The sequence below is a fragment of the Veillonella sp. CAG:933 genome, assembly GCF_000431435.1.
GTDB lineage: Bacteria > Bacillota > Negativicutes > Veillonellales > Veillonellaceae > Veillonella_A.
Map to the genome: position 1 here is coordinate 14029 of NZ_HF986260.1, position 55011 is coordinate 69039.

Below are 55011 nucleotides of genomic sequence, written 5' to 3' on the forward strand. Positions count from 1 at the left end.
TTTTACGGCAGCCACTTTATTGCAGGCTATGAAAGAAATTCACAAGTATGTGAAAAATGAGGATTTGAAAAAGCAATTGAAGGCCGTATCCGGTATCGGTACGGAAGCAACCAGGGCTACCATCATTGATGAATTGATTACACGTAAGTTTATGTCTGCAAAAGGCAAAAAGAAAGTAATTCAACCTACATCTTTGGGGTATACCTTGGTGGATGCTTTACCGGAGGAAATGCTCTATCCCGATGAAACAGCTCTTTGGGAAGAACGCTTGGCGGCTATTAGCGAAGGCCGGGATACGTTGGATTCTTTTTTGATTGATCAGATTGAATTCTTAAAAAGTTTGATTAACAAGGCCAATAGCGGCATGAATATGGATGGTCTCGATACAGACGGTTTTAATATTGTCAGCACCGTGCGTACGGTGAAACGCCCATCAGGCGGAACCGGTAATGCTATCAATCGAGGCGGTGCAGCCTTGTCGGAAGAAGAACTCAGTAAGCTCGAAGCTTGTCCGCGTTGCGGCAAGGGAAAAATAAGACTTAGAAACGGTAAATTCGGGGAATTTTACGGTTGTACCGATTATCCAAAATGTAATTTTACTAAGCCTGTCTCGACAAACCCTTCAAATGCCGGTAAAGTTCAAGGCGGACCTTTAAACGGAAATGGGACCGGAAATTCGACCGGCTTCGGCCGAGGAAGTGTGGATTCTATTGACCCACAGGTGGCGGAAGCTTTGGCGGCGGCTAAGGAAAAGGGGACCTTGCAATATAAATGCCCGCGTTGCGGTGAAGGCTATTTAGTAGCCATTGTGCGTAATGGTAATACAAGTTGGACCTGTGCTAATCAACCTAAGTGTCGCACTACCGTGGCTGATGTAGACGGGAAACCGGTTGTTTTTAAATAAGGCAGTTTGCACATAATTTAAAGTAAATCAAATATATAATAAAAAAGGACTATTCTTATAGGAACATGCTATTCAAAGTACGAACAGCGTGTCTATGAGAGTAGTCCTTAATTTATACGTGCTTGTAAGTGCTTATAGTGAAAGGCACTGTATTATTAAATCGGGTTATAGGACATTAAATCCTATTAGCGAGAACGACGGCGTCTTGTGTTAACCCCTTTATGGCCTGTTGCCTTATGTCGTTTCGCTTTAGTTGCCTGATAGGATGATTTAATAGTCGGTTTTTTGGATGACGTTGTTTTTTTAGGTGCTTGGGCACGGCCTTTGGTTTTTACTTGACCGTCGGTCGTGTATTTTGTCAATGTTGCTTCAATGGCTCGTTCGATACGGCGAAGCCATGTTTCGTCCGCTTGTGTCGCATAGGTAATGGCAATGCCGTTGGTACCGGCACGACCGGTACGGCCGATACGGTGAATGTAGTAATCTACATCGTGCGGCACATCGTAGTTATATACATGACTGATGCCTTCAATGTCGATACCGCGGGCCGCAATGTCGGTAGCTACCAAGATTTGCGTACGGGCACGGGCAAAATCACGCAGAATTTGCGTGCGGCGACCTTGTGTTAAATCACCGTGTAATTCGCCGATGTTAAAACCGGCTGCCGTTAATTCGTAGGAGAGCTTAATGGCGCCTTCTTTTTTATTACAGAAAACAATGGCTAAATACGGATTGTCTTCTCTTAGTTGAGCCATTAAACGGTCCAACTTTTCTTCCGGTTTTACCATGATAACCTTTTGTTCAATGGTATCTAAGGTTACGTTATTGCCTTTAACCGTTACGGACATTGGTTTTTTCATGTAAGTTTTGGCAAGGCTGCGGATGCGATCCGGCACGGTAGCGGAGAAGAGTAACAATTGACGGTTGGCGTTAGTTTTTTCAATAAGGGATTCTACATCCGGTAAAAAGCCCATGTGAAGCATCTGGTCCGCCTCGTCGAGAACTACGCGGCGCACCGTATCGAGGTGAAGGGAACCGCGCGTGGCGTGGTCTAATAAACGCCCCGGCGTGCCGAGGATTACATGAGGACGACGGCCTAATTGTTGTAGCTGCCCTTCAATAGTGCGGCCGCCGATGAGGGGAAGAATATCAACGCCCAAAATATCGCCGATAGCCTTGGCTTCGTCGGCAATTTGTTTTACCAATTCGCGGGTTGGGGCAATAATAAGTGCTTGTTCTTGGAACACTTCGATATTGATGCGCTGCAAAACAGGAATTAAAAATGCCAGCGTTTTGCCTGTACCGGTTTGCGCCATAGCGATTAAGTCGTTGCCTTTGAAAGCAGGGGGAATGGCTTGTTCCTGAATCGGAGTAGGCTCCTTAATACCTTGTTTGGCCAGGGAGTCTATGAGTTCGGGCACAACGCCGAGAGTTTGAAATGATTTCATATATATCTCCTTATCTTTAATTTGTAATACTTTGAGTGATGATTCCCGGAGGGGAATAGGGAACTTCGTCAATTAGCTGTTAACGTTGATTTTGTAAAATAAATGGGATTCATTGGTATTAAATTAGCTAAATCTATTTTTATTATATCATACATAGATGATTTATATAAAAGAATCGATATATTTAGGACAATTTGAACTTAAGGGCATACTTTTTTTGCGAAATAAATATTTTAATAATTCATTGAGAATAGTTATTTAATTGATAATCTTTTGATAATATTTGAAGTTTAATTATAATTGAGAATAAAAGAGAAGACGTTTCAAATGAGAATGAGAATGGCGAGGCTATTATTCATGAGAAAATACTGAAAAGATGAGCAGTGATAATGAAAATTGAAGATTGTCTATCTACATTCATAAGATTCGATATTGAAAATGGTTATTGATTTTCTCAGTGACTATGTTATAATTTAATTGTAATTTTTTTTCAGTTTCAGTGCAGTTCTTAAGCAAATTTTGGAAGATGAGTTTGTTTGGTTCGGCCACAAGGAGGTGTAGATAGTGATAAAATCATTGGCGTCGATGAAAACCGGCGAAGCGGGCACAATTAAACAGTTGCGCGGTTCCGGTAACATCAAACACCGTCTCGTTGACATGGGCCTCGTTCCGGGGACTTTCGTGCGTGTTATGAAATTCGCACCTTTGGGTGATCCCATTGAAATTAAAGTAAAGAACTTTGATTTAGCGTTGCGTGTCAGCGAAGCAGAAACTATTGATATTGAAGTGAGTCAGGAGGCCTAGAATGAGTGACCAAAATACCACGTCTATCCGAATTGCTCTGGCCGGTAATCCGAACTGTGGTAAAACTACAATTTTTAATAATATTACCGGTGCCAAACAGCATGTTGGTAACTATCCCGGTGTAACGGTAGAAAAGAAAGAAGGGGAATGTACTTTCAGCGGTAAAGATTTACTCTTTATTGACTTGCCGGGTACATACAGCTTAACAGCTCGCTCCCTTGATGAATTAGTAGCGCGTAACGTAATTATCAATGATGAACCGGATGTTCTCGTTAACGTTATTGATGCATCTAATTTGGAACGTAACTTATATTTAGCGGCTCAATTGTTGGAATTGGAACGTCCGTTGGTTATGGCGCTTAATATGTCCGATGTGGCCAAAGAAATGGGTGTTCACATTGACATTAAAAAATTGAGTGAATTGACCGGTGCGACTATCGTAGAAACAGTTGGTCGCAATAATGTAGGTACGACCGAATTATTACAAGCTGTTATCGATGTAGCCAAAGAAGCGAAAAAACCAAGTGCGACTATTGATTATGGTCCTGAACTTGAACCGGCTATTAGAGATATTGTTAATGAACTTGAGAAAGCAGATACTATTACTTATCCATTGCGTTGGGTGGCTATTAAATTATTGGAAGCCGATCCTGATGTAATTAAAAAAGTAAAAGCCTTTGAACGTACCGAAGCGGTTTTGGCAAAAGCAGAACAGTGGCGCGAAGAGCTTAAAGACAAAGTTGATTTAGAAATTATTTTCCAAGAATTCCGTCACAGCTTTGCCGTTGCTACTTATAATAATGCTATAAAAGGTACGCCTAAGGAAATCGAAACCCGTTCCGACCGTATCGATAAAGTGCTTACCCACCGTATTTGGGGCTTACCGATTTTCGTATTTGTAATGTGGCTCTTATTTAATCTCGTAAATACAATCGGTGCTTATCCGCAAGGCTGGATTGAAGACGCTTTCACAGCCCTTGGCGATTGGGCCGGTGCGGTAATTCCGGAAGGCCAATTGAATTCCTTGGTGGTTGACGGTATCATCGCCGGTGTTGGTGCGGTAATGAGTTTCGTTCCACTTATCGTACTCTTGTTCTTGGGCATTGCGTTCCTTGAAGATACCGGTTACATGGCGCGTGCGGCATTCGTAATGGACCGTATCATGCGTGCCTGCGGTTTACACGGGAAATCCTTTATTCCCCTCCTTATGGGTTATGGTTGTAGTATTCCTACTATTATGGGTGCTCGTATCTTGGATAATAACCGCGATCGAATGATTACGATTCTTGTTTCCCAGTTCATGACCTGTAGTGCTCGTTTGCCGGTATACACTTTGTTCATCGGGGCATTCTTCCCGGTAGCACAACGTGGTAACGTATTGGCTGCCATTTATTTTGCCGGCATCGTATTGGCTATTGTAATGGCTAAAATTTTCCGCAAATTCTTATTCCCGGGCGAATCCGAACCATTCGTAATGGAATTACCGCCATACCATATGCCAACTCTTAAGAGCGTGTTAATGCATATGTGGGAACGTGCTTTCTTATATCTTAAAAAAGCAGGTACTTTCATTTTAGCAGCGTCCGTATTGATTTGGTTCTTGGCATCCTATCCGCAAGATGTGCCAATGTCTCAAGACTTTGACGCCGCTCGCGATCAGGTAACCCAAGAATACGAAGCGCGTGATAATGCAATCTTGCTTCAGTACGGTATTGCTACGGATGAACAAAAAGCACCGGTTATGGCTATGGTTGACGAAATGACAGCTATTCAGACAGAACAAGACGAAGCTGCCGCTGAAGAAGGGGAAGAAGAAATCGGCGATGAAGGTCTTAACGGTGAAGCCGCTGCGACTGACGAAGCCGCTACAGCTGAAGATGCAAATGCTGCACCTGAAGTTCCTGATTACTTCCATGACCTTCAAGTAGCCAATGCTGATGCATTCCCGGTTGCTTGGGCTATTTACCTTAATAACCAAGAAAAAGACGAAGCTATCGGCGAACTCGACCAAAAAGAATCTACTGAAAAATTGGAAGGATCTTATGTAGCCTCCATCGGTAAATTCATTGAACCGGTTATGAGACCGCTTGGTTTCGACTGGAAGATGAGCGTATCCTTGGTTACAGCTCTCGCTGCTAAAGAAGTTATGGTAAGTACCTTGGGTACACTCTACTCTATTGCGGCTGATGAAGATAATGAACAGCCATTGCAAGTTTACTTACGTCAGGACCCTTCATTCACACCACTCGTTGCAGTTGGTTTGATGATGTTCGTTCTTATTTATCCGCCATGTTTTGCGGCTATGGCCGTATTCAAACGTGAAGCCGGCGGTTGGGGCTGGTTAACTTTCTTCGTTGTTTATTCAACGGCCCTTGCTTGGGTAGCAGCCTTTATCGTCTACAATGGCGGTCGTTTACTTGGTTTCCATTGATTAAAAAAACAGTTATTTATAAAATGATTCAAAACTGAAATGCGTTTTTCTGTTAAGTTATTAGCTTGTTCCCATGAAAATCTAAATGAGAATTGACTACTGATAATCGTTGAGAATATAACGCCAATCAATGTTTTTCTCAAAATTTTTTACAAATCACTATTGATTATTGATTAAGGATGGTGTATGATAATGGAGAACCTAATAGTATATCTTATCGGATTAATCGCTGTATTATTTGTTGCTCGCAAGGCGTATAAGACCTTAAGCGGCAAGAGCGGCTGCAGTTGCGGTTGCGGTGGTAGCGGTAACGGCAAGAAGAAAGAAATTTCTTCCTCCGGTTGTGGCTGCGGTTGTGGGGGCAACAAATAGGATTTCATAAGGGTAATGACTGACGAATACAGTGTATTCGATGGATTTACGGCAAAAGTAGCCAAGGTTCGGGTAGACCTTGGCTATTTTTATAAAGCAATAGGCGCTTATTTTATTCTTGTAAGGAACACTTTGGTGCCTTACATCTTGTAGAGGAAAGGTGAGATTTATATGTTCAACGTAAACAAAGAAAAAGTAAAATCCGCTAATTTATTCGCAGCCGGTTTGGCTCTTGGTACTGTAGGTCTTAAAATGTTGACCAGCAAAGATGCTAAGAAAGTGTATGCCAATGTTGTAGCTGCAGGTCTTCGCGCTAAAGAAAGCGTAATGCAGACTGCTGAAAAAGTACAGGCTTCCAGCGGCAGCATTTTGGCTGATGCTCAGGAAATCAACGAAAATCGCCGTAAAGAAGAAGCTTTGTTTGAAGAAGAACAAGGCGAAGAAAAGGGTGAATAATTAATATGTTGAAGTTTTCGGTTATTCAAAGATTATCGAAACGTCTTCATGTTACTATTTCCGGTCACTTATTCGATGATGCCGAAGCCGCTTATGTTGAAACGACTTTAATGCAGAATCCGGCGATTGAAAAAGCTCAGTTTTTTACGCGTTCACGTGACCTTATTATCCACCATACAGGGGATGAAATAGCTGTTCGTGATGCATTACTGGCACTTAACGATTTGAATTTCGAAGATGCACCGGCATTGACGGAATACTCACCGCGACTTGTCAATAAACAATACAAAGAGTCCATGATCAGTCAGACTCTTATGTATTTAGGTAAAAAGTTATTGTTACCGGCACCAATCAATATGGTATGGTCTTGGTTTAATGCTTTAAAATTTGCGAAAAAAGCGGTAACTATGTTATGGCATCGCAAATTAACTGTAGAAGTATTGGATGGCGTAGCGATTACCGTATCCTTGTTACGCGGTGACGTATCCACGGCAGGCGCCGTAATGTACCTCTTGGGTATTGGCGAAACCTTGGAAGAATGGACACTCCGTAAGTCCGTCCTCAATTTGGCCGAAAGTATGTCCCTCAATGTGGATAAAGTTTGGGTTAAAGTGGATGGCGTTGAAGTGAGTCGGCCTGTATCCGAAGTTGTCGAAGGCGACCTCGTGGTACTTCGTCAAGGTGAAGTGGTGTCATTGGACGGTGTAGTAGTAGAAGGCGTTGTCCTTGTGAACGAAAGTTCCATGACCGGTGAACCGGAACCGGTTCGCCGTGATGAAAATACTTCGGTATATGCAGGTACTGTCGTAGAAGAAGGCCATTGTGTAATCGAAGTTCGCGGTAATTCCAAATCATCGCGTTATGAACAAATTGTGGCTCTTATCGAAGAATCGGAACAGATGAAATCCGGTATGGAACAGAAGGCGTTCCACATGGCCGATAAATTAGTGCCAATCAGTTTTGCCGGCACTATCTTAACGTATTTGTTGACCCGTAATACGATGAAGGCCTTATCGTTCTTGATGGTTGACTTCTCTTGCGCTTTAAAATTAAGCATTCCGTTGGCGGTATTATCGGCCATGGAAGAAGCGTCGAAGCGTGGTATCACCGTTAAAGGCGGTAAATATTTGGAACAAATTGCCGCTGCTGATGTGGTTGTTTTTGATAAAACAGGTACATTGACTAAAGCAGAACCGGTATTTGAACAGATTATTACCTTTGAAGATCATGATCCGGATGATATGCTCATGCTTGCTGCTTGCTTGGAAGAACATTTTCCTCATTCTATGGCAAAAGCCGTGGTTAATGCAGCGGAACAGCATAATTTGCCTCATAAGGAAAAACACTCCTCTAAGGTTGAATATATCGTAGCTCACGGCATTGCCTCCAAAGTGGGCAATCGCAAATGCCGAATCGGTAGTGCGCACTTTATTTTTGACGATGAAAAAGTTGTTATTCCGGAAGGGGAACAGGAAAAATTCGACAATTTGCCGGATTCCTCCTCTCATTTATACTTAGCCATCAGTGGTCGTTTGGCTGCCGTTCTTTGCATTAAAGATCCGGTGCGTGAAGAAGCAAAACAAGTTGTTAAAGAACTTCACGAATTGGGTATTAAGAAAGTCGTTATGATGACCGGTGACAGCAAACGCAATGCAGAACGGGTTGCACGTGAAATCGGCATCGACGAAGTGCATGCGGAAGTATTGCCGGGCGATAAAGCGGCTTATGTGAAGAAAGCTAAAGAAGAAGGGTATACGGTTATGATGGTTGGCGACGGCATCAATGATTCGCCGGCCTTGTCGGAAGCCCATGTAGGCGTTGCGATGAATGAAGGGGCACCGATTGCCCAGAAAATCGCCAATGTTACGGTTTCCTCCGATAATCTTTCCAGTCTTGTAGACTTACGTCGCATTGCTATGCAATTGATGGATCGTATTCAATTTAATTACAACTCCATTGTCGGTGTTAACGGCGCTTTGGTAGGTCTTGGTTTATTCCAGGTATTGACACCAAGCACGACGGCATGGATGCATAATCTGTTTACGTTAGGTATTGGTTTACGCAGTATGACGCCATTGTTACCGGCTAAATCTGAAGAGGATGATTCGGTAATTGAAACGACGGCTCGTGTTGTAGCGTAAGCGGAACTAAGGTATTTATAAACAGTATTAAGGCGGTGTTCTTCGGAGCACCGCCTTTTGCGGTTGAGTTTTAAGGCGTCCTATAGTAAAATTATACTGTTAAGATAAGGATGTAGGAGGTTTTTAGTATGAAAGTCCTTGCGGATATTTTGGGACGCACGCTATATATGAGTTTTTTCATCATATTAGTACCCTTAGGTGCCTACACTATTCATAACGGGTCCAGTGCTATGGTGGCACTTGTCAGTTATTTGGTGTTGTCATTATTGGTGCCGGTGGCGTATTTATCTTCGAAGCGAAGTGGTTTCGGTCCGGAAGAAAAGCGCGTGGGCCGTATTTTCTATATATTGGGTTGGGTCATCGTTCAACTGGCCACGTATCAGACCTTTTTTGTAGGCGATTTTTCATTCCTTTGGGGCTTGCCAAGCTTTGGTCGTGATATAGCCTTTGTAATTGTTATGTATATTCAGGTTTCGCTTTCATTGACGGCCGGTTATATACTAAATTCACTCGTAAGAGGGAGGGCCGCTAAATGATAAAAAATGTTTTGCGCATGTTTGTTTTAAATCTTGCCATCGTATTGCCGGTGACAATGATTATATTGGCGTTGCAAGGTGTTTCATTGGGTATGGTAGCTTTCTTGGTACTTTCATTCTTGACGCCTATGGTGCTGCGCCGTCAAGATAAGTTGCAACAATTTTTGACCTATCCGTGGCGTAACAGTTTGTATGCGTATAGTTGGATTTGGTGCTTAACCTTTTTCTTCCTAGGTGACAGTGTCATTCCTTATGCTATTGCTTCCGGCAGCATGGGTATGATTATGCTTGGCTGGATTGTGGTATTTACGGTTTGTCTATTGGCCATGACTATTGTGGCCGTTATTTTGACACTTTTTGCGGACCGGCCACGGTTTAATCGCTGGTTCGATGATTCCTTGGATATGGCGGTCTATTCCTTGCCGGTACCGATGCTTTTATTAGGGGATGTGTTATTTTTAAATGTGCCCGATCCAATATTGGCAGCGCAACTCAGTCCGCAAGTATTTACCTTTTTACAACTTTGGCTCTATGGTTTTGTTATTTGGACCATGGGTGTTATTGCCATTTATTTGCATCCGCGAATGGGGCAAAAACAAGGCCTTCGTTTGGCTCGTATTATGGTAACCGCCTTGGTATGGCTCGCCATCAACGGCCACTTGATGTATGGTTGGAAGCCGGACTTCTTTATGGAATTGTTATACTTCCTGATGCCGGTATTCCAAGGCAATTGGTTGGTGTACATCACCCCGGGCTTGCTTGAATTCATTGTACTTGGTATGTCTGTTGGTTTAGGCATACTTTTAGAAGATTTTATTTTGAAAAGACAGGCAAAATAGCCTTTACGGCACATCATGTAATATGTCGTACTATGTACTATATGGTATAATAGTTTTTGTGCAATTTTAAGCAACTGCTTTTTTGAAAAATGAGGTTTTAGAATTAAATATGTATTCGACTTATATCCGAATAGGAATGAGAACGGAGGATTTTTTACATGGAAAAAGATAATATGGATACGAAAAGTCCGTATCCGCGTCAGCGATTTAGCTTGCGACAATTGACTGTTATCGGTTTGTTGTCCGCGTTAACCGTAGTACTGGGTGTCAGCGGGTTAGGATTTATTCCGATTCCACCGATTTATGCGACTATTTTGCATATTCCGACTTTAATCGGCGCACTTTTAGAAGGCCCAAAAATCGGTATGGTTATCGGTTTCATTTTCGGGTCTTACAGTTTGGTTCAAAACATGGTACAGCCAAACATTATGTCTTTCGTATTTTTAAACCCGATAATTTCCATATTACCACGTATGTTAATCGGACCTATTGCGTATTATGTGTATCGCTATTTGCCGATTCAAAGACCGGTGTGGCGTGTTATGCTTGCCTTATTCGTAGGCACAATCGTGCATACCGTAATGGTAATGGGCTTGATTTACCTTATCTATGCAGAACCTTATGCAGCAGCTAAAGGGATTCCTGTAGACCATGTGGCAAATATTGTAATCGGGGTAGCCGTATTCCACGGACCGCTTGAAGCATTGGCGGCTGTGGTAGTAGGTACGCCGGTAGTCATGGCGCTCAGGGCTAAACTTAAAACAGATAAATAATATGTTAAACCATTAGCCCCGACGTCATGTCGGGGCTTTTTGAATGTATATATTGATATATGAATAGATATTGATGAAAGAGAGGCGATGAAATGAATATTCAAATGAATTGGCGCAAATGGCGTCTCACAGCTGTGTTGACTATCATTTTGGTAGCGGGCGCCGCCATACTGGGAGGCTGTAGTTTGGGAGATAGCACCGGTAATGACGGTAAAGGGGGCTTACCCGTAGTGGCAACGGTATATCCGGCCTATGATATAGCGAAACAAGTAGGCGGGGATAAAGTGAAGGTAACTTTATTGGTGCCGCCGGGAACAGAACCTCATGATTGGGAACCGACCGTGAAAGATCTGAAAGCAGTCGGTCAGGCAAAAGTATTTATTTACAACGGCGCCGGTTTGGAACCGAGTGAAAAATTATTGGCTCCTGATATCCTAAAAGAGGCTAAACCGGTGGAACTGGCTAAGTCGGTTGACGTTATGCCGATTAAAACCGTAGACCTTGACAAGGAAGCGGAAGCTGACCATGATCACGACCATCATACCGATGCAGCGCATCATGACAATGACGGCCATGACCATCATCATGGTACGGTGGATCCTCATATCTGGCTCAATCTAATGAATGTGGTAAAAGAAGTGGACGCTGTAGTGGCCGCTTTTAGTGAAGCTGATCCGGCCAACAAAGATTATTATGAAGCTAACGGCAAAGCCTATAAAGAAAAATTGACAGCTTTGGATGCACAGTATGAGGCATTTGCTCAAACTGTTCCAAGTAAAGAGTTGGTCGTAACTCATGAGGCATTCGGTTATTTGGCCAATCGTTATGGTTTTACCCAATTGGGCATCATGGGGGTAGCGCCGGATGCGGAACCGACACCGGAACGGATGGCGTCGATTATCAGTTTTGTAAAAGCTCATAAAGTAAAGGCTATCTTCAGTGAGGAACTGGTTAATCCGAAATTAGCGGAAGCTATTGCCAAGGAAACGGGCGCTAAGGTGTATATGTTAAATCCGGTAGAAGGCTTAACGGAAGAACAAATGAAAGCAGGGGCCACCTATTTATCCATCATGGAAGATAATTTGAAGGTATTGAAAACCGCGTTAGGCGCCCAATAATATGCATTTTATAAGAATGTTAAAGGCAGCTTGAGGCAGTTTATAATACTTTTTTGAGGCTGAAAAGGAAAGAGAATTATCAACGTATTTCTCAATCACATAGGGGATATTGATATTTCGCATTAAGAGAACTATTGCCGATTATCGCGTTACTATGTTAAAATAAATGTAACGTATAGTAGTATTTTGAGGAGGTTGAACACCATGGCAAAACGAATTCGTACAATCAACACTGAATCTTTACAGAAAACTGCTAAAACCGGTGGCTGCGGCGAATGTCAGACTTCTTGCCAGTCCGCTTGCAAAACAAGCTGCACTGTAGGCAACCAGGTTTGCAAACAGAAATAAGATTTTTTATCTGTTTTGATACGTCAATGACCCAATAAGATCCAATCATTATGTATTAGTGATTGGGTCTTATTTTATTTTCATAATTTAAAGTAATTCAAGCTGTATTAAAACAACTTAAGTTATATTTAAAACAATTCAAGAAATATTAAAATACCCCAAGCTATATTCAAAATAACCCAAGGTATGCAAAATTAATAAATCAGAATTTTTGAAAGGTCTTGTATGTCATTATTTCATATATGGTAGAACCTTTTTTTAAGCTAAAAGTAGATAAATGATGTATAATATAAAGGTAGTAGTAACTATTAAATATATGGAGGTACCATGTTAGAATTAAAACCAATGATTCACAAATTCAAGATGAAGGATAAGTATTTCTGTCTTGATGTTAATAGCGGTATTATTCACGTGATTGACGAATTTACCGATAAAGTGCTCGATATTTATGACGGCACGAATCGTGAAGCGGTTCATCAGGCTTTTGACGGGGTTGAATCACCGGAAGAAATCAATGAATTATTAGACGAATTGGACTCTTTGATTAAAGATGAAATGCTCTATGCACCAATGTCTGAAGATTTCAAATTGGTGGCAGCTGAAAAACCAATCGTTAAAGCCTTATGCCTTAACATTGCTCACGACTGCAACTTGGCTTGCCGTTACTGCTTTGCCAGTCAGGGCGATTACGGCGGGGTAAAACGTGAACTCATGAGTTTTGATGTGGCCAAACGTGCCGTTGATTTCTTAATCTCTATGAGTGGTCCTCGTCAACATTTGGAAATAGATTTCTTTGGCGGCGAACCATTGATGAACTGGGAAGTCGTTAAACAAACCATCGAGTATGCTGAAAAAGTAGGCGCTGAGCACAATAAGATTTTCAAAATGACCATGACCACTAACGGTGTGTTGTTGACTCAGGAGAAAATCGATTACCTCAACGAACATAAATTGAGCATGGTGTTATCCATCGACGGCCGTGAAGAAGTGCATAATCACATGCGTCCGAGCGCCGGCGGTACGGATACATATAAAACCGTTGCCAAAAACTTGATTAACGCGGTTAAACAGCGTCATGGTCTTGAATACTATGCACGCGGTACCTATACGCATAATAATCTCGATTTCACGAAAGACGTTATTGCCATGTCCGACCTCGGTTTTGAACATTTATCCATGGAACCGGTAGTCGGTAAAGAAGGGGACTATGTACTTCGTGAAGAAGATTTACCGGCTTTGATGAAAGAATACGAAAAGCTTGCCGATTTGTATTTGGAACGTCAAAAGGAAGGTTGGGGTGAGAAGTTCAATTTCTTCCACTTCCGTATGGACTTATATCGCGGCCCATGTATGGCTAAACGCTTGCGCGGTTGCGGTGCCGGTCATGAATACATGGCCATCGTACCGAACGGTGATATTTACCCATGCCATCAGTTTGTCGGTCGTGACGGCTATGTATTGGGGAATGTGTACGAAGGTCTTAAGAACTTTGATATTCCTCGTGAATTCCGCAATACTCATGTATTTACGAAGCCGACATGTGCCGCTTGTTGGGCTAAATTCTTCTGCTCCGGCGGTTGCCATGCCAATAATGAAACCTTTACAGGGACTATTCACGAACCATATGCTTTAGGTTGTGAATTGCAGAAAAAACGCATTGAATGCGCCATTATGATCCAGGCTGAGCTTGATGAATTGCGAGAACAAGGAATTGTGCCGAAGGAGGATCCGGCCTTCCAGGAACGCAAACAGCACAATTGGATGTAAAACTAAATACCGTATAACAAGTAAGCAAATAGTATATAATAAAGGAACTATTTATGAAGCGACAAGGTATACGATTTACAGGGATAGTACAGGGGGTCGGTTTTCGGCCCCTGATTGCGGTTGTAGCACGAGAATTGGGATTAACGGGTTTTGTTTATAATGACGATGCCGGTGTTTATGTAGAAGTGCAGGGCACGGAGAAAGCGTTGGCAAAATTTGTTGATGCTGTAAAAGAGCGCAAAGGACCTATAGCACGGATTGACTCGGTTAAGGCATATGAGATTCCTTTAAAAGAGGACAGCTTATTTGTCATTGCCCCTTCGCCGGCGGGTAAACAACCGGCTACGTTTATCGGCGCTGATACGGCGCCGTGCAAAGCGTGCCGAAGGGAATTGCATGATCCGATGAACCGCCGTTTTCACTACGGCTTTATTAACTGTACTCATTGCGGACCTCGGTACACCATTGTGGAAACAGTGCCTTATGACCGTAAGTTTACATCAATGAAGGAGTTTGCCCTTTGTCCGGCTTGTAAGAACGAATATGAGTCGGAAGACAATCGCCGTTATCATGCGGAACCGAATGCGTGCCCCGTATGCGGGCCGCAGTACACTTTGTATGAGGTAAATAATGAGAAATTGGAGCCCACCTCAAAGGATTTGGATCCACTCACTTTGGGCCGTGACTACGTCATGACCGGTCACATCATTGCCTTTAAAGGGGTAGGCGGTTATCACTTGGTATGTGACGCCACGAATGAGAAGGCCATTATGACTCTTCGAGAGCGCAAACAACGGCCGCATAAACCCTTAGCGGTTATGGTGGATTCGTTGGCAACGGCGAAAGAAATTGCCCATATTACGCCGGAAGAAGAAGCACTCTTACAATCGCCGGCGCGACCTATTGTATTAGTGCCGCAACGAAACGATGCTAAAGTGGCGTGGCAGGCGGTAGCGCCTAATAATCACTATGTGGGGATTATGCTTCCTTATGCGCCGGTCCATGAAGTTTGGCTTCCGGCCGGTGCTGTTTGGGTTATGACCAGCGGCAATCGTAGCGGTGAGCCGGTGATTTTTAAAGATGAGGAAGCAATCAGTCAGTTAAAACATGTGGCGGATTATTTTCTCGTCCATAATCGACGTATTGTGGCCTCCGTGGATGATTCCGTGGTACAGGTTGTTAAGGGTGAAACCTTACAAGTACGACGCAGTCGCGGTTACGTACCGACATCGTTTAAAGTTCGCTTGCCGAATGAAGGCAAAAAGACGATTCTCGCCATGGGGGGCGATTTAAAAAATGCCTTTGCCATGAACCGTGATGAAGCGGTACTTATGGGACCTCATATCGGTGATTTGGCGAATATGGCGATGAATGACAGTCTTGTCTGGACGATTGACCGGTATAAAGATTTATTCGGCCTTACGCCGGAAGCGGTAGTGGCCGATTATCATCCGCAGTATTTCTCTTCGCAATATGGTAAAACTTATAGTGAAGAGCATAATGTTCCGTATATTCAGGTGCAACATCACCATGCTCATGTAGCGGCGGTTATGGCTGAATACGGGCTGGATTCGGAGCCCGTGTTGGGTATCTGTTTCGATGGCACCGGCTATGGTCTTGATGGCACTATATGGGGCGGTGAGTTTTTACTCTGCCAAGGTCATTCCATGCAGCGTTTGGCTCATATACATACGGCCCCGTTACCGGGCGGTGAAACGGCCGTCAAAGAACCGTGGCGTCAGGCGCTTTGGTATGTACGCGATAAATTCGGCGATGATACACCGGCTTGGCTTGAGCCATGGTTTAATCAATTGCCGGATAATTGGGAATTGTTGGATTTTATGATGAAAAACAATATGCCTATGGTTGACGCCAGCAGTGCAGGCCGTTTATTCGATGCCGTGGGTTGCTTGTTAGGCCTTGGTAACGAGCATACCTTTGACGGGCAAATTGCCATGAGCCTCGAACAATTAGCCTATGGTGAGCGTGGCAAAATTAAGGAATTTATTTTTGACGGCAAAATCCTTGATTTTAAACCGCTGGTTCAGGATATTATCGGTCATTTGGGCGACGGTATTTCTAAACGCGTCTTGGCGGCGTCATTCCATCGCACCTTAGCCTATGGCATTACGGAAACGATGGAGCATTTGTGCACCCAATATAATATTAAGCAAGTTATTCTTTGCGGCGGTGTTTTTCAAAATAGACGCCTTATCGAAGAAATGATGAGTATAAATCACGATCAAGTTATGCTGTTGCCGCGTCAAGTGCCGCCTAATGACGGTGGTTTGGCGTTGGGACAATTATGGCTGGGTCACCAAAAGTTGGCTGACCTATAAGCTTGTTCTGAAAAACGTGAATAAAATCGTGAATAAAACCGTGAGATATATAGAGTCATATATTTTGTCGGCAGCAAGCAGTTTTGATCAAAGAAGTTATTAAAACTCCGTTTGAAAGTTAGGAGGAAATACTATGTGTTTAGCAGTACCTGCTCAATTAATAAAAGTAAATGAATTCATCGGCACGATTGAGCTTACGGGAGTAACTAGGGATGTCAATCTCATGTTGGTACCGGAAGCCAAGGTTGGCGATTACGTACTGGTTCATGCCGGTTGCGCTGTCCAAATCGTAGATGAAGAAGAGGCTAATGCAACAATGGAAGCCTTTAAGGAGTTGGAAGAACTTGAAGAAAATTACTTTGCAGGAAAAAACGCAGGTCGCTAATGAACTGTTGGAAGAAATAAAAGCACTCCATACGCCGGGCGAACAAGTTCGGTTCATGGAAGTGTGCGGTACGCATACGGTGGCAATTTTCCGCGAAGGGATTCGTCAGTTGTTGCCGGACGGTATCGAGCTCGTCAGCGGCCCGGGCTGTCCCGTATGTGTAACCGACCAGGTATATATGGATAAAGCGTTGGCCTATGCGGCCATGGATGATGTCATTGTGGCTACGTTTGGTGATATGTTAAAAGTACCGGGCACGCACAGCAATCTGTGGGAAGCGAAGAGTGCCGGTGCCCATATCCACATTATCTACAGTCCTTTGGAAATTATTGAACTCGGTAAAGCCAATCCGGATAAAAAAATCGTATTCTTGGCTATCGGTTTTGAAACGACTATTGCCGTCATTGCGGCGGCCGTTAAGGCAGTGGCTATGTCCGGTCTTAAGAATGTGTTCTTCTTGGTATCCCATAAGTTGGTGCCGCCGGCTCTGCGGGCTTTAGCTAATCAAAAAGAAGGCCACCTGGACGGCTTTATTTTACCCGGTCATGTGAGTGTTATTATCGGTGAAGAACCATATAGCTTTATTCCGACGGAATGCCATATGCCGTCCTGTATTGCCGGTTTTGATGGTCTCGAAATCTTGGCGGCGGTGCGCGATTTATTGGCGCAGCGCAAGAGCGGTCAGTACTATGTGGGCAATCAATATAAGTCGGTGGTCGCTAAAAAAGGGAATCCCGTAGCGGTGAAGCTTATGGATGAACTCTATGAAGTGATTGATGATACCTGGCGCGGTATCGGTGTGATTCCTAAGTCCGGTTTGCGCTTAAAAGGTGAATATGCCGCCTTTGATGCGGAACGCATGATTCCACTGGGCCCGATTGAAAGTGGCGGTGTGCCGAAAGGCTGTCAATGCGGCCGTGTGTTGCAGGGCTTAATTCGTCCCGATGAATGCGGTTTATTCGGTAAGTTATGTACGGCCGACCATCCCGTAGGTGCCTGCATGGTATCCGTAGAAGGCAGCTGCGCGGCTTGGTATAAATACGGTCGTGCCAGCGGCGGTATGACTTGGGAAGAATAAAAGCCGACTAAGGAGTAATTTATGGATGAAACAATACGTTTGGTTCATGGTAATGGCGGCCGATTCAGCCATGAACTGATGGAAAAATATATTATGCCTCATTTTAAAAATGAAGCATTGGCAAAATTACATGACGGTGCTCAATTTGAAGTGCCCGCCGGGCGCATGGCGTTTACCACCGATTCCTACGTGGTTACACCACAGTTTTTTCCCGGTGGCAACATCGGTAAATTAGCTGTATGCGGTACTGTTAACGATTTGGCCATGAATGGGGCTAAACCGCTATATCTCAGCTGCGGTCTTATTCTGGAAGAAGGGTTGTCGGTGAAAACCTTGGATTCCGTTTTGGCGACTATGGCCGATATGGCCAAAGAAGCGGGCGTTTCCATTGTGACCGGCGATACAAAGGTTGTTGAAAAAGGCGCTGTAGACGGTCTTTATATTAATACCGCCGGCGTGGGTATGATTCCTGAAGGAATTAATATTGACCCCGAACGTGTTAAGCCGGGCATGAAGATTATCGTATCCGGTTCGCTGGGTGATCATGCCATTGCTGTAATGGGCAGTCGCTACGAATTGGCTCTGCCACCGACGATTAAAACCGACTGTGCACCGCTTAATCATATGGTTATGGCCGTACTTGAGGCAGTGGGAAATAAAGTGGCTGTTATGCGCGACCCTACGCGCGGTGGTCTCGCTACAACGCTGTATGAAATTGCCGGTCAGGCGAATGTGGGGATTCGTGTAGATGAACATGCCTTGCCGATTCATGATGAAGTACAGTCAGTGTGCAGTATTTTGGGTTACGATCCATTGTATTTAGCTAATGAAGGTAAAGCCGTATTTGTTGTGGAAGCGGATGTGGCCGATACAGTGCTTGAAATCTTGCGTGCTAATGAATATGGCCGTGAGGCTGCTTGTATCGGTGAGGTGCTTAGCAGTAACGCCGGTAAGGTTGGTCTTAAAACAGCGCTTGGCGGGGTTCGCTTGCTTGATCAGTTGGGCGAGGATCAAGTGCCGAGAATTTGTTAAAGGACTCTAATATTTTTATAGATAAAATTTAATAGGTATATGCTAAAGCAGTTATAAAATTTTTATTTTATAACTGCTTTTTTGATTTATAAATTTATTAAAATTAAAATGAAGTGTTTATTTAGTTGATAAATATATTTAACGATTCGTGTATAAAAAACGTGATAAAATAGATGACTTTTATATAAAAAAGATGAATCAGTGTTAATTTTATAGAAAAATATGAAAAATAATTATTATTTTTAAGTTAAAATTATTCTTTGTTTTAAGTTAATCGAAAATCATAAATAAGGCATGAATCATGGTTTATTCATAAAAAAGCTCGTGCGTGAAATTTTAATGTAATCTTGTTTAAAAATACATAATTATTGGAATAGTCCGCTTTTTGGACTATATGCTTTACTATCGGTAATTTTGATTTCATAAAAATGAAGAGTCATTTGGTAAATTATGAAGAGTTAAATAACATTAACTTCATCTAATCATTAGGTATATGATAGATTAGAAATCAAGTAATATTATTTACTCCTATATATTTATTTATGTTAGTTGTGAGTGAAAGAAGATGCATACAATAAAAAATATATTTGATGTGAATAATGGTTTGATTAGACTCAACATGAAAAAATAATTAAAATTCATCGGGGGGGTAATCGGACTTTTACTGTGGGATTGTAGTGTAGCGAGAATTTGGATAGGGAGACTTGGGGACAAAAACTAGACAAGTGTGTTGCAGTTTTGAAAGAGGTATGACTATGAAAAAAGGGAAAAACATTAAGTTGGCAACTAAATTAGCGTTAGCGGCTTTGGTTGGTGTAACGTCTTTGAGTGTGTATACGGTTGATGCAGCGGGTTTGACCGGGTCTTATGTAGGGATTGGTAAAGAACCAACAAGTACGGATGTCCTTGATAAGGGTACTGAAGTGAATACGGCTACAGATAGTATTATCGATTATCGTCAAACGACCAATGCTCAAGGTGCTGTTTTTTCTAGAACACCAACTAACAACAACAAAAACGGGGAAGGCGTTGATGGTCAATCGGCAGGTAATAAAAATGATACAAATAGCACAGGCAACACAGCTATCGGTATTGGTGCTTATTCGGCTCGTAACTACAGTACGGCCATTGGTACTTATGCTGAAGCCATTACTGGTTCTACAGCTGTAGGTTCTGGTGCTTATGCTGGCGATAAAAGCTCGTCTTTTGGTAAAAATACTTATACGAAGACGAACGCTGTTTCTTTAGGTAACGGGGCACGTTCTTCACAAGGCGTTGCTATTGGCTCTGGTGCTTCGGCAGGTCTATTTTATAAATACTTACAAAGCGATGGATCTCAAAACTATAACGTAATTAATTATAGTATGGCTATTGGTAACGATGCCACAGCCGTCGGTGGCATTGCTATCGGTGCTAACTCCTCGACTAGTAGCGTGTATGGTGTAGCGCTTGGCCAGAGTGCCAAGGTTGCTTATAGCGGTGTTGCTTTAGGTACAGATGCTAACGTTAAAGTTTCGACCGGCGTTGCTTTAGGCACGTCATCTATCGCTGATCGTCGCTCTAACACGATCGGCTATGTTCCGTTTGCCGATGACGGTAATGGTAGTTATGTACCTGCCAGTGCAGAAGCTTTGGCAGGGGCTATCAGTGCCAGTGATGTTTCTAAAGACTTTGCTACCACTTATGCAAGCCAAATTACAAAATTTAATGAATTAAATGCAGCTTATTATGCGGCCGCAGATGAAGTTGATAAACAAGATGAAACTATTAGGAATACTAAAGGCAGTACTATTGCATCTGAACAAGAAGCTTACGCAGCTGCAGTAACTGCTAAAGCCAAAGCTCAGGCTGATGCCGTTGCCGCCACGAATGCTTTAAACGCATGGACGAAAGCTAACCAAGATTTTACAGCAGCTTTAGGTCAACAACGTACTGAACTTGGTGTTTTCAAATCTACCGGTGGTGCAGTCAGTGTTGGTGCTACAACATATAGCAGTGATGGTCGTGTAACTTCTATATTGACTCGTCAAATTACAAATGTAGCTGCAGGTACTACTGATACTGATGCAGTCAACGTAGCTCAGTTAAAACGTGTAGCTAACGCTACTATTTCTAATATTACAGTAGGTGCCGATAAAGCTAGCACAGCTGACGGTTTAGCCATTACTAGTGATGCGGATAAAACCCGTATCGATATTGTTGGTGCTAACGATAATATTACGACTTCCGTTGATGCAGATAAACGTTTAATTCAGGTTGGTTTGAGCAATACTTTGGATTTATCCGATGCCGGTAGCATCACATTTGGTGAAAACGGTACTACTTTAAATAACTCCGGTTTAACTATTGGTGCACCATCCGGAAGCAAAACATCCAACATTATAATCCAATCCGGTAATGTAAATATGGGTGGTAATATAATTAAAAATGTTGGCAATGGCAGTGTAGTAGAAGGATCCACTGATGCCGTTAACGGCGGTCAGTTGTATGATGTTCAGAAACAGATTAATGATATTGCTGGAGAAAATGGTAGCTTGTCTCAAAAAGCCAATACCAACTTGGATAATCTTAACGAAGCAGGTAAAAAAGTAATTACTGATGCAGCACAGAAAGCCGTTACCGTTAAGAATGGTGACAACTTCATTAAAGTTGGCTTAAATGAAGAACAACAGAAATCCGGTGTAAACCAATATGACGTATCCTTAGACAAAGACGCTTTGCGTGATGCATTAGGTACAGGTACTAATACAGCCGGGGACAAGAACCTCATTACCGGGGATACTTTGAACCAAGCTATTAATTCTGTTGTGACTGGTCAGGCTAGTGATACTCATATCACAAATGTTGCTAAAGAAAACATTAAATTAGCCGATGGTAATAACACTACAGTTAGAACAGTAAGTGATGTTAAAGATGGTGCAATTACTTATGCCGTAGATGTTTCCGATGACGCTATTAAAAATGCAGTTAAACCTGAATTGGATCAGAAAGCTAATATTGACGGTTCCAACTTAAGTACTGAAAACATCAATAACTGGAAAAATACATTAGGTGTTACTAATGTAAATCAGAGTGTTACGGAAGTTACTAACCGTGTAGATTCTTTGGAAACTAATGTATCTAACTTAAATGACAGTGTAAGCAACTTAAACGGTCGTGTAAACAGTTTGAATGATCGTGTAGATAAAGTTGGTGCCGGTGCTGCTGCATTAGCAGGTTTACATCCATTGGAATTCAATCCACAAGATAAATTCTCCGCCGCTGCTTCCTTAGGTAGCTATAAAGGCGATTCCGCTGCTGCTATCGGTGCATTCTATCGTCCAAATGCTGATACTATGTTCAGCGTAGCCAGCACACTTGGTGATGAAACAATGTTTAATGTTGGCGTATCCTTGAAATTCGGTCAAAAAGGTGATGCTATTTACAGAACAGGTACAACTGTTGACGTAAGCGGTTTACAAAATGAAGTATCCGACCTTAAAGCTCAGAATAAAGGCTTGGCAGATACCGTAGCTCAACAGCAAACTGAATTAGAACAACAACGTGCCTTGATTCAGCAGTTGATGGCTAAAGTAGGTATGTAATATCGAACCTATAATATGAGGTAACAGTTTTAATACTATTTATTTGATTTAATATAGTTTTACTATGAAATCACAATAAAATGTAAGAAATAAAGAAGAAGTCAAAGTAATTTTGGTAATTTACCTAAATTTTACTTTGACTTCTTTTTTCTATACTGTTTTTGTATTATCTATTGAAATTTTTTAAGTACCACTAATGTAATATTTCAAATGAGTAAAAGACATTGACTTTAGAAAATAGAAGGATTTTTAAATAATATATTAAATTATATTTCAAAATTTATATATAAAAAAAGATTACTGTCAAAAAATTAATTGCTTTCATGAAAACTTTATGATATGATTTTTACAAAATGAATATGAGATGTAGTTATTCAACAAGATATAACTTTATGAGATATTATAGTTAATTAAAAAATAATTTAATTTTATATAAAATTATTTGCATTTAATATGTTGATTAGAAATTGCTTGTAAACTATTATTTTACAAAGAGTATACAATATAATATCTTAAAAAGTTATTTGTTGATTTTTTCAAAATAGACTTAATGATTATTTATTTTTTAAGGGAAAGCTTATTCATTAAATTACATTTAAGTGATTAATGAAATTAAGATAAAAATAAAATAGGAAAAATTATTTTTGGAAATGTGTATTTTACTGCAGAATATATTCCGTTAAATCTAACATCTTTTTATTTGATGTTAGTGTTTAGTTAGTGTAGGTGTTTTGAGAGCAAGAGGAGTTTGTAGATGAAAAATAAAAAACAATTGGCGTTGGCAGTATCTTTAGCAGTATTAGGCGGCACAGCTTTAACAACACAGTCATTAGCTGCGGAAGTGGCAACACCTTCAAAAGCTAATGAACTTCAAGCCGGCAATTATGTATATGTTACGAATGCTATTAGTGTAGGTACGGCTACTAATAGCACTGTGGGGAACGTTGATAATGGAACTCAAACATATTCGGTAGAGGTAGGGTATTCGGAAGATAAGTCTGCTACGGATGAAACATTAGCGATTAATGTTGACAATGTTAATAATAAAGTAACCGGTGCTATGGCTACGGGGTATGGTGCGTCAGATACAGGTTTATTGGCCAATGCCAATGGTGTAAAATCTCAAGCTAACGGTGATGCATCGCTAGCGTTTGGTACGCAAGCCATAAGCTCTGGTTCCAGTACTATTGCCATCGGTACTGATGCTCAGGCCGGTAATACCAGTGGTATTGATTCCTCCAGTGGTGATGGTGCCATTGCTATCGGCTTGGGATCACGCGCTAATGAGAATCTGAGCCTCGCGATTGGTGGTAATGCTCAATCCAGTGCGATTTCCAGTACTGCTATTGGTGCATTTGCCAGAACAAGCGGTATTTCGTCTACTGCCATCGGTGGCGCGGCACAAGCTGAATATGACGGCGATATTGCCATTGGCGTGGGTAGTTATGTAAATAGTGCGGCGGTAACTCCTGTTGGCACTGCTGCTGGTGGTGCCGGCTTAGCGGTTGGTTATTTGGCAAAAACGACAGGTGCTTCGGCATTAGCATTAGGATCGAAGGCAAAAGCCAATAGCCAAACAACGATAGCAATTGGTTCCGAGGCTACGGATGCACCGGGAAGTATTCAGTCCATTGCTCTTGGTACCAGTGCTAAAGCTTTTAATAGAATTGCTTTAGCTGTGGGTAGTAATTCCGTTACAAACGGCCAAAGTGGTATTGCTGTAGGCAGTTATTCAAAAGCTCGTGGCGATTACGCGATTGGTGTAGGTAGCAGAGCTAATGCCATCGGTTATAAGAGTATAGCAATTGGTGAAAATACACGTGCCGTTGGTGATGCAGTTGCCATTGGCAATGCTGCGACTGTAGGCTCTACCAGCAGTAGTAACGCATCTGTCATTGGTGGTGTAGCCATCGGTAATAATTCCAAAGCCACTGTATCCTATGGTGTAAAAGGCTACGATCCATTAAATAATGCAGTTGTTTCAGAAATGAACACAGTTTTGACCGGTGATAATTTAGCAACTTATGAAAAAAATAAAGATGCAGTTGCCGGATACCGAACTGCTTTGGAAAATGCAGAAAAAGCATATAAAGCTTTTGATAGTACTTACCAAAGTAAGGTGACGGCTATTATGAATGATGGGACCAAAACGGATACTCAAAAACAATCTGAACTACAAGCTCTTTATACAGAAAAAGGAAGACTAGCCAATTTATATAATCAAAGTACATTATGGGTCTTTGCTACTGATGAAGGGGATGAGGCGAATGATTACGGTAAAGCAGCCGGTGCTTGGGAATCTACTAATAGTGCCTTTGCTATCGGTAACAGCGACCTCGGCCTTACTCGTCAAATCACCGGTGTAGCTGCCGGTACCCAAGATACCGATGCGGTTAACGTGGCACAGTTAAAACGTAGTCGCGTAACCTTGGTTGCAGGCAACAATGTAACACTTTTAGACGTGGCTGAAGATAAGTCCACTGGTATGGTATACAAAGTAAACGCCTTACGCACTGATGTGGCTGTGGACGGAACATTGAAATTAACTACTGATTCATCTAAAGCAGTAACTGAAGGTGTTACTACTTACACTGTTGGCTTAAGTGATGATTTAACTTCGAAGATTAATAGCGCAGCAAAGCAAGATTTATCTAATCTTTCTGATGATGGCAAAACAGTTGTTCGAGACTTAGCAAAAGCTTCAGTAATTGTAACTCAAGCTGACGATGCGCAATATATTTCGGTAACACCGGACAATTCTGATGCTAACAAAACGACTTACAAAGTTGGTCTTAATTTAGATAGTCTTAAAGCCGGTTTAACTGCCGGTGATAAGAGCCTAGCTACCAAAGCTGACGTAACAGGGCTCAGTGAAGTTGTACAAAATCAAATTAAGAGTTTAACAGATAGTCAGTTGAAAGAAGCGGATGTAAAAGATATTGCTAAAGATTCCATCAAGGTTATAGATGGTGTCAATACAACTGTTACAGAAGGTGTTGGTGAAAATGGTGCTAAAACCTTTGCAGTTAACGTATCTAATGATGCAATCAAAAATGCCGTTCAACCGGAGCTTGATAAGAAGTTAAATTCAGACGGCTCTAATTTGAAAGATACATTGGTAGATACATTAAAAGATCGATTAGGTGTTAACGATGCGCAACAAGGTCTTAAAGATGTAAACAGTCGTATTGATGCAACCAATACCTTGGCCACTGAAGCACATGATCGCATCACAGATACTAACACTCGAGTAAATGACATTGACACCAAAGTTCAGACCATTGATGGTAAAGTAACGACTATCGAAGGCAATGTAAGCACATTAAGAACTGATGTAAACAACATTTCCGCCAATGTAAGTACTTTAAACACCAATGTAGATACGCTCACTACGAATGTGAACACGTTGACAACAGATTTGGGCAATCTTACAAATGACGTGAATACACTTTCTGAAAATGTAGGTGCAATCGCAAGTGATGTTTCGGCTATTAATAATCGTGTAGGTAAACTCGACCAACGTCTTGATAAGGTAGGGGCATCCGCGGCAGCGTTGGCAGCTTTACATCCGCTTCAATTCGATGAAGAAGATAAATTCACCGTAGCTGCCGGTATCGGTAATTACAAAGGTGAACAGGCTATGGCTCTCGGTGCCTTTTACCAAGCTAACGAAGATACTTTGTTTAGTGTAGGTGGTACGCTTGGTGATGAAAACATGGTAAACCTAGGCGTGTCCTTACGTTTTGGTTCCAAAGGTGAAGGCGACCGTCCAAGCGGTCCGAAAGCTGTTCGTGCACTTACTTCCGAAGTAGCGACTTTGCAGGCTAAGAATACAAGCCTTGAAAATACGGTAGCAACGCAGCAAGATCGTTTGGCTCAGCAAGAAGCTGAATTAGCGGCACAGCGTCAATTGATTGAACAGTTGGTAGCCAAAGTAGGCTTATAATTTCCGGCAGTATTACATTAAAATCATCAGAATGGGCATCTGTGGTTTTAACAAAAGAACTATTGAGGTTTAATCATTACAATTAATCGTTACATTATTTGTTATATAATTGTTTTTACAATTATATAATAAATAGAGGGAGTGGCTTGTCAGAGAAATTTGACAAGCCCTTTTCTTATTTCATCAAACTTATAAATCTAAACAATAGATAAATTTAAACGTAAAGGGTACCTCTATGCCTCTTATTTATGGTAAAATACAAGTGAACAATAGATTTCGAAATATTTCGAAATAATGGTAAGGTCATTTTTGTTTTATTTGTGATTTTAAAACATGTGAGTATATGTTTTATATAGAGTTAATTAGTATGAGGGTACTGAATGAAAGCAGAAACAAAGGTTAAAGTATTTGTTGTTGTATTAGCAGTCGTTTTATTGGCTAGCTTGGAGCTCATTGTGCCGGGCTTTTACGGTGATATGATTGACTTGATGGGCACCGGTGATGTACATCACATTGCGGAAGTCCTCCAAAGTTATGGTGCCTGGGCATGGGTTATCAGCTTTGTGCTCGATGTAATTATAAATATTGCGGGCTTTTTGCCGTCCATTTTCTTTTCAACCGCGAACGGTCTAATCTTCGGTTTGATTCCGGGGATTATTATTTCCTGGCTCGCTGAAACGGTGGGCGTTATCATCAGCTTCTTACTCATGCGTTATATTTTGCGTGACTCTGCTGAAAAGCTCATTCAGAAAAATAAGTTTTTACTTAAAGTTGATGATTTCAGCAGTAAAAACGGGCTCGCCGTTATGCTGTTTGCCCGTACGATTCCTTATTTTCCATCCGGTATCATTACCGCTTTAGGGGCTATCAGTCGTATCAGCTTGCGTGATTATGCCATTGCCAACTTAATCGGTAAGTTTCCGTCCACTGCCCTTGAAGTAGTGGTAGGTCACGATGCAGTCATGTTGCATCAGCATTTGGATCGTTTGACGATTATTGTGGTGGTCGCAACTGTTGTGTATGCCATAGCTTGGTATGGTTATAAGCGTTGGATGAAAAAGCGCGAGCAAACGCCGGAATAAGTATCCGCTCATTAAGGCTGATTTAAGTTAAACGAAATGTGTTTTTCAAAAACGGAAAATGAATTATCCGGTCGTCGCTTAATATAAACAGTGGTCAAATTCAAAGTTTCATAGTAAAATAAATAACAAGTTAAATGTAAGCGTACCTACTTGGGTACGCTTATCGTTTATCCAACATGTAGCTTGGCAGTATAGTAGTAAAAGGAGAGAGAGTTATGAGTTTTACATTTCAAATTCCGGACAGAGCCGTAATGAAAGGCCCTAATTTTATCCGTAAAGTATTTGAACGCGGTGCCGGTATTCCCGGTTTTATCAGTTTTGGCATCGGAAATCCCGCTTCGGAAGCTATTCCTGTAGAAGCCATTCAGGAAGCCTTCGATCATGTGGTACATACGAATCCGATTGAAATATTACAGTACGGCCCAATGGCCGGTGATGCCCGTTTAGCGGAACAAACTGTTGAACGCCTTGTTAAAGTTCGTCATATGCCGACGGAAGGTCAACAAATTTTGATTTCCATCGGTGCCGGTCAAGATTTGGGGCTTGTTCCGCGTACTTTGTGTGAACCGGGTGACGAAGTGTTTATGGATGCTTATTCTTTTACCAGCGGTATCAATGCGGTTCGCAATGTGGGGGCTAAAGCCGTGGGCATCGCTATGGACGATTTCGGTATGATTCCGGAAGCCCTCGAAGAACAGGCAAAAAAAGGCAAGGGGAAATACATCTACTTAATTCCTAACTTCCAAAATCCGACCGGTATTACTATGCCATTGGAACGCCGCAAAGCGATTTATGCGATTGCCGCTAAATATAATCTGTTTATCTACGAAGATGATCCATACGGTGAAATTCGTTTTACCGACAACATTGTGCCGACGTTTAAAGAAATGGACACGGATAATCGCGTCATCTATGCCGGTTCTTATTCTAAAACATTATCCGCCGGGTTACGTGTTGGTTTCCTATATGGCCCGAAACAGGCGATTGACGCCATTCAGGCGCTTAAAAATAATCAGGACGGTCAAATGCCGCTCGTTACACAGCGCGTTGTATCCCGTTTACTCGATGTTATTGACTATGACGCTCAGATTAAACACGTATCAACAGTGTACAAAGAGAAAGCAGACTTGATGATGCAAACTCTTCGCACGCATGGTAGCGATAAAGTTCATTTTGTGGAACCCACAGGCGGTATGTTCTTATGGCTTACCATGCCGGACGGTGTCGATTGTGACGCTTTCTTCGAAGCCTGTATGGAGCATAAGGTAGGTATCGTACCGGGGGCAGCCTTTGCGGCCGACGGTGTACCGGCCGGTCAGTCGTTCCGCTTCAGTTTTACCTTCCCAAGTAAGGAACAAATCGTGGCAGGTATGACGATTGTAGGTCAATTGACGAAATCATTTATCAAATAGTCATATTTTTTGATTGATTAGACTTTACAATTACTTCATAATTTCGTATAATTACAAATCATCAGAGTGCATGGGCATAACAGATTATCATGTTTGCCATGCACTCTCTTATATTGATAAAAGCTGTTTTATATGCTACACTTTAAATGAAGAAAGAATTCTTCAAATAATTAGATGAATATATCGGCAAGGCCGATTGAAAGTAGGTGTATTTTATGGCATGTGGTAGTTCAGGCGGCTGCAGCGGTTGCTCTTCGGCATCCTCTTGCGGCAGTGCCCAACAAACGCCGCCGGATTTGACGGCAAAGCTTAATGATTTAAGCAGTGTAAAACATGTTATCGGCGTAGTCAGCGGTAAGGGTGGCGTAGGTAAATCCCTCGTTACATCTTTATTAGCTATTACGATGGCACGTCGTGGTTTTAAAGTAGGGATTCTTGACGGTGATATTACCGGTCCTTCCATCCCTAAAGTATTTGGTATTAACGGTAAAGCCCATGTAGATGAATTAGGTATGTACCCGATTCAATCTAAAGGCGGCATCGACGTAATGTCGGTTAACCTTTTACTCGAGAACGAAAGTGACCCTGTGTTATGGCGTGGTCCTATCGTAGGCAATGTAGTTAAGCAGTTTTACACGGATGTAATTTGGAAGGATTTGGATTATTTATTCGTGGATATGCCACCGGGAACCGGCGACGTAGCCATTACCGTATTCCAGTCTTTGTCCTTAGACGGTATTGTAGTTGTAACATCACCGCAGGACTTGGTATCTATGATTGTTGAGAAGGCCGTTAAGATGGCTGAACTCATGCAAATTCCGATTATCGGGGTTGTAGAAAACTTCTCGTATTTCCATTGCCCGGATAACGGCAAAGATTACAAGATTTTCGGTGACAGTCATATTGATGATGTACTTGAACGTTATAATTTATTGTTGTTAGGTCGTTTACCAATTGATCCAAACGTAGCAGCTCTTTGTGATGCCGGCAAGTTAGAAGACATTGAACAAACGAACTTAGAATCTGTAGAATTACCTCAATAGCATTACATAAGGTATTAAACTCAGGCTGCTTATTTTCTTTATAGAAAAGGGGAGTAGCCTGTGTTTTTTATATGTAGGATATTATTCAAGTAACAAAGTTGTTAAAAGGGAAAGGGAGGAACATTACGTGAAAAAGTATATGTCATGGATTACTCCCATCTTAGTAGGTGTCATCATCTGGTTTATGCCGGTACCGGAAGGTCTTAAACCGCAAGCGTGGCACTTATTCGCTATTTTTGCCGGTACTATTTTAGGATTCATTTTACAGCCACTGCCAATCGGGGCCTTATCGATTATCAGTATTGTCATTTCGGCTGTAACCAACACTTTAAAAATCGGCGAAGGCTTAGCCGGTTTTGCCAATACAGCTATTTGGTTAATCGTAGCTGCTTTCTTATTCTCCCGCGGTTTTATCAAAACCGGTTTGGGTAAACGTATTGCTTACACTATGATTACAGCGGTAGGCAGTAACTCTTTGAAATTATCGTATGCTCTTGTTGTCAGTGATTTAATTTGATCGCCGGCCACACCATCCAATACGGCTCGTGCGGGCGGGGTTATTTATCCGATTACTAAATCGTTAGCATCTGCTTTCGGTTCCGAACCGGGCGATACAGCTCGTAAAATCGGTGCCTATTTGATTCAAACAATTTATCAAGGCAATACCATTACATCCGCTATGTTTATGACTTCCATGGCCGGTAATACCTTGGTGGCTTCTTTAATCGCTGCTTCTTTCGGTTACACCATTACTTGGGGCGATTGGGCTATTGCCGCCATCGTTCCGGGCTTAGTGGCCTTGATTGTTATGCCGCTGATTTTATACTTTATTTATCCGCCGGAATTAAAAGATACCCGTGAAATTCAAGCTCATATTGCTAAGGAATTAAAAGAACTCGGCTCTATGAGTTTTGCTGAAAAGGTAATGCTCGGCGTATTTATTTTATCTCTAGTTTTGTGGGCTACCGGTCAGTTTACCGGCCTTAACGCAACTACGGTTGCATTATTGGGCGTAAGTATCCTCCTCGTTACTAAAGTGTTAACCTGGTCCGATGTAACGGAAGAAAAAGGCGGCTGGGATACTTTAATCTGGATGGGTACTATGATGGCCTTGGCATCTCAATTGAATAAATTAGGTTTTATTCCTTGGTTTGCCAAAATCGTCGGTGACCAAGTAGCCGGTATTGAATGGATCATGGCATTCATGATTTTGATTTTGATTTTGATTTACACCTATTCCCATTACTTGTTCGCAAGTCTTACCGTACATATTACGGCTATGTATGTAGTGTTCGTAGCGGTTGCTATCAGCGCCGGCACACCTCCGTACTTGGCAATGCTTGCGTTCGCATTCTTCTCCAACTTATGTATGTCCCTTACTCACTATGCAGCCGGTCCTTCACCAATCTTGTTTAACTCGGGCTATGTTCCGCAGAATACTTGGTGGCGCTTAGGTTTCATTGCTTCTGTAGTCAACCTTGTTATTTGGCTCGGTGTCGGTTCCATGTGGTGGAAAGTCTTGGGCCTTTGGTAATAAATTTTTAATATATTTCATAGAATAATATCCAACCTAAAAAGAGAAAGCACTGCCCTTTGCGCGGCAGGCTTTCTCTTTTTTGTTTTAGCTTCAATTGTGTTATAATATTCAGTGTAATTAAACAAAATGAGGTGTACTATGGATACAGTAGCACGATTGTTAGATTTTATAGATAATAGTACCTCCCCGTATCACACGGTGAAGACCGGTGCCAATGAGCTGAAGGCTAAAGGTTTTACGGAATTATTCCTTGAAGATGTTTGGGCTCTCGGTGAAGGGGACTACTTTGTAAAGGTCTACGACTCCGCGTTGGTAGCTTTTCATATCGGATTGAATCTTCGCCATTCTATGCGCATTGCTTCGGCCCATACGGATTTTCCGGCTATTCGTATTAAGCCAAATCCGTTGGTAGATGCCAAAGGCTATGGTGAGCTTAATGTGGAGACTTACGGGGGACTGATTTTAAACACTTGGCTTGATCGCCCTTTGTCTATGGCCGGTGCGGTAGTGACACGTACGGACGATCCCTTCCGGCCCGACGTTCACTATGTGGATGTGGCAAGGCCGCTTTTGACAATTCCTAATTTGGCTATTCATATGAATCGTCAAATTAATGAAGGGGTAGCGCTTGATAAGCAAAAGCATATGTTGCCGCTTTTCATGATGTGTAATGATAAAATTAATACCGACAGTGAGTGGCGTGAATTTTTGAGCGAGCTTGTAAAACGACCGGCTGAGGATATTTTATCCTATGAATTGACGCTTTATCCGGTGGAAGGCGGTACAACCTTTGGCCGTTATGATGAATTTATCAGTTCGCCACGTATCGATAATCTTACGTCCTGTGTAGCTTGCCTGGAAGGTATTTTTGAAGCTAAAGCAATGGACGCTGAAGGGCTTCGGATGGTTGTGTTATTCGACAATGAAGAAGTAGGCAGTCGCACTAAACAAGGCGGGGCTTCTACAATTTTGTCACAATTGGTTGAGCGTATTTATATGGCGACCGGTCATACAAAAGCGGAATGCTATGCCGATATAGCGGCGGGCTTCATGATTTCCGCCGATGTGGCACACGGTTATCATCCGAACTATCCTGAAAAAAATGATATTACCAATTATCCTATATTGAATAAGGGTGTTGTTTTAAAAATGGCATCCAGTCAATCCTATGCCGGTGATGCGTGGGCTATTGCCACGGTAAAGGCTTTGTGTGAAAACGATTCTATTCCGTATCAGATATATGTAAATCGCTCGAATATTCCGGGCGGTTCTACGGTAGGATCCATTACGTCCGCCATGTTGGCTATGCGTACTATGGATGTGGGCGTACCGATTCTGGCTATGCATTCGGCGCGCGAAACCATGGGGGCTGATGACCAGGAAGCGTTGGATAATTTAATGAAGGCGTTTTTAAGGTAGGTATTTATGCTGACTGAGTATACAATGCTTATCACGGACGTTCTAGGCACTTCCTATGGTAAGCTCACGTTAATCGTATTAATTTTCTTGGCCGGCTTTGGCATGTCGCTGGTGCCGGAAACGGTGGCCGCGATTTTGCCACGCTTGGCGGGACATATATATAAGCGTATTTATTTTGCCATTGGCATGACCGCATCTATCATTGTGGTCGGTGTCATCGGTTCGCGTATTTTAGGCCCTACCAGTATTGGCGGCAGTTCCTATGTGATTTGGGGCGTCTTGCTCGTAGCCATGTCGCTGCAAGCGTTTGAGTGGATTGCCTTTATTCATCCGGCGCCGCTTAAAGGGCGCGATGAACGACGCATTGAAAGAGCCCGCACGCCGATAGGCCGTACTCTGGCTATTGTAAAACAGGGTCTCTTGGTTGGTCTCTCGTGGCGTTATGATCGGTTGCCGATTTACATCTGGCTCGTTGCTACCATTGCCGTAGCGGGCTGGAAACTGGCATCGGTGATGATTATTTCATTTATTATAGGCTATTTAATTCCTGTATTTTGGCTCACCAATCGTTTGGAACGACTGGCTAAATTGGTGACACAGCCAAATTATCGGACAGGTATTTTTTGGTTCAAACGTCTTATGGGCGTAGTTATGTGGCTGGAAGCGTTATATTTTATCGGGCTTTTGGTGACATACTAATTATGGTTATCTCATGTATGTATTGTGTATACATGGTAAATAAAGGTTGTATTCCTTTGGGAATGCTCCTACAATGTAGAGAGGTAACAAGTTGAGGAGGAAGTCTCATGAAAGAAATTAAATCTGTGTTGGTTGCCAACCGAGGTGAGATTGCTATCCGTGTTTTCCGTGCGTGTAACGAAATGGGAATTCGCACAATAGCAATTTACTCAAAAGAAGATTCGCTTTCTTTACATCGTAATCAAGCGGATGAAGCGTACTTAGTAGGACGCGGTAAAAAACCGGTCGATGCGTATTTGGATATCGAAGATATCATTCGTATCGCTCATGAACATGATGTAGATGCCATCCATCCGGGCTACGGCTTCTTGGCAGAGAATGCCCGTTTTGCCAAACGATGCGAAGAAGAAGGTATCACATTCATCGGACCTCGTCTGGAACATTTGGAAATGTTCGGGGACAAGGTAAACGCCCGTATTCAGGCTAAATTAGCCGGCATTCCTATGATTCCGGGGAGTGACGGACCTCTTAACAATTTTGAAGAACTTGAAGAGTTTGCCAAAACTCACGGTTTCCCATTGATGATTAAAGCCGTTAACGGCGGCGGTGGTCGCGGTATGCGTGCCGTTGAATCCATGGGCGAACTTCGTGAAGCCTATGATCGCGCCAAATCCGAAGCGAAAATGGCCTTTGGCGATGATGATGTATATGTTGAAAAATTAATCGTTGAACCTAAACATATTGAAGTACAGATCATGGGTGATGCTCATGGTAATGTAGTTCATTTATATGAACGTGACTGCTCCGTACAGCGTCGTCACCAGAAAGTTGTTGAAATGGCACCTGCTTTCGCATTGCCTATGGAAACACGTCAACGCATCTGTGATGCAGCCGTTCAAATTATGAAAAATGTTAAATACATAGGGGCCGGTACCGTCGAATTCCTAGTTACCAATGACGGCAATTTCTACTTCATCGAAGTAAACCCTCGTATTCAGGTAGAACATACTATTACCGAATTAATCACCGGTATTGATATTGTAAAAACTCAAATTCGTGTAGCGGAAGGCTATTCTTTATTCGATAAAGAAGTAGGCATCCCTGCACAAGAAGATATTGAATGTAACGGTCAAGCTATTCAGTGCCGTATTACCACCGAAGATCCAAGCAACAACTTCATGCCTGATACCGGTAAATTGGTAGCCTATCGTTCCAGTGGCGGTTTCGGTATTCGTCTTGACGGCGGCAACGCTTTCACCGGTTCCGTAATTACGCCATACTATGATTCTTTATTGGTAAAAGCTTCTTCCTGGGCGCTAACTCCTGAAGAATCCATCATGAAAATGCTTCGTTGTTTGCGCGAATTCCGTATTCGCGGTGTCAAAACGAACATTCACTTCTTAATTAACGTATTGGAAAGTCCTGAATTCATGTCCGGTACTTGCAATGTTAACTTCATTGATGAACATCCTGAATTGTTTATTTTTAAACAAGTTCGTGACCGTGGTACTAAAATGTTGCGTTACATCGCCGATGTAACCGTTAACGGTTACCAGGGTCTTGGTCATCAGGAAGTACCTGATTTTGAACCGATTCAGATGCCGGCTTTGCTTCCGGGTCAACCACCGGCAGGTACCAAACAGAAATTTGACGAATTGGGACCTGAAGGGTTCTCCAAATGGTTAAGTGAACAAAAACAGGTATTTTTCACCGATACAACTTGGCGTGATGCACATCAGTCCTTGTTTGCCACTCGCTTGCGTACCGTTGATATGGCGCGTGTAGCCGGCGAAGCGGCTCGCGGTGTATCCAATTTGTTCTCCTTGGAATGCTGGGGCGGTGCTACCTTCGACGTAGCTTATCGTTTCTTGCATGAAGATCCATGGGAACGCTTACGCATGTTCCGCAAACAAGTTCCGAATGTATTGTTACAGATGTTACTTCGCGGTGCCAATGCGGTAGGTTATACCAGCTACCCTGACAATGTAGTACGTCAGTTCATTAAATTGGCGGCCGATAACGGTGTCGATGTATTCCGCGTATTCGACAGCTTGAACAGCCTTGATAATATGCATGTAGCTATCGATGAAGTTCGCAATCAGAATAAGATTGCCGAAGTATCCTTGTGCTACACAGGCGATATTCTCGATGCAAGCCGTACAAAATACAACTTAGATTACTATGTAAGCATGGCTAAAGAAGTAGAAAAAGCCGGTGCCAACATTATCGCCATCAAAGATATGGCCGGTCTTTTGAAACCACAAGCTGCTTACAACTTGGTATCTGCTTTGAAAGATGCTGTTGATTTGCCAATCCACTTGCATACACATGAAGGGGCTGGCAATGCTATTTATACCTATGGCCGTGCTATTGATGCAGGCGTTGACGTAGTTGACGTAGCCTACTCGGCATTTGCCAACGGTACCAGCCAGCCAAGCATGAACTCCTTGTATTATGGTTTGTCCGGTCATGACCGTCAGCCTGAATTGAATGCAGATTACATGGAACAGATGTCTCATTACTTTGCATCCATTCGCCCATACTACAAAGGCGTGGATAAAACTAATCCATATCCAAGCACCGAAGTATACCAGCATGAAATGCCGGGCGGCCAGTTCTCCAACTTGCAGCAACAGGCTAAGAGTGTAGGTCTCGGTGAACGTTGGGATGAAGTTAAAAAAGTATATCATCAAGTAAGCATGATGTTTGGCGATATCATCAAAGTTACGCCATCCTCTAAAGTAGTCGGTGATATGACTTTATTCATGGTTCAAAATGACCTTACGGAACAAGACATCTACGATAAAGGCGAAACCCTTGATTTCCCTCAATCCGTAGTAGAATTCTTCCAAGGTTATTTGGGTGTTCCATACCAAGGTTTCCCTAAGAAATTACAGAAGATTATTTTGAAGGGCAAACAGCAGCTTAAAGGTCGTCCGGGGGCATATTTAGAACCGGTTGATTTTGAAGATGTACGTAAACACTTGGTTGATTTAGGTTCGCCGGCAACCGATGAAGACGTTATCGCATACTGCTTATATCCTAAAGTTTACAGCGACTATGTAAAATTCAACAGCGATTATGACGATATTTCCGTATTGGATACGCCAACCTTCTTCTTCGGCATGCGTCGTGGTGAATCCATCCACGTTACCATTGAAAAAGGTAAAATGCTCATTATCAAATTAATTCATGTGAGCGAAGTGGATGAAGACGGTAATCGTATTGTAAGCTTTGAATTCAACGGTCAGCCTCGTGATATTAAGATTCGCGACAAACACGTTAAAACTACCGGTGTTGTTCGTCATAAAGTTGACAAAACTCAACCTGGTGAAGTTGGTGCAACCTTGTCCGGTTCCGTTGTTAAAGTTATCGTTAAGACAGGTCAAAGCGTCTTGAAGGGCGAACCGCTCATCGTAACCGAAGCAATGAAGATGGAAACGACTATTACATCGCCAATCGACGGTATCGTTGGGGAAGTATATGTTCGTGAAGGCAGCCGAATCGAAAGTGGCGACTGCTTGCTCAAGATTCAGGACCGTTCCAACTCTTAATAACATACTGCTTGTTAAAAGTGCATGACTTTAAGCCGACCTTCTCATTTGAGAAGGTCGGTTTTTTGTATTTATTAAATAAACTATCAAACAATGGCAAAAATTGGGTCGATTGCGAAGATTATTTTCACAAATTAAGTCCCTATACATTGACTTTGATAGTCCTTTTCGTCATTTCGTGTTACAATAGATTAGAAACCCTTTAGCATATGGAGAGTTTTTATATGACATTCAGATACAATATGTTGAAAGTTCAAATAGGATTAACTACAAGATAAATTTCAGATATTAATAAAGTTGATACCTCAACGGTAATTAATGCAAGAGAATTCATCTTAAACGATTAAGGAGTGAAGGTATGTTTTCATATGGGAAGAAACAATGGGCGTTGGGACGCTCTATTTACGGTTATAGATCTTGGCGCGAGAAGCGGCGCATTACTTTGTTTGTAGGTCGCTCTTATAAGAATCGCAAGCAGTTGAAAGAACTCATCGAGTATTTTGACAACTATCAGCCGTTACCTAATTTGCTCGACAAACACGAAGGCATTTACGAAGTAATTAATCGCGTGTTTTTATTTAAAAATTCATCGGCTAAAGAGCGTTTGGCAGCGATTAAAGATCATTTTGATATGCTCCCTAAGTATTTCACACAAGAAGCCATTACGGAGATGTATAATCCCGATGAAAGCCATGCGATAGTGATTTGGCAGAACGAAGAGCTCGATTTAAAAGCACAGCTTTGGTTCCATACGGGCCAGCGTAAGGAAGGCTTTTTAAGTTTATTCCTCATGTATGAAGGGGAAAGTATTTACCATATTAACTTCCGCTTGGGTCATGGTTTTAACGGTGAACCATGTATTTGGATCGGTACCATTCAGGGTCACAAAAACGGTCTTGATAAGGCAAAACAGATTACGAAGAAAATGTTCAGTTATCGACCTAAGAATTTTATGTTCTTCTTAATGCGTCAATTGGCAACACAAATGGGGATTAACTCCTTATACGCTATTTCCGACGAAGGTTTTTATACCAACAGTCATTTGATTCGTATCAATCGCTCTAAAAAAGTGCAGTTTGATCCGTTCTGGAATGAATTGGGCGGTACACCTTGTGCTGAAGATAAAAAGTTCTATCGTATTCCTTTAGAGGAAGAACGTAAGACTTACGAAACGGCCAAGACGCATAAACGCAACATGTATCGCAAACGTTATGAAATGCTGGATCAATTTATTGAAGAAATTGCTGAAAACAGTAAGCAGTATTTGAAGCAATAATAACTATAATATTTAATACATTAATTGGGAATGAGGTGAACTCATGAGATGTCCTTACTGTAAACATACTGAAAATAAAGTAACCGATTCGCGCGCTACCGATGATGATAACAGCATCCGTCGGCGCCGTGAATGTTTGGCTTGCGGACGCCGTTTTACGACGTATGAAGTTATTGAAGATGTGCCGATTATGGTCATCAAATCGAGCGGCAGTTATGAAATGTTTGACCGCAGCAAATTGTTGAATGGTATTTTGCGCTCCTGTAACAAGCGTAATATTCCACGCGAAATATTGGAAAATGTTGTAAAAAATGTAGAAGACACGATTCGCAATCGCTCGCAGCAGGAAATTAAATCTTCTGAAATCGGTGATTTGGTGTTGGCAGAATTGAAAAATATCGACGAAGTAGCCTATGTTCGCTTCGCCTCCGTATATCGTAATTTTGAAGACGTACAAGCCTTTGTGGCCGTATTGAAGGATTTGCGCGAACATGAGGATACTAAATGATAGATTTACATTGTGATACCATAATGATGCTCATCGATGAACCCGATAAGGGCGACTTGGGGCAGAATCCATGGAAAATAGATATAGCAAAATTAAAAAAGGGCGGTTATCATTTACAAGATTTTGCTCTCTTTGTAGAGCTCGATCAGGAAAAAGATCCCTATGCCCGCTATGAAGCTATGCGCCAATTGTTTATGGCGGAAATGGAAAAGTATAAGAACGATATTGTTCATGTACGGTCCTATGAAGAGTTCAAGGCGGCGCGAGCAGCCGGAAAAATCAGCGCCTTATTATCCGTTGAAGAAGGGGGCGTTTTTGAAGGCGACTTACAGCGTTTGAAAAAAGCCTATGATGACGGTGTGCGCCTCATTACGATTAGCTGGAATTTCCCGAACGGTTTATCCTATCCTAACGGCGAAAAGTATGAAGGTAAAGGTTTGACTCCGAAGGGGATTGAGTTTGTACAATATATGGAAGAATTAGGGATGATTGTGGATTGTTCCCATTTAAACGATACGGGTACGTATCAGCTTGGTGAAATCTTAACGAAACCATTTATTGCATCTCATTCCAATGCCAGGGCTTTGACTAATCATCGACGTAATTTAACGGATGATCAAATTCGTCTCATTGCCAATAAGGGCGGGGTAATCGGTCTTAACTTTGCACAGTCCTTTTTAGGCACATCCCGCATCAGCTTAATCGAAGATATTGTGCGCCACAGCCTTTATATTCGTAATGTAGGGGGCAGTGATGTAGTAGCGTTAGGTACGGATTTTGACGGCATCAGACCGGATACGGAAATTGAAGATGCCGGTGACATGATGCGCTTATATGATGCTTTCCGTAAAGCGGGCCTCAGTGAGCGCGATACGCATAAAATATTTAACGACAATGCGGAACGTTTATTACAGACTATATTGTAATTTATATGGCTCTATGAAGCCGTTTAATATAAATGCAGTATGCATTTTAAAAATGGACAGCGCATTATTAACATAGTTTTTAGGAGGCTATATGGAATTTCAAGGAGAGTTGAATCCTATTATTGCGGAGCGTTTTACAGACCATTTGGATGTGTTCGGCAAGACGATGGAACAAATGGATGTAATTCAGTTAATGGCAGAGCGCTGCAAAGAGGCGTTAAAAGCGGGCAATAAAGTTTTATTTTGCGGCAATGGCGGTTCCGCTGCGGATGCTCAGCATTTGGCGGCTGAATTAATCGGTCGTTTTCAAAAAGAACGTCGTTCGTTGGCGAGTATCGCCTTAACAACCGATACATCGATTTTGACGGCCGTAGCCAATGATTACGGCTATGACGAAGTATTTGCCCGTCAGGTTGAGGGGCTTGGTCGTTCCGGTGATGTTTTAATAGGTATCTCTACTTCAGGTAACAGTGCCAATGTGGTAAAAGCGGCGTTAAAAGCACGTGATACGGGTATGCACACGATTGCGTTTACCGGTGAAGGCGGTGGCAAACTTAAAGATATTTGCGACATTACCTTTGCCGTACCTTCAAAAGTAACGGCACGTATCCAGGAAATGCATATTATGGTAGGCCATATTATTTGTGAGCTGGTGGAAGAAGAATATGATAAGTAAAACAATTACCGAGTTTTTGAATAATAAATTGCCTAAGTTACGCATTGCCGTTATCGGCGATATAATGGTAGATCGCTATGTATTCGGCGATGTGAGCCGTATTTCGCCGGAAGCACCGGTGCCGGTTAACCGCGTCACCGATGTGCGTGAAGTCTTGGGCGGGGCTGCCAATGTGGCATCTAATTTGGCAAATCTTGATTGTCAGGTGTTCTTGGGCGGTGTAGCCGGTGAAGATACGCATGGTAAGTTATTGACCGATTTATTGGAAGTAGAAAATATCAATCATTCCGGTATTATGCGTGAGCCGTCCCGTCAGACCACGACTAAAATGCGAATCCTCGGCGGTCGTCAGCAAATGATGCGCCTCGATTTCGAAGAACCGGAACCGGTGAATGCGAAAGAAACAGAATTCTTGTTGGCTTGGATTAAAGAGTTGGCTGAACATGGTCTTGACGGCATTGTTATTTCTGACTACGGCAAGGGCGTATGTACGACGGCCGTTCTGGGGGAAGTTTTAAAAATCGCCAAAGCCAAAGGTATAAAAACCATCGTTGATCCAAAGGGCAATGATTGGTCTAAATATAGTGGTGCCACGTTTATTACACCGAATGTAAAAGAGCTTAGTGAATATATCGGGCGAAACTTGCCGAATACGGATGAAGCCATCGTTGAAGCGGCGAAAGAAACACTGGATGCCGTTGATTTTGATTATGTGGTGGCTACACGTTCCGCTAAAGGGATTACGATTGTGAGTCGTCAGGGTCAGATTTGGCATAATCCGGCGACGCAGCAAGATGTATTTGATGTGAGCGGTGCCGGTGATACGGTAGTGGCCATGATTATTACGGCTATGGCGGCGGGCCTTACGGTACGCGGCACTTTACATGTTGCCAATGCGGCAGCCGGGGTCGTTGTGTCCAAAGTTGGAACCTATCCGATTCATCGGCAGGAACTCTTGGATTTGTGGGCTACTATTCGTCAACGCCAACGCCAGGCGGATCCGATTATCGGTTACAGTCGTGAGGAAATGGCGGCTAAAATTCGTCAGTGGCAGAATGAAGGTCATACCGTTGTATTTACGAATGGTTGTTTTGACATTCTTCACAGCGGTCATTTATCCTATTTGCGCGATGCGGCTCGCTTGGGGGACCATTTGATTGTGGGCCTTAATTCCGATGCATCGGTGAAACGCCTTAAAGGGGTGGCGCGTCCCATTAACTCTGAAAGTTCCCGCGCCGAACTTATGGGGGCCTTGGGGTTTGTGGATGGCGTCGTTGTCTTTGAAGAAGACACGCCCGCTGAATTATTAAGTGCGTTGCGTCCCAATATTTTGGTTAAAGGCGGCGATTATAAGCCGGAAGATGTTATCGGTCGTGAATACGTGGATAAAGTGATGATTTTACCGTTTAAAAATGGTTATTCCACGACAGGGATTATAGAAAAGATTAAGTCCTTAGTGCAGGAGGGATTATTATGATTATAGTTACAGGCGGTGCCGGTTTTATCGGCAGTAATATCGTTAAACAACTTAACGAACGCGGTCGCAACGATATTTTAATCGTTGACGATTTAACAGACGGCAGCAAAATCCGTAATTTGCAGATGCTCGATTATTATGATTATGTAGATTGCATCGACTTTGATGATGCGGTAGCTACGAATACCTTTGATGTGGGACCGATTGAAGTGGTGTTCCATGAAGGGGCTTGTGCGGACACGATGAATTATGACGGACGTTACATGATGCACAATAACTTTGAAGGCACCAAAAACTTGTTCCACTATTGCCAGGAACGTCGTGTGCCGTTCATTTATGCATCGTCCGCGTCTACCTATGGTCATGGTAAAAAAGGTTTTACAGAAAAACCGGAATGCGAAGAAGCATTGAATCCATATGCCTATTCTAAATTATTCTTCGACCGTTATGTACGTCGTTTTGAAAAAGACTTACAGTCCCAAGTAGTAGGTCTTCGTTATTTCAACGTATTCGGTCCGAATGAAAACCACAAGGGCAATATGGCGTCTTTAGTACGGCAGATGTTCTACAAACTTCGTGAAACCGGTGAAATTACTTTGTTCGAAGGTACTGACGGTTATGAAAACGGCGGGCAGTTACGCGACTTTATCTATGTCAAAGATGTAGTGAATGTAAACTTCTTCTTCTGGGAACATCCGGAAATCAGCGGTATTTTTAACTGCGGTACGGGCGAAGCGAAAAGCTTCAATCGCTTCATGCAGGCTGTTATCGATTATAACGGCTCCGGCAACTTACGCTATATTCCGTTCCCTGAAGTGTTAAAAGGTAAATATCAGAGCTTTACGGAAGCGGACACCACTAAATTGATGGCGGCCGGTTACGATAAAGGCTTTACTAAATTGGAAGATGCCGTTGCCGAATATTGTGAATTGTTAGATCATAACGAAGGTTATGTTCGTTAATTATATCCGTTAATTGTGTTTGTTAAGGAGAAGCCCATGCGCAAAGTATTGTTTTTAGACAGGGACGGCGTTATCAATGTAGATGTGAACTATTTATATCGCATTGATGATTTTGCCTTTGTACCGGGCGCACCAAAAGCGTTAGCTGCGGCCGTGCAGGCCGGTTATGATTTAATCGTCGTCACCAATCAAAGCGGTATTGCCAGGGGTTACTACACAGTAGAAGATATGGAGCGCCTACATGCCTATATCAACGAAGAGTTGACCAAGGTAAAGGCGCCCATCCTTGCATTTTATTATTGTCCTCATCATGTAAAGGGAACGGTAGCGGCATTCACTAAAGACTGTGATTGTCGTAAACCAAAACCGGGCATGTTATTGCAAGCCATGAAGGACTATGATATTGATAAGGAAAACAGTTTTTTAGTGGGCGATAAACCGTCCGATGTGACGGCGGCTGAAGCGGCCGGTATAGAAGGGTACCTTTTTGAAGGCACCGATTTGTATGAATTTTTAGCCCCTATTTTAGAAGCCAAGCAGAAAGGACAGACCCATGAAGGAGTATAAACGGATACTGATTGTCAAAATGAGCTCGCTTGGCGATGTGATTCATGCGTTGCCCACCTTATATGCGATTCGTAAGAATTGGCCGAATGCGCATATTACCTGGGCAGTGCATGAACAGTTCAGCGGCCCTTTGCCGGGCAAACCATGGCTTGATGAAGTTTTGTTTATCGATAAAAAGAAATTGAAATCAATTTCATATTTATGGACTTTGCGCCGTATCTTACACGAACGAAATTTTGATATGTGCCTGGATTTGCAGTGTTTGGCAAAAAGCGCCATCGTTTCGTTTTTATCCGGTGCCAAAGAGAAGTACGGCTATTGGGAGCTGCGTGAAGGCAGTAATCTTGTTAATAAAGCCTTGGTAGGGCCCAATAAATACGGCCATGTCATTGAGCGTTATTTAGATACGGTACGGGCTTTAGGCGGCACTGTGGATACTATTGAATTTCCCATGAATGAATCGGAAGAAGCGGCTAATTCCTGTGAGGCTAAATTACGGGCTCAGGGCATGCCGCAAGGTGCCGATTATGTAGTTGTAGCGCCGGGTGCCCGGTGGATTGTTAAAGAATGGCCAATCCCGCACTTTACCGACCTTTGTAAGCGCTTAGCCGCCCAAAAGCAATATGTGGTACTCGTAGGGGCCCCTTCGGATAAGGAAAAGGCGGATGAAATTCAAAACGGCGTAGATAGTCCGTATGTCATAAATATGACGGGGCAAACTTCATTGGAAGAATTAATTGAATTAATACGTCGCTGTAAACTGTATGTCAGTGCCGATACGGGCCCGTTACACATTGCCAACGCGCTAAAACGCCCGTTAATCGGTTTATATGGCACCACATCGCCGGAACGAACCGGTCCTTATGGCGGCGATTATGTGCATATTATTGTTTCGCCAACATCGAAGGCCACGCCGGAGGCACCGCTCGTGGATGATCCGGAATGTATGGCGCAAATTACGGTGGATACCGTATGGGAAACGGTGCAAACACTGCTTTAAAAAAGGAGTTAGTATTTTATGAACCTCAATCATAAACGAATTGTAGTCACCTTTTTGATGCATTTAGGGGACGTTATTTTAACAACGCCTTTTTTACATGTGTTGCGACAGGCGGCACCTCAAAGCCACATTACATTTGTAATGGATGAAAAATTAAAAGAGGTTATGCAATATAATCCGAATATAGACAGTATAGTAACGATTGATAAAAAAGGCCGCGACAACAGTATTAGTGCGCTAAGACGGATAGCTCATGAATTACGTGATAAAGAAGGTCGTCCGGATGTGGTAATCAATATTCACCCCAACGAACGAACGAGCTTTTTTGCATGGGCTTTACATGGCAAAATTACGGTGGGTATGAGCCATTTTCTGTTCCGTCCGTTTATGACGAAGTATACGCGCCTTGATCGTAAAACACGTCATGCTGCGGATATGTACATTAATGTGTTGGAACAGTTGGGCGTAAAGGATACGTCCAATAAAGGCCTTGAAATATATACCTGTCCCGAATGGGAGGCAAAGGTAACTGAGTTTTATGAATCCCATGGCGTCAGTGATGTGGATACGGTTATCGGCTTTAATGTAGGCAGTGCGGTGCCCGAGAAACGTTGGCCGAAAGAACGATTTGCGGCGGTGGCTGATTATTTTGCCGACCACGGCTATAAGATTGTATTTTTCGGCGGTCCTATGGATGAAGACATGGTGGCCGATGTAGTGGGACAGATGAAACATACGCCGATTGTGGCAACGGGTAAATTCAGTTTAGGCGAATTGGCGGCCGCCATTCATCGTTGCAGTTTATTTATAACCAATGATTCCGGACCGATGCATGTGGCGGTGAGCCAGCATGTGCCGCTCGTAGCCTTGTATGGTCCGTCTAATCCTAAATTTTACGGTCCATACACGCAGAACTGCGTAGTCTTGGAATCAATGGAAGAGTATGAAGTAGGCAAAAGCATGAAACAGATCATCAAGGAAGGCAATTACAAAGGCGTATCTGTTATATCTACCGAAGCCGTTATTGCGGCGGCTCAATCGCTTCTTGTCGAACCGGGAAGCGAGGAACCCTGATGACCTATATAATATTTGATTTGGAATGGAATCAGCCCTTTGCCAATGACATTAGCTTTATGAAGCGCACCGGTTTACCCGTATCGGGGGAAATTATTCAAATCGGCGCTATTAAGCTTGATGAAAACTTAGAGTTGGTTGATACCTTCAATACTTTTGTAAAACCGCAGTATTTAACGCGCATGCATAAACATGTGGAGAAGTTGACCCATATATCGGCCGCTGATTTGGCCATGGGTGTTTCTTTCGTGCAGGCTTACAAGGATTTTGAACACTGGTGCGGTGACGATGCCGTGCTTTTGACCTGGGGCTCCGATGATATTGTGATGCTTCGTGAAAACCTCAAGTTATTCGGTCTGCCCGGTACGATTAAACATACCTGGTATGATGCGCAGCTTATTTTTGCTTATTTGCAACATGGCAATACGCAGCAGGTAGCTTTAAGCAAAGCTATGGAAGAGCTTGACATAAAACAGGATGAGTTGAATGCTCATGATGCCTTGAATGACTCCATTTTCACAGGCTATATTTGTAAAGCGATTGCGCTAGACCAGGGGATTGCTCAGTACGAACAAATTTCAAAAAACACTTATTCGCAGGCCTATTTTCCGAAACCAATCAGTTTCTTTATTTATGAAAACTTCGGTGATAAACGCAAAGTGTTGCACGATAATAAAGTGCGCCGCGCTCATTGTCCGGAATGTCAGTCCTTGTTGACAACCAATAAAATTCAGCGCTTAAGCGGCGATAAATTTTTGAGCATCGGCCGCTGTCCGCATCACGGCTTATTCGGTGTCCATTGGCGTATCGGTAAATATATGAAGCGCAATCGAGAACTTAGTTATTATGTGACTAAGACATTGACGGCGGCACCGCCGGAACTTCAAAATTTATATGAAGAACGGGCTGAGTTAAATCGTCAAAAAGAGGAAGCCTATTTGGCCCGCATGGCGGCGAAACAGGCAGAGGAAGACGCAAAGCAGCAGTTTATTAATAATCCGGATAAAAAATAAATGAAAATGACTTACAGTTGAGATGTAGAAATTTTTCAATTGATGTATAATATATACAGCTGAATCGGCCGCTACGGGCCGATTCCTAATTTTGAATTAGGAAGGATGATAATATGGAACGTAAATATGCTTGGCATGAATATACCGAAGCCGACACACAGGCTATGGAAGCTTTATGTAAAGAGTATCGTGATTTTTTGGATAACGGCAAAACAGAGCGCGAATGCATTGAACAAACAATCGCGAAAGCGGAAGCCGTTGGTTATAAAATTTTAAAAGAATTTCAGAACGCGGGTCAACCGATTAAACCGGGCTACAAAGTATACGCCGTACACATGAATAAAATCATTGCTTTATTCAATATCGGTACCGACTCTTTGGAACAAGGTTTCAATATCTTAGGTGCTCATATCGATTCGCCGCGCCTTGATGTTAAACAGAATCCGTTCTATGAAGATAAGAACTTGGCCTTCTTTGATACGCACTATTACGGCGGTATCAAAAAGTACCAGTGGGTGGCTATGCCCCTTGCTTTACATGGCGTCGTTGTGAAAAAAGACGGCACGAAAGTAACTCTTTCCATCGGTGAGAAAGATACGGATCCGGTATTCTGCGTAACCGACTTATTGCCTCATTTGGGCCAGGAACAGATGGAGAAAAAAGCGGCCAAAGTGATTGAAGGGGAAAACCTTGATTTACTCATCGGCAGCCAACCTGTTAAAGGTGAACTTAAAGACGGCGTAACCAAGTTCTTGAATGATATTTTTGAAAAAGAATACGGCTTCACCGAAGAAGATTTATTGTCCGCCGAACTTGAAATCGTACCGGCCGGTCGTGCTCGTGAAATGGGCTTTGACCGCAGCATGATTTTGGCTTACGGCCAGGACGACCGCGTTTGTGCTTACACTTCCTTAGCGGCTATGCTGGAAGTAGATAAAGTAAAACGCACTACCTGTACTTTATTGGTAGATAAAGAAGAAATCGGTTCTGTCGGTGCTACGGGCATGCAATCCCGTTGGTTTGAAAATGTGGTAGCTGAATTATTGGCCATGGCCGGTAATAAGTCGCCATTGGCCGTGCGTCGCAGCTTGGAACGGAGCCGCATGTTGTCTTCCGACGTAAGTGCCGGTTTCGATCCATTGTATGCATCCGCCTTTGAAGCTAAAAACGCCGCATTCCTTGGCAAAGGTGTTGTATTTAACAAATTCACCGGTGCTCGCGGTAAATCCGGTTCCAATGACGCCAATGCGGAATACATGGGCTTTATTCGCCGTATTATGGATGATAATAATGTTAATTTCCAAACGGCTGAACTCGGTAAAGTAGACCTTGGTGGCGGCGGTACCATTGCGTACATCATGGCGCTTTACGGCATGAACGTTATCGACTGCGGCGTGGCTGTGCTCAGCATGCATGCACCTTGGGAAGTAACGAGCAAAGCGGACGTATATGAAGCTAAGAAATGTTATGTAGCCTTTTTAAAAGCCGACGGCGTGGAAGGAAATCTATAATGGGTAATATCAGTCAAGGTAAGACCAGTAAACCGACGGTGCGCATTGATATTTTTGACATTGAAGAAGACAAGGCGCAACAATATTTGAAGGACCGTGAAGAATGCGCTACTGCCGCGGAAGCGGTAATGGCGAAGTATTGTCAGACTGTTAAGCGTGAAACCCTTGATCCGACGGAAGGCCAAGGCGTAGTAGGCTATTATAAAACGGGTGAAATCCTCATGCAAGTTTTGCTTGATCCGTTTGAAATTCCGGTTATGAAAGTAGCCATCGGCCGCGGTAAATTGGAAGAGTATATTTTGGCGGCCAACAGTTTGACTCATGAAATGCTCGAACAGCTGGCTAAGGAGGACGAAAACTAATGTTATTGGTACAATATCCGACTTGCACAACTTGTAAAAAAGCAAAAAAATATTTGGAAAGTCATAATATCAGTTTTGATGACCGCAATATTAAGGAAGAAAATCCGACAGCTGAAGAACTTGGTCTTTGGCAACCGAAGAGCGGTAAAGACGTTAAGGCTTTTTTCAATACGTCCGGTCAGGTTTATCGCAGTGAAAATATTAAAGATAAATTGCCCACTATGAGTGATGAAGAAAAATTGGCTTTACTTGCTACGAATGGCATGCTCGTAAAACGTCCGTTATTAATCCTTGATGATGAAGTGCTGGTAGGTTTTAAAGAAGCAGAATGGGAAGCGGCACTTAAACGGAATGGCTATTTGAAGTAGTTGACAATCCTGTGGGCGTCATTTATAGGCCTCTTTGATGAATTTTCTTTCATTTTCCTATTGAAATAGGCAAAGAAACAGGCTATAATGGTTGCAATATCCCGTGTAGATGGATATGTGTAGTATGGTAGAAGGGAGCATTTTATTATGTGGAAGAAACGTGTAGTAGTGGCAGCGGCGGCAGCTTTGATGGCTGTAGGTTTACTCGCCGGCTGTGGTAGTGACAGTAGCAATGATAGCGGTGCGAACAAAACGTACAAAGTAGGGGTCGTTCAACTCGTTGAACATCCGGCGCTTGATGCGGCCAACAAGGGATTTGTTGACGGCTTGGCGTCTAAAGGGTTTAAAGATAATGTAAAAATCGATCAGCAGAACGCTCAGGCGGACCAGTCGAATTTGAACAGTATTGCCCAGCGTTTTGTGGCAGATAGAGATGATTTGGTGTTGGCTATTGCAACGCCGGCTGCTCAAGCTATGGCAAATGCAACCAAAGATATTCCAATCTTGGGTACAGCCATTACCGATTATGTCCAAGCTAAATTAGTAAAAAGTGATGAAAAACCGGGCACTAATGTGAGTGGTACGACTGATATGAATCCGGTAGAAAAACAGGTGGACTTAATTACTCGTATTTTACCGAATGCTAAGAAAGTCGGCATTATCTACAGTGCCAGCGAAGTGAATTCCCAATTACAGGCAGAACGCATGAAGAAACATGCTCAGGAAAAAGGCCTTGAAGTTGTGGAAATGACGGTTCAAAATGTGAACGATATTCAGCAGGTCGCACAAAACTTGGTAACACAGGGTGTTGAAGCTATTTATGTACCTACCGATAATGTAGTTGTATCGGCTATGCCTAACTTGGTTAAAATTACCGATGCCGCTAAAATTCCGGTATTCCCGGGTGAAGACAATGTGGTAAAAATGGGCGGTTTAGCGACTTACTCCGTTGATTACTACCAATTGGGCTTCCAAACCGGTGTAATGGGGGCTAAAATCCTATCCGGTGAAGCTAAAATCGAAGATATGCCGGTTGAAAGTCAAAAAGAATTCAAATTGGTTATTAACCAAGATGTGGCTAATCGTTTAGGCATTACTATTCCGGCCGACGTTTTGCAAGAAGCCGGTAAATAAATATCCTGATTAAAAAAGGGAATAGCCCGATTTTAAACTAAAGGGTAAATAATTAACCTAATACATAAAAGAAAAGGGCTTCGGCCTTTTTCTTTTTATAGATGGAGGAAACATGGAAAACCTGATTATTTCTACATTAGGCCAAGGCCTGTTATGGTCACTGTTGGCTATCGGCGTATTTATTACGTTCCGTGTATTGGATATTGCCGATTTAACCGTTGAAGGGAGCTTCCCATTAGGCGCAGCTATTTCCGTTACACTCGTTGTGGCCGGCGTGAATCCGGTTGTATCGATTTTAGCAGCCGCCGTGGGCGGTATGCTCGCCGGTGTGGTTACGGGCTTGGTTCATACTAAGCTTAAAATTCCGGCCCTCTTAGCCGGGATTCTAACCATGATTGCATTATACTCGGTGAATCTTCATGTCATGGGGAAAGCGAATGTGTCCTTATTGCGCATGGACACAGTATATACCTATTTGGAAGCCATGAATATTTCCGCTACCTGGGCTTTGGCCATCGTAGGCTTATTGGTAGCTTTTTTATCCGGTCTATTTTTATTCTGGTTCTTCGGGACGGAAATCGGGGCCGCCATTCGTGCCACCGGCGTGAATCCGCAAATGATTCGTGCCCAGGGCGTGAATACGGATACGATGATTGTATTGGGCTTGCTTTTATCTAATGCGTTTGTAGCTGTAGCCGGTGCCCTCGTAGCACAAGGAAACGGTTATGCCGACGTAGGCATGGGCGTAGGCACCATCGTTATCGGTTTGGCTTCGGTTATCATCGGGGAAGTTCTCTTCGGCACCCGTTCTTTTGTGAAAAGTTTAACGGCCGTAGTGCTCGGTTCCGTTGTGTACCGTATCGTTATTGCCATTGTATTATACTTAGGTATGCCGCCAAATGATTTGAAATTATTTACGGCCGTATTGGTTGCCATCGCCTTGTCCTTACCGACATTGAAGGCGAAATGGCAGAGTCGCTAAGGAGGGCTACCTATGTTAGAAGTTAAACAGATTGTCAAAACATTCTTTAAAGGTACGGTCAATGAAAAAGTGGCTCTTCATGGCGTTGATTTACGCTTGGAGTCCGGTGATTTTGCTACCGTTATCGGCGGTAACGGGGCCGGTAAGAGTACCTTGTTGAATTCCATTGCCGGTGTATTTCCCATTGATTCCGGATCCATTCATATTAATGATACGGATATTACGAAAATGCCGGAATACAAACGAGCGGCGTTTATCGGCCGTGTATTCCAGGACCCTATGCTTGGTACGGCGGGGAACATGCAAATTGAAGAAAATCTTCTTCTCGCTTTGCGCCGTGGTAAACGGATGGGCCTTAAATGGGCGTTCGTACCGAAAGAACGGGAATTGTTCCGTGAACGTTTATCCCTCTTAGGCCTTGGTCTCGAAGACCGTTTGACGGCTCGTATGGGCTTATTGAGCGGCGGTCAGCGCCAGTCCATTACCTTGTTAATGGCCACCATGCTTCGTCCTGAGCTGCTATTGCTCGATGAACATACGGCAGCCCTTGATCCTAAGACGGCTGAAAACGTGTTAACGTTGACGGATAAACTCGTTAAAGAGCATAATCTGACAACCCTTATGATTACGCATAACATGCGTGATGCCTTGCGTTTCGGCAATCGTCTGATTATGATGAATAACGGACGCATTATCTTTGACGTGCGCGGCGAAGAGAAGAAGAAATTAACGGTTCAAGACTTATTGGAACGCTTTGAAGTGGCCGGCGATACTATTAGTGACCGTATGATGTTGGGAACCTAAAATTCAATCGTAATGAACAGTGGATGCCATTATATGGTATTTACATAAAATGAATATCGTTGTACTTATAACGACGTATGTAAAGAGGGATTTTTGTAAAATCCCTCTTTACAATTATAGGGGCATATAGTATACTCATTAAGGTGCTATACGCACTGTTAACGCAAGCGAAGTATTCGAATCTCCAACGTTTACTTTGGCTTGTCGAGATTTTATTCGTAGTACAGGAGGACATAATAATGTTAACTACAGAAGCTAAACAAGCTATCATCAAAGAATTTGCTGTTCATGAAGGCGACACCGGATCTCCGGAAGTACAAATCGCGATTTTGACTAACCGCATTGTATACCTTACTGAACATTTGAAAGAACACAAAAAGGATCATCACTCCCGTCGTGGTCTTTTGAAATTGGTTGGTCAACGCCGTAACATGCTTGACTACCTTCGTCGTAAAGACATTGAACGTTACCGTGCAATTCTTGAAAAATTAAACTTACGTAAATAATTGCGTTTCACGCGTTAGTTTGCGTAACTTAAAAAGCGGCCTTGGCCGCTTTTTTTATATAATAACTAATAAAACACTTTTATTTTATGAGATAATCATTTACAATAATAGAGAATGTAAAAATTGTAGAAGAGTAACTCAGAGGAGGAATCGGAATGGAACAATTCCAAATGGATCTTGCCGGTCGTACCCTAACTATTGAAACAGGGGAATTGGCAAAACAAGCAGGCGGTGCAGCCTTAGTACGTTATGGTGATACGGTCGTATTGGTAACGGCTACGGCATCCAAAGAAGCCAAAGACATTGACTTCTTCCCATTGACTGTAGATTATGAAGAAAAAATGTATGCGGTAGGCCGCATTCCGGGGGGCTTCGTTAAACGTGAAGGTCGTCCGCCGGAAACAGCTATTTTGCACAGCCGTTTGATTGACCGTCCGATTCGCCCATTATTCGACAAAGGTTGCCGTAATGAAGTGCATGTATGTGCTACCGTATTGTCCGTAGACCAGGATAATGCACCTGAAATTTGCGGTATGATTGGTGCGTCCGCAGCTTTGGCTTTGTCCGACATTCCTTGGGCAGGTCCAATCGCCGGTGTACGCATCGGCCGTGTAAACGGTTCTTTTGTAATTAACCCAACCGTAGCACAACTTGAAGCTACTGACTTAAATGTAGTCGTAGCGGGCACAAAAGATGCTATCTTGATGGTAGAAGGCGGTGCGCAGGAAGTAGCGGAAGACGTACTCTTAGACGCTATCATGGCGGCTCATGAAGAAATTAAACGCATCGTTTCTTTCCAGGAAGAAATGGTAGCCGTGGCAGGCAAAGAAAAACGCGTATTGCCAACGCATGCTTTAGACGAAGATATTTTGGCAGCCGTTAAAGAATACGCTCATGATGCCCTCGATAAAGCCGTACGTTGTGCCGATAAACAACAACGCGATGCGCAGCAGGATGAAGTATATGCTGATACACGCGCTCATTTTGAAGAAATCTATCCTGAAAATATGGATGATGTAAATATGGCGCTTGAAAAAATGACGAAAGAAATCGTTCGTCATATGATTACGGTTGAAAAAATCCGTCCGGACGGCCGTCAGTTGGATGAAGTTCGTCCAATCAGCGTACGTGTAGGTGTATTGCCTCGCACTCACGGTTCCGGCTTATTCACTCGTGGTCAAACTCAGGTTCTTAATATCTGTACTTTAGCTCCATTGTCTGAAAAACAGACTATCGACGGTATCGGTATTGAAACGGAAAAACGTTATATTCACCACTACAATTTCCCATCCTATTCCGTAGGGGAAGCTCGTTCCTCCCGCGGTCCTGGACGTCGTGAAATCGGTCACGGTGCCTTGGCTGAACGTGCTTTATTGGCCGTTTTGCCAACAGAAGAAGAATTCCCATACGCTATGCGTTTGGTATCCGAAGTATTGGAATCCAACGGCTCCAGCTCCATGGCCAGCGTGTGCGGTAGCACCTTGTCCTTAATGGACGCCGGTGTGCCTATTAAAGCACCGGTAGCCGGTATTGCTATGGGTCTTGTAACTCAGGGTGAACATTACACGATTTTAACGGATATTCAAGGCATGGAAGATGCTTTGGGCGATATGGACTTCAAAGTAGCCGGTACGGCGAAAGGCGTTACCGCTATTCAGATGGATATTAAAATTTCCGGTTTATCCCGTGAAATCTTAAAAGAAGCATTGGAACAGGCTCATAAAGGCCGTATGCACATTATGGGCAAAATGCTTGCTGTTATCGATGCACCGCGTGATAATATGTCCCCATGGGCTCCGCGCATTATTACCATGAACATCGACCCTGACAAGATTCGTGACGTAATCGGTCAAGGCGGCAAAGTAATTCGCGGTATCATCGAAGAAACCGGTGCTAAAATCGATATTGAAGATGATGGCACTATCTTCATTGCTGCTGTTGAAGAAGCGGCGGCTAATAAAGCGATTGAAATTATTACCAACTTGACGAAAGAAGTTGAAGTGGGTGAAGTTTACCTCGGTAAAGTAACCCGTCTTATGAACTTTGGTGCCTTTGTTGAAGTATTACCGGGCAAAGAAGGTTTGGTACATATTTCCAAATTAGCTAAAGAACGTGTTGAAAATGTGGAAGATGTTGTCAATGTGGGCGACGAAATTATGGTTAAAGTTATCGAAATTGATAAACAGGGTCGTATTAACTTGTCCCGCAAAGATTGCTTAAAATAACTATCACTTGAAAGAGGAGTCCTTAGATGGATATACGTGGATTTGAAGTTGTATCACAGTTTGAAGATAAAGATATAGCTTTACCAAGACGGAAAACAACGGAAAGCGCGGGCTACGATATTGAATGTGCGGAAGCCGTAACAATTGCGCCCGGCGAAATGAAGTTGGTGGCTACAGGCCTCAAAGCGTTTATGAATTACGATGAATATTTGGCGATTCATATTCGTTCCAGCATGGCTATTAAACGGCACCTTATGCTCGTGAATAGTACCGGCATCATTGACAGTGATTATTATAATAATGAAGAAAACGAAGGTCATATTCTGATTGCCCTTATTAATATGGGGAAAGAAGAAGTTCAGCTTGAAAAAGGCGAACGCGTGGCCCAGGGCATTTTCTCCAAATATTTAATCGCTACCGATGACGATGCCACCGGTATCCGTAAAGGCGGTATCGGCAGTACCGGTAATAATTAGGTAATAAAACTCCATGACACTACGCTCAGCTTGCTGAGTGTGGTTGCCGTGGAGTTTTTTGTTATATTTTGAGTTCAGCCATAGAAATGGCTCTTTGTCAAATTTTGGGGCGCTAAA

General features: G+C 42.7%; 44 protein-coding genes and 1 pseudogene. 44 read left to right on the top strand and 1 reads right to left on the bottom strand.

The annotated features are described in order from the left end of the window. Positions 1-904: DNA topoisomerase (locus QZL64_RS13100; protein WP_296309711.1), on the top strand; the 904-nt coding region annotated here is incomplete at its 5' end. 185 nt (positions 905-1089) lie between these two features. Here QZL64_RS13100 and QZL64_RS13105 read toward each other — a convergent pair. After that, positions 1090-2352, bottom strand: coding sequence for a DEAD/DEAH box helicase (locus tag QZL64_RS13105; RefSeq protein WP_021842396.1), 1263 nt, complete (start codon positions 2350-2352; stop codon positions 1090-1092). A 561-nt stretch (positions 2353-2913) separates the two neighbouring features. Between QZL64_RS13105 and QZL64_RS13110 the strand changes: the two genes are divergently transcribed. The 43 genes and pseudogenes from QZL64_RS13110 to dut all read left to right on the top strand — a co-directional run bounded on the left by QZL64_RS13110 (position 2914) and on the right by dut (position 54894). Next, positions 2914-3156 (top strand): FeoA family protein, encoded by a 243-nt coding sequence (locus QZL64_RS13110; RefSeq protein WP_127059015.1) that lies wholly within the window; start codon positions 2914-2916, stop codon positions 3154-3156. A gap of 1 nt (position 3157) precedes the next feature. Further along, positions 3158-5587 carry a ferrous iron transport protein B gene (gene feoB / locus QZL64_RS13115; RefSeq protein ID WP_021842398.1) on the top strand — a complete coding sequence of 810 codons (2430 nt, stop codon included), beginning with the start codon at positions 3158-3160 and terminating at the stop codon, positions 5585-5587. 192 nt (positions 5588-5779) lie between these two features. Next, a complete protein-coding gene (locus QZL64_RS13120) occupies positions 5780-5959 on the top strand; it encodes a FeoB-associated Cys-rich membrane protein (protein ID WP_127059017.1) in 180 nt (59 codons plus the stop codon). A 171-nt stretch (positions 5960-6130) separates the two neighbouring features. Continuing rightward, the gene (locus QZL64_RS13125) at positions 6131-6415 is read left to right on the top strand and encodes a DUF6110 family protein (protein WP_021842401.1); all 285 of its coding nucleotides are present in this window, start codon (positions 6131-6133) and stop codon (positions 6413-6415) included. A 5-nt stretch (positions 6416-6420) separates the two neighbouring features. Next, positions 6421-8556, top strand: a complete 2136-nt coding sequence (locus tag QZL64_RS13130) for a heavy metal translocating P-type ATPase (protein ID WP_021842402.1) — start codon at positions 6421-6423, stop codon at positions 8554-8556. A 128-nt stretch (positions 8557-8684) separates the two neighbouring features. Then, entirely contained in the window at positions 8685-9092 is a 408-nt protein-coding gene (locus QZL64_RS13135) for a hypothetical protein (protein WP_021842403.1), read from the top strand. Further along, positions 9089-9931, top strand: a complete 843-nt coding sequence (locus tag QZL64_RS13140) for a hypothetical protein (protein WP_021842404.1) — start codon at positions 9089-9091, stop codon at positions 9929-9931. The genes QZL64_RS13135 and QZL64_RS13140 overlap by 4 nt, the downstream gene beginning before the upstream one ends. A gap of 158 nt (positions 9932-10089) precedes the next feature. Then, positions 10090-10704: an ECF transporter S component gene (locus tag QZL64_RS13145; protein WP_021842405.1), complete on the top strand. Its 615-nt coding sequence runs from the start codon at positions 10090-10092 to the stop codon at positions 10702-10704. 92 nt (positions 10705-10796) lie between these two features. After that, entirely contained in the window at positions 10797-11822 is a 1026-nt protein-coding gene (locus QZL64_RS13150; RefSeq protein WP_021842406.1) for a metal ABC transporter solute-binding protein, Zn/Mn family, read from the top strand. A 204-nt stretch (positions 11823-12026) separates the two neighbouring features. Further along, a complete protein-coding gene (gene scfA, locus QZL64_RS13155) occupies positions 12027-12170 on the top strand; it encodes a six-cysteine ranthipeptide SCIFF (protein WP_004693318.1) in 144 nt (47 codons plus the stop codon). A gap of 327 nt (positions 12171-12497) precedes the next feature. Beyond that, a complete protein-coding gene (scfB, locus tag QZL64_RS13160) occupies positions 12498-13937 on the top strand; it encodes a thioether cross-link-forming SCIFF peptide maturase (RefSeq protein WP_021842407.1) in 1440 nt (479 codons plus the stop codon). A gap of 53 nt (positions 13938-13990) precedes the next feature. Further along, positions 13991-16276 carry a carbamoyltransferase HypF gene (gene hypF, locus QZL64_RS13165; RefSeq protein WP_021842408.1) on the top strand — a complete coding sequence of 762 codons (2286 nt, stop codon included), beginning with the start codon at positions 13991-13993 and terminating at the stop codon, positions 16274-16276. A gap of 133 nt (positions 16277-16409) precedes the next feature. Further along, positions 16410-16661, top strand: coding sequence for a HypC/HybG/HupF family hydrogenase formation chaperone (locus QZL64_RS13170; RefSeq protein ID WP_021842409.1), 252 nt, complete (start codon positions 16410-16412; stop codon positions 16659-16661). Then, positions 16621-17739 carry a hydrogenase formation protein HypD gene (gene hypD / locus QZL64_RS13175; RefSeq protein WP_021842410.1) on the top strand — a complete coding sequence of 373 codons (1119 nt, stop codon included), beginning with the start codon at positions 16621-16623 and terminating at the stop codon, positions 17737-17739. Before QZL64_RS13170 ends, hypD begins: the two co-directional genes overlap by 41 nt. A gap of 21 nt (positions 17740-17760) precedes the next feature. Then, positions 17761-18771, top strand: a complete 1011-nt coding sequence (gene hypE, locus QZL64_RS13180) for a hydrogenase expression/formation protein HypE (protein WP_021842411.1) — start codon at positions 17761-17763, stop codon at positions 18769-18771. A gap of 755 nt (positions 18772-19526) precedes the next feature. Continuing rightward, the gene (locus QZL64_RS13185) at positions 19527-22355 is read left to right on the top strand and encodes a beta strand repeat-containing protein (protein WP_021842412.1); all 2829 of its coding nucleotides are present in this window, start codon (positions 19527-19529) and stop codon (positions 22353-22355) included. Between the two features lie 754 nt (positions 22356-23109). Next, positions 23110-26301, top strand: a complete 3192-nt coding sequence (locus QZL64_RS13190) for a YadA-like family protein (protein WP_021842413.1) — start codon at positions 23110-23112, stop codon at positions 26299-26301. Between the two features lie 380 nt (positions 26302-26681). Continuing rightward, positions 26682-27383, top strand: coding sequence for a TVP38/TMEM64 family protein (locus tag QZL64_RS13195; RefSeq protein ID WP_021842414.1), 702 nt, complete (start codon positions 26682-26684; stop codon positions 27381-27383). Between the two features lie 215 nt (positions 27384-27598). After that, positions 27599-28795, top strand: a complete 1197-nt coding sequence (locus QZL64_RS13200; RefSeq protein WP_021842415.1) for an aminotransferase-like domain-containing protein — start codon at positions 27599-27601, stop codon at positions 28793-28795. 215 nt (positions 28796-29010) lie between these two features. Beyond that, positions 29011-29838, top strand: coding sequence for an Mrp/NBP35 family ATP-binding protein (locus QZL64_RS13205; protein WP_021842416.1), 828 nt, complete (start codon positions 29011-29013; stop codon positions 29836-29838). Positions 29839-29965: 127 nt separating this feature from the next. Next, positions 29966-31372, top strand: a pseudogene (locus QZL64_RS13210) (anion permease). A gap of 141 nt (positions 31373-31513) precedes the next feature. Then, positions 31514-32794, top strand: a complete 1281-nt coding sequence (locus QZL64_RS13215; protein WP_021842419.1) for a M18 family aminopeptidase — start codon at positions 31514-31516, stop codon at positions 32792-32794. A 6-nt stretch (positions 32795-32800) separates the two neighbouring features. Continuing rightward, the gene (locus QZL64_RS13220) at positions 32801-33493 is read left to right on the top strand and encodes a hypothetical protein (RefSeq protein WP_021842420.1); all 693 of its coding nucleotides are present in this window, start codon (positions 32801-32803) and stop codon (positions 33491-33493) included. Positions 33494-33600: 107 nt separating this feature from the next. Beyond that, positions 33601-37047 carry a pyruvate carboxylase gene (locus QZL64_RS13225; RefSeq protein ID WP_021842421.1) on the top strand — a complete coding sequence of 1149 codons (3447 nt, stop codon included), beginning with the start codon at positions 33601-33603 and terminating at the stop codon, positions 37045-37047. 358 nt (positions 37048-37405) lie between these two features. Further along, on the top strand, positions 37406-38323 hold the full coding sequence (locus tag QZL64_RS13230) for a VirK/YbjX family protein (protein ID WP_021842422.1): 918 nt from the start codon (positions 37406-37408) through the stop codon (positions 38321-38323). Positions 38324-38366: 43 nt separating this feature from the next. Then, a complete protein-coding gene (gene nrdR, locus QZL64_RS13235; RefSeq protein ID WP_021842423.1) occupies positions 38367-38831 on the top strand; it encodes a transcriptional regulator NrdR in 465 nt (154 codons plus the stop codon). Further along, entirely contained in the window at positions 38828-39757 is a 930-nt protein-coding gene (locus QZL64_RS13240; protein WP_021842424.1) for a dipeptidase, read from the top strand. The genes nrdR and QZL64_RS13240 overlap by 4 nt, the downstream gene beginning before the upstream one ends. Before the next feature lie 91 nt (positions 39758-39848). Next, a complete protein-coding gene (gmhA, locus tag QZL64_RS13245) occupies positions 39849-40433 on the top strand; it encodes a D-sedoheptulose 7-phosphate isomerase (protein WP_021842425.1) in 585 nt (194 codons plus the stop codon). Further along, complete coding sequence (gene rfaE1 / locus QZL64_RS13250; protein ID WP_021842426.1) at positions 40423-41910, top strand: D-glycero-beta-D-manno-heptose-7-phosphate kinase; 1488 nt, start codon at positions 40423-40425, stop codon at positions 41908-41910. The genes gmhA and rfaE1 overlap by 11 nt, the downstream gene beginning before the upstream one ends. Then, on the top strand, positions 41907-42872 hold the full coding sequence (rfaD, locus tag QZL64_RS13255) for an ADP-glyceromanno-heptose 6-epimerase (protein ID WP_021842427.1): 966 nt from the start codon (positions 41907-41909) through the stop codon (positions 42870-42872). Before rfaE1 ends, rfaD begins: the two co-directional genes overlap by 4 nt. Before the next feature lie 36 nt (positions 42873-42908). Then, entirely contained in the window at positions 42909-43439 is a 531-nt protein-coding gene (locus QZL64_RS13260; protein ID WP_021842428.1) for a D-glycero-alpha-D-manno-heptose-1,7-bisphosphate 7-phosphatase, read from the top strand. Next, positions 43426-44439 (top strand): glycosyltransferase family 9 protein, encoded by a 1014-nt coding sequence (locus QZL64_RS13265; protein WP_021842429.1) that lies wholly within the window; start codon positions 43426-43428, stop codon positions 44437-44439. Before QZL64_RS13260 ends, QZL64_RS13265 begins: the two co-directional genes overlap by 14 nt. A gap of 18 nt (positions 44440-44457) precedes the next feature. After that, positions 44458-45513: a glycosyltransferase family 9 protein gene (locus QZL64_RS13270; RefSeq protein ID WP_021842430.1), complete on the top strand. Its 1056-nt coding sequence runs from the start codon at positions 44458-44460 to the stop codon at positions 45511-45513. Continuing rightward, a complete protein-coding gene (locus tag QZL64_RS13275) occupies positions 45513-46526 on the top strand; it encodes a 3'-5' exonuclease (RefSeq protein WP_021842431.1) in 1014 nt (337 codons plus the stop codon). Before QZL64_RS13270 ends, QZL64_RS13275 begins: the two co-directional genes overlap by 1 nt. A 113-nt stretch (positions 46527-46639) precedes the next feature. After that, complete coding sequence (locus tag QZL64_RS13280) at positions 46640-48037, top strand: aminopeptidase (protein WP_021842432.1); 1398 nt, start codon at positions 46640-46642, stop codon at positions 48035-48037. Then, positions 48037-48399 carry a hypothetical protein gene (locus tag QZL64_RS13285; protein WP_021842433.1) on the top strand — a complete coding sequence of 121 codons (363 nt, stop codon included), beginning with the start codon at positions 48037-48039 and terminating at the stop codon, positions 48397-48399. The genes QZL64_RS13280 and QZL64_RS13285 overlap by 1 nt, the downstream gene beginning before the upstream one ends. Further along, a complete protein-coding gene (locus QZL64_RS13290; RefSeq protein ID WP_021842434.1) occupies positions 48399-48767 on the top strand; it encodes an arsenate reductase family protein in 369 nt (122 codons plus the stop codon). Before QZL64_RS13285 ends, QZL64_RS13290 begins: the two co-directional genes overlap by 1 nt. 147 nt (positions 48768-48914) lie before the next feature. After that, complete coding sequence (locus QZL64_RS13295; RefSeq protein WP_021842435.1) at positions 48915-49901, top strand: ABC transporter substrate-binding protein; 987 nt, start codon at positions 48915-48917, stop codon at positions 49899-49901. 112 nt (positions 49902-50013) lie between these two features. After that, positions 50014-50883, top strand: coding sequence for an ABC transporter permease (locus tag QZL64_RS13300; RefSeq protein WP_021842436.1), 870 nt, complete (start codon positions 50014-50016; stop codon positions 50881-50883). Positions 50884-50895: 12 nt separating this feature from the next. Next, the gene (locus tag QZL64_RS13305; RefSeq protein WP_021842437.1) at positions 50896-51687 is read left to right on the top strand and encodes an ABC transporter ATP-binding protein; all 792 of its coding nucleotides are present in this window, start codon (positions 50896-50898) and stop codon (positions 51685-51687) included. 239 nt (positions 51688-51926) lie between these two features. Further along, the gene (rpsO, locus tag QZL64_RS13310) at positions 51927-52193 is read left to right on the top strand and encodes a 30S ribosomal protein S15 (protein ID WP_006556895.1); all 267 of its coding nucleotides are present in this window, start codon (positions 51927-51929) and stop codon (positions 52191-52193) included. A gap of 155 nt (positions 52194-52348) precedes the next feature. After that, entirely contained in the window at positions 52349-54418 is a 2070-nt protein-coding gene (locus QZL64_RS13315; protein ID WP_021842438.1) for a polyribonucleotide nucleotidyltransferase, read from the top strand. Positions 54419-54444: 26 nt separating this feature from the next. Beyond that, positions 54445-54894, top strand: a complete 450-nt coding sequence (gene dut, locus QZL64_RS13320; RefSeq protein ID WP_021842439.1) for a dUTP diphosphatase — start codon at positions 54445-54447, stop codon at positions 54892-54894. Positions 54895-55011 lie beyond the last annotated feature (117 nt).

Bases quoted from the DNA above. Each gene is read 5' to 3' on its own strand.
- hypE (WP_021842411.1), top strand. From the start codon at position 17,761: ATGGATGAAACAATACGTTTGGTTCATGGTAATGGCGGCCGATTCAGC.
- dut (WP_021842439.1), top strand. From the start codon at position 54,445: ATGGATATACGTGGATTTGAAGTTGTATCACAGTTTGAAGATAAAGAT.
- QZL64_RS13285 (WP_021842433.1), top strand. From the start codon at position 48,037: ATGGGTAATATCAGTCAAGGTAAGACCAGTAAACCGACGGTGCGCATT.
- QZL64_RS13145 (WP_021842405.1), top strand. From the start codon at position 10,090: ATGGAAAAAGATAATATGGATACGAAAAGTCCGTATCCGCGTCAGCGA.
- QZL64_RS13170 (WP_021842409.1), top strand. From the start codon at position 16,410: ATGTGTTTAGCAGTACCTGCTCAATTAATAAAAGTAAATGAATTCATC.
- QZL64_RS13135 (WP_021842403.1), top strand. From the start codon at position 8,685: ATGAAAGTCCTTGCGGATATTTTGGGACGCACGCTATATATGAGTTTT.
- feoB (WP_021842398.1), top strand. From the start codon at position 3,158: ATGAGTGACCAAAATACCACGTCTATCCGAATTGCTCTGGCCGGTAAT.
- QZL64_RS13105 (WP_021842396.1), bottom strand. From the start codon at position 2,352: ATGAAATCATTTCAAACTCTCGGCGTTGTGCCCGAACTCATAGACTCC.
- QZL64_RS13225 (WP_021842421.1), top strand. From the start codon at position 33,601: ATGAAAGAAATTAAATCTGTGTTGGTTGCCAACCGAGGTGAGATTGCT.
- QZL64_RS13290 (WP_021842434.1), top strand. From the start codon at position 48,399: ATGTTATTGGTACAATATCCGACTTGCACAACTTGTAAAAAAGCAAAA.
- QZL64_RS13300 (WP_021842436.1), top strand. From the start codon at position 50,014: ATGGAAAACCTGATTATTTCTACATTAGGCCAAGGCCTGTTATGGTCA.
- scfA (WP_004693318.1), top strand. From the start codon at position 12,027: ATGGCAAAACGAATTCGTACAATCAACACTGAATCTTTACAGAAAACT.
- QZL64_RS13305 (WP_021842437.1), top strand. From the start codon at position 50,896: ATGTTAGAAGTTAAACAGATTGTCAAAACATTCTTTAAAGGTACGGTC.
- QZL64_RS13120 (WP_127059017.1), top strand. From the start codon at position 5,780: ATGGAGAACCTAATAGTATATCTTATCGGATTAATCGCTGTATTATTT.
- QZL64_RS13260 (WP_021842428.1), top strand. From the start codon at position 42,909: ATGCGCAAAGTATTGTTTTTAGACAGGGACGGCGTTATCAATGTAGAT.
- QZL64_RS13295 (WP_021842435.1), top strand. From the start codon at position 48,915: ATGTGGAAGAAACGTGTAGTAGTGGCAGCGGCGGCAGCTTTGATGGCT.
- gmhA (WP_021842425.1), top strand. From the start codon at position 39,849: ATGGAATTTCAAGGAGAGTTGAATCCTATTATTGCGGAGCGTTTTACA.
- QZL64_RS13205 (WP_021842416.1), top strand. From the start codon at position 29,011: ATGGCATGTGGTAGTTCAGGCGGCTGCAGCGGTTGCTCTTCGGCATCC.
- QZL64_RS13315 (WP_021842438.1), top strand. From the start codon at position 52,349: ATGGAACAATTCCAAATGGATCTTGCCGGTCGTACCCTAACTATTGAA.
- scfB (WP_021842407.1), top strand. From the start codon at position 12,498: ATGTTAGAATTAAAACCAATGATTCACAAATTCAAGATGAAGGATAAG.
- QZL64_RS13150 (WP_021842406.1), top strand. From the start codon at position 10,797: ATGAATATTCAAATGAATTGGCGCAAATGGCGTCTCACAGCTGTGTTG.
- QZL64_RS13190 (WP_021842413.1), top strand. From the start codon at position 23,110: ATGAAAAATAAAAAACAATTGGCGTTGGCAGTATCTTTAGCAGTATTA.
- QZL64_RS13140 (WP_021842404.1), top strand. From the start codon at position 9,089: ATGATAAAAAATGTTTTGCGCATGTTTGTTTTAAATCTTGCCATCGTA.
- QZL64_RS13270 (WP_021842430.1), top strand. From the start codon at position 44,458: ATGAACCTCAATCATAAACGAATTGTAGTCACCTTTTTGATGCATTTA.
- QZL64_RS13275 (WP_021842431.1), top strand. From the start codon at position 45,513: ATGACCTATATAATATTTGATTTGGAATGGAATCAGCCCTTTGCCAAT.
- QZL64_RS13185 (WP_021842412.1), top strand. From the start codon at position 19,527: ATGAAAAAAGGGAAAAACATTAAGTTGGCAACTAAATTAGCGTTAGCG.
- nrdR (WP_021842423.1), top strand. From the start codon at position 38,367: ATGAGATGTCCTTACTGTAAACATACTGAAAATAAAGTAACCGATTCG.
- hypF (WP_021842408.1), top strand. From the start codon at position 13,991: ATGAAGCGACAAGGTATACGATTTACAGGGATAGTACAGGGGGTCGGT.
- QZL64_RS13220 (WP_021842420.1), top strand. From the start codon at position 32,801: ATGCTGACTGAGTATACAATGCTTATCACGGACGTTCTAGGCACTTCC.
- QZL64_RS13230 (WP_021842422.1), top strand. From the start codon at position 37,406: ATGTTTTCATATGGGAAGAAACAATGGGCGTTGGGACGCTCTATTTAC.
- QZL64_RS13195 (WP_021842414.1), top strand. From the start codon at position 26,682: ATGAAAGCAGAAACAAAGGTTAAAGTATTTGTTGTTGTATTAGCAGTC.
- rfaE1 (WP_021842426.1), top strand. From the start codon at position 40,423: ATGATAAGTAAAACAATTACCGAGTTTTTGAATAATAAATTGCCTAAG.
- QZL64_RS13125 (WP_021842401.1), top strand. From the start codon at position 6,131: ATGTTCAACGTAAACAAAGAAAAAGTAAAATCCGCTAATTTATTCGCA.
- QZL64_RS13240 (WP_021842424.1), top strand. From the start codon at position 38,828: ATGATAGATTTACATTGTGATACCATAATGATGCTCATCGATGAACCC.
- rpsO (WP_006556895.1), top strand. From the start codon at position 51,927: ATGTTAACTACAGAAGCTAAACAAGCTATCATCAAAGAATTTGCTGTT.
- rfaD (WP_021842427.1), top strand. From the start codon at position 41,907: ATGATTATAGTTACAGGCGGTGCCGGTTTTATCGGCAGTAATATCGTT.
- QZL64_RS13265 (WP_021842429.1), top strand. From the start codon at position 43,426: ATGAAGGAGTATAAACGGATACTGATTGTCAAAATGAGCTCGCTTGGC.
- QZL64_RS13215 (WP_021842419.1), top strand. From the start codon at position 31,514: ATGGATACAGTAGCACGATTGTTAGATTTTATAGATAATAGTACCTCC.
- QZL64_RS13130 (WP_021842402.1), top strand. From the start codon at position 6,421: ATGTTGAAGTTTTCGGTTATTCAAAGATTATCGAAACGTCTTCATGTT.
- QZL64_RS13200 (WP_021842415.1), top strand. From the start codon at position 27,599: ATGAGTTTTACATTTCAAATTCCGGACAGAGCCGTAATGAAAGGCCCT.
- QZL64_RS13280 (WP_021842432.1), top strand. From the start codon at position 46,640: ATGGAACGTAAATATGCTTGGCATGAATATACCGAAGCCGACACACAG.